Here is a 56,607-nt window from a genome sequence, read left to right on the forward strand (position 1 = left end):
CTATGGCGGCTTTTACCTGTGCCGCGTCCATGTGGGGGACTACGCCGACGCGCGAGCCGTCGGCGGGATTGACTACTTCGATCATTGATTCGCTCCTGGAATAGCCTTGCGCCGGCCGCGGGGCGCGCCGCGCAGACGATTGCATAATAGATATGCGCATAGGCTTGAGCCATGGCAGCGAATCTCGTATTCTTGCCTGATTCTATGAATATTCAGAAGCGGTGCGTAGTGCGCGCGCACGGCGCCGCGGCGGCTTCCATGGCCTCATTTCCCCATAGCAATCCTGGCGACGCCCCCGCGCTGCGGCAGCGCATGGTTGCCTTGCTTGAGCGCCTTGCCCCGTGCGAGGGCTACAACCTCACCGCGTTGCCCGACATCCGGCTGCTGCGCTCGAACCGCCCCATGAAAAATGTGCCGGTGCTCTACGACCCCGGCATCGTTATCGTGTGCCAGGGCCGCAAGCGCGGCTATTTTGGCAACCAGCTGTACCTCTACGACGATCAGCACTATCTGGCGGTGGCGGTGCCAGTGCCTTTTACGATGGAAACGGACGCCAGTGCGGAAGAACCCCTGCTGGCGGTCTACATGCACCTGGACTTCAAGCTGGCCGCCGACCTGATGCTGCAGATCGACCAGCTTGGCGGCACAGCGCCCGCGCGGCCGCGCGGCATGGTGTCCACGCCGCTGGATCGGCGCATGGGCGAATCGGTGGTGCGCCTGCTCGAAGCCCTGGGCGAGCCGCTTGAAGCGCCGATCCTGGGGCCGGCGCTGGTGCGGGAAATCTATTTCCACGCGCTCACCGGCGAGCAGGGGGCGTCAATGCGCGCCGCGCTGGCCATGCAGGGCCAATTCGGCAAGATCGCACGGGCCTTGCGGCGCATCCACGCGTCGTTCCATGCGGAGCTGAGCGTGGAGCAGCTGGCCCGCGAGGCTGGCATGAGCGTGGCCACCTTCCATACCCACTTCAAGACGGTGACGCGCTCGTCTCCGGTGCAGTACCTGAAGTCGGTGCGGCTGCACCAGGCCCGCCTGCACATGGTGCGCAACGGCATGACGGCGGCCGCCGCCAGCGCCGAGGTCGGCTACGACAGCCCCTCGCAGTTCAGCCGCGAATTCAAGCGCCTGTTCGGCCGCAGCCCGGTCCAAGAGGTGCGGCGCATGAAAGCGGAGTTCGCCGTGCCGCCTGCGCGGCCGGCTTCGCCATTCGTGTCATCGCACTGAGGCTGTAGCACGGCCTCATCAACAGGCCGCGCGGCGCGCTACGCTTGCGGCACGGTGCGCACGGCGATGCCTGCTTTGGCCAGGGCAGCGCGCAGCGCCTGGGCAAATACCCGGGCGTTGGGCTGATCGCCATGGATGCACAGGGTGTCGGCGCGCACCGGCACGTCGCGGCCGCTGGCCGCGCGCACCACGCCTTCTTGCACCATGCGCAGCACTTGCGCGAGCGACGTGTCCACGTCTTCGATCATGGCGCCCGGCTGGCTGCGCGGGGTCAGCGAACCGTCGTCCTGGTAGGAACGGTCGGCGAATACCTCGTGCGCGGCCGTCAGACCCAGTTGTTCGGCCTCGCTGACCAGGTGGCTGCCGGCCAGGCCGTACAGCACCAGGCTGGCATCGACATCCCGCACCGCGCGGCAGATGGCCTGCGCCAGCGCCGCGTCCTTGGCCGCCATGTTGTACAGCGCGCCATGCGGTTTGACGTGATGCAGCCGCACGCCCTGGCTGGCCGCCACCGCGGCCAGCGCGCCAACCTGGTACACGACCATGTCGTAGGCCTCCTGGGGCGTGATCTGCATTGCGCGGCGGCCAAAGCCCACCAGGTCGGGCAGGCTGGGGTGCGCGCCCACCGCGACGTTGCGCGACCGCGCCGCGGCCACGGTCTTGCGCATGGTGGACGGGTCGCCGCCATGAAAGCCACAGGCCACGTTGGCCGAGCTGACGAATTCGAGCACGGCTTCGTCATTGCCCATGTGCCAGGCGCCGTAGCTTTCGCCCATGTCGCAGTTCAGGTCGATGGCGGAACTCATGCGGATGTCCTCAAGTGTGGAGCAGCGCGCGCAGCGGGGCCAGCGCGTCCTGCAATTGGGCGAACGCATCTTCGCGTTCGCCGTCGAGCTGTTGTGCCTCGTCCAGTTCGATGCGGGCGAACCGCAGCACCTGGCCGGGCCCGCGTTGCGCCAGGGCGGGCAGGTCGGCCGAGATGACCTGGGCCAGCTTGGGGTAGCCGCCGGTGGTCTGGCGGTCGGCCATCAGCACGATGGCCTGGCCGCCCGCCGGCACTTGCATGGTGCCATAGCTGGCCGCTTCGGACAGGATCTGGCGCGGCGCTGTCATGGACAGGGGCGGGCCGTCCAGCCGGTAGCCCATGCGGTCTGATTGCACACTGATGCGGAACTCGGCGTGCAGCAGATGGCGGTGCGATTCGGCATCGAACTCGTCCCAGTGTATGCCCGGCAGCACGCGCAAGTGGCTGCGGGGGCGCGGGGCCAGCGTGGCCGGCAGGTAGATGCGCTGCTGCCACAGGGCCCGGGCCAGGCGTTCGAGCGCGGCCGGCTCGCCGGGCAGCGCTGCCGCCAGGCCGATCGTGTCGCCCCTGGCCAGCGCGCGGCCGGCATGCCCGCCGAAACCGCCGCGCAAATACGTGCTGGCGCTGCCCAGCACCGGGGCCAGCGCGTAGCCGCCATGCACGGCCAGGTAGGCGCGGATGCCGCCATCGGGCGGCGCCGTGCCGAACGCCAGCACATCGCCGGCGCGCGCCACCAGCGGCCGGTGGCAAGGAACGGCAGAGCCGTTCAGGGTGGCGCGCAGGTCGGCTCCGCCAATGGCGAAGCAGGCAGGCGCCTCGAAGCGCAGACTCGGGCCGGCCAGGGTGATTTCCAGGGTGGCATGGTCGGCTTCGTTGCCGGCCAGCAGGTTGGCCAGACGGTGCGCGCGGGCGTCCATGGCGCCGCACACGGGCACGCCCAGATGCTGGCTGCCGGTGCGGCCGGTGTCCTGGAAGCTGGACAGCAGCCCTGGCTTGAGTACCGTGATGCTCATCGGGCCGCCTCGCGCAGGCGCCCGAACTCGGCGGGCGTGATAGGCACGAAGCGCACGGTGTCGCCGGGCTGCAGCAGCGCGGCCGGCTCGCGCGCGGGGTCGAACAACGCCACCGGCGTGGCGCCGATGATGTTCCAGCCGCCCGGCAACTGGCTGGGATAAAGCACGCTCTGGCGGTTGGCCACGGCCACCGAGCCGGCCGGTACCGCCGTGCGCGGCGAGGCGCGCCGCGGAATGTTCAGCCGCTCGTCGTGCACGCCCAGGTAGGGGGCGCCCGGCGCGAAGCCCAGCATGAACACCAGGTTGTCCGGGCCGGCATGCAGCTGGACCACCTCGTCGGCAGAGATGCCTGCATGGCGCGCCACTTCGTCCAGGTCGGGGCCGTATTCGCCGCCATAGCACACGGGGATGTCGATCCGGCGGCCCGCCTGCGCGTCTGTCGTCACGCCCTGGGCGAGTATCTGCTCGACCTGCGCGGCCAGCTGCGGGTAGCGCGGCCCCTGGCTGCCAGCCGGCCGGTAGTGCACGGCCACGGCCACGAACGAAGGCACCACGTCGGTGACGCCGGGCAGTTGCGCCTGGCGCAGCATGCGCGCTGCGGCCAGGCACAGGCGGCCGGTATTGATATCGATGCCGTCGCCGAAATAAACCAGCAGGCAGCGGTCGCCTTGCGGCTGGATGCGCCAGGCGGCGGGGGAAGCGGGCGGGATAGTATTCAACGGCGCAACCGCCTTGGTGCGGTCCTACTTGGCAAACAGGGAGTCCATGTTCTTGAACGACTTGAATTCCAGCGCGTTGCCCGACGGGTCCAGGAAGAACATGGTGGCCTGTTCGCCCACTTCGCCCTTGAAGCGGATGTAGGGCTCGATGACGAACTTGGTGCCCGCGTCGGTCAGCTTCTTGGCCAGCGCTTCCCAGTCGGCCATGGGCAGCACGGCGCCGAAGTGGCGCACCGGCACGTCTTTCGAATCGACCGAGCTGGTGGATTTATGGCCGCACTCGTCAGGCGACAGGTGGGCGACGATCTGGTGGCCGTAGAAATTGAAGTCGACCCATTCGGCCGAGCTGCGGCCTTCGGGACAGCCCAGCAGTTCACCGTAGAACGCGCGGGCTTCGGCCAGGTCGCGCACGGGGAAGGCCAGGTGGAATGGGGGCAGGGAGGTGGATGCGGTCATGGGGGCTCCAGATGCGGCAAGAGTAAAACAAAATCAGCAGGCCCGGGCTACCCGGGCGGCAGACGCGGCCGGGAAGCGGGGGAATGAAGCGCGGGAATACATGGCTATCAGTTTAGCGATTGTTTTTTTGATCGAAAAACGATATTTTTTTGCTCTGAGCAGCAATAAAATTGATTGTGATCCGAGAATTCAAGACCTTCATCGCCGTGGCGCGCGATGGCACGTTTACCGGGGCGGGCCGCCAGCTGGGGCTGACGCAGTCGGCCGTCAGCGCGCAGATGCGCCGCCTGGAAGATTATCTGGGCGTGGCGCTGTTCGAACGCACCGCCAAATCGGCGGTGCTGAACGCGGCAGGCCGCGAGATGCTGCCCCAGGCCGAAGAACTGGTGGCCCTGGCCGAGCGCATGGCCAGTTCGGCCGGCGCGGGCCATGTCAGCGGGCTGCTGCGGATAGGGGCTATTGCATCGGCGCAGCAGGGTTTGCTGGTTGATGCGCTGGCGCAGTTCCGCATAGCGTTTCCGGATGTGCGCGTGCGCGTGGTGCCGGGTGTGTCGCTGTCATTGCTGGGCCAGGTCGACGCGGGCGAGATTGACATGGCGGTGCTGATCCGGCCGCCTTTTGCGCTGCCGCCCGAACTGGCCTGGCGGCCGCTGCTGCGCGAGCCGGTGCTGCTGGCCGCGCCCGCCGGCTTGCCCGTGCAGCCTTGGCGCGAGCTGCTGGCCGGCCAGCCGTTCATCCGCTACGACCGCTCGTCGTTCGGCGGACGTCTGGTGGATGTGTTCCTGAAAAAGCACCGCGTCGCCGTGCGCGAGGCGGTGGAGCTGGACGAAATGGAAGCCATCGCCAACCTGGTCAGGCGCGGCCTGGGCGTGGCGCTGCTGCCGCGCACCCGGCAGTTCGACGACGCGGGCCTGCGCCTGTACGACCTGGGCGAGGCCGGCTTCAACCGCGACATCGGCCTGGCCGCGCGCCTGCCGCACGACCCCGCCTCGCCGGCGGGGCACCTGGCCGAATGCCTGCAGCAGGCCGCGCAACTGGCCGGTGCCTGACACCCTGGCGGGAGTCAGACACCTGGTGGTGGGCCTGGTGTCAGGCTCCGCAGGTGCCTGACACCGTCGTGTGTGGGGCTGTCTCAATAGGTCGGTGTCTGACACCCTGGCGGGAGTCAGACACCTGGTGGTGGGCCTGGTGTCAGGCTCCGCAGGGTGCCTGACACTGTCGTGTGTGGGGCTGTCTCAATAGGTCGGTGTCTGACACCCTGGCGGGAGTCAGACACCTGGTGGTGGGGCTGGTGTCAGGCTCCCCGCCGGGTGCCTGACACCGTTGTGTGTGGGGCTGTTTCAATAGGCCGGAGTCTGACACCCTGGCGGGAGTCAGACACCTGGTGGTGGGGCTGGTGTCAGGCTCCCCGCGGGTGCCTGACACCGTTGTGTGTGGGGCTGTTTCAATAGGCCGGAGTCTGACACCCTGGCGGGAGTCAGACACCTGGTGGTGGGGCTGGTGTCAGGCTCCCCGCGGGTGCCTGACACCGTTGTGTGTGGGGCTGTCTCAATAGGTCGGTGTCTGACACCCTGGCGGGATTCAGACACCTGGTGGTGGGTCTGGTGTCAGGCTCCCCGCGGGTGCCTGACACCGTTGTGTGTGGGGCTGTCCCAATAGGTTGGTGTCTGACACCCTGGCGGGAGTCAGACACCTGGTTGCGTGCTGGCCTGGTTGCGTGCGAGCGCCTGGCAACGCTTTCCTACACCAGGTCGCAGCGGACGGTGATGGGGTGGCTGCGCAGCGCCGCCATGACGATGTCGCTGACCTCGCCGTCCACGTCGGTGATCACGTAGCCGATCTGGCCGCGGGTCTGCAGGCTTTGGCTGACGATGTTCAGGCCCTGTTCGGCCAGCAGGTTGTCCAGCGCGCCCAGGGCGCCGGGGGCGTTGCGGTGCACGTGCAGGATGCGGGCCGCGCCCACGCGTTCCAGGTAGGGCAGTTCGGGGAAGTTGACGGCGCTCTTGGTGGTGCCGGCCTGCAGGAAGCGCACCAGCTTCTCGGCCACCTCGCGGCCGATGTTTTCCTGCGACTCTTGCGTGCTGCCGCCGATGTGCGGCGTGAGCAGCACGTTGGGCATGCCGATCAGCGGGCTGGCCAGCGGCTCGTCGACGCTCTTGGGTTCGGTGGGAAACACGTCCAGCGCCGCGCCCGCCAGGTGGCCCGAGGCCAGCGCCGCGTGCAGCGCCTGGATGTCGACCACCGTGCCGCGCGAGGCGTTGATCAGGATGGAGCCGCGCCGCATGCGCGCCAGCGCTTCGGCGTTGATGATGTTTTCAGTGCTCTTGCCGCCCGGCACGTGCAGCGTGACCACGTCGGCCTGTTCCAGCAATTCGTGCAGCGAGCCGGCGGCGCGGGCGTTGCCCAGCGGCAGCTTGGCTTCCACGTCGAAGAACACCACGCGCATGCCGATGCTTTCGGCCAGCGTGCTGATCTGCGAGCCGATGTTGCCGTAGCCGACAATGCCCAGCGTCTTGCCACGCGTTTCGAAGGCGCCGGCGGCCGACTTGTCCCAGTGGCCCAGGTGCACGCGCGCGTTTTTCTCGGGAATGCGCCGCAGCAGCAGGATGGCTTCGCCAAGCACCAGTTCGGCCACCGAGCGCGTGTTGGAAAACGGCGCATTGAACACCGGCACACCGCGTTGCATGGCGCCGTTCAGGTCGACCTGGTTGGTGCCGATGCAGAAGCAGCCAACCACGCGCAGTTCGGGCGCGGCCGCCAGCGCGTCCGCGTCGAGGTGCGTGCGCGAGCGAATGCCGGCGACCTGCGCGTCGCGCAGGGCTTCGCGCAGCTCGGCGGGCGGCAGGGCGCCGGCGTGCGTGGCGATGTCGGTGTAGCCGGCGGCATTGAATACTTCGCGCGCGCTGGGATGGATGTTCTCGAACAGGACGATCTGGGCCATAGGTGCGACAGCAGGGAAAGTGAATGGAAACTCTTTCCCTTATTGTGGCGCAGTTTGCCGCCCGGGCAGGCAGAGGCCATTAGGCCGGTGTGGCGATCAGGCCGCCACGACCCGCTCGGCCGGAAAGTGCAGGGCGAAGACGCTGCCTTTGCCGACTTCGCTGGTAATCAGCAATTCGGCATCATGGCGGATGGCGATGTGCTTGGTAATGGCCAGGCCCAGGCCGGTGCCGCCGGCAGCGCGCGAACGGCCGCGGTCGACGCGGTAGAAGCGTTCGGTCAGCCGCGGCAGGTGCAGCGCCGCGATGCCGATGCCGGTGTCCTGCACGCTGAAGCGTGCCGCGCCGTCGGCCTCGCCTTGCCAGCGCACGGTGATCCTGCCGCCATCGGGCGTGTAGCGCACGGCATTGGTCAGCAGGTTCGACATGGCCGAGGCCAGTTCGGTTTCGGCGCCCAGCACGTCGAGCGATTCATCGATGTGCCAGGCAAAGTCGTGGCGGCCCGCCGACAGGGCCTCGATCTGCTGGCGCGCCGTGCGCAGCAGGCCGGGCAGGTTGACCGCGCGCGGATCGGTGCCGGGTGACGATTCCAGCGTCGAGAGCGTCAGCAGGTCTTCGACAATGGCCTGCATGCGCTGCGCCTGCTCGTGCATCATGCTCATGTACTGTTCGCGCTGCTCGTCGTCCAGGGCGTCGGCCGGCATGTCGCGCAGCGTTTCCAGGAAGCCCGCCAGCACCGTCAGGGGCGTGCGCAGTTCGTGCGACACGTTGGCGACGAAGTCGCGCCGCGTGGTTTCGAGCTTTTCGATCTGCGTCACGTCGCGCGTGATCAGCAGCCGCCGGTTGCTGGCGTAGGCGGCCAGGTGCATCATCATGACGCGTTCCTGGCCGGCGTGCGCCAGCCGCACCAGGATGGGCTCGGGCCAGTCGTCGCGGTGCGCGTAGGCCACGAATTCGGGCGCGCGCAGCAGGTTCAGCAGATTGTGGCCGCGGTCGGCCGGCAGGCTCAGGCCCAGGTGATGGCGCGCCACGCGGTTGCACCATTCGATCTGGAAGTCCTCGTTCAGCGTTACCACGCCATCGGGCAGCGCCTGCGCGGCGGCCAGCATGCCCTGCACGGTCTCGCGGGTTTCGGCCAGTTCGCGCGCACGGGCCCGCGTGTAGCGGTACAGTGGCGCCAGGATGTCGTCCCAGGGGCCCACCGAGGCCGGCGGCGAGGTCTCGGGGTGGTGGGCCCAGTACGACACCGCGCGCAGCCGCCAGCTGCGCCAGAACAGCATGGCCAGCAGGGCCGCGCAGAATATCACCCAGCCGACCGGATCGCCGGCCAGCCATTGCATGAACAACGCCACGGCCGCCCACAGGGCGACCAGGAACAAAGTGCGCAGCCAGATCATCGTGGCGATGTTTTACCGTGCCGGGAGCTGTGCGGTAAACCGATAGCCGCTGCCGCGCACGGTTTCGACGTGCGCATCGTGCCCCGACGGTTCCAGCGCTTTGCGCAAGCGGCGGATGTGCACGTCGACCGTGCGTTCTTCCACAAAGACGTGGTCGCCCCACACCTGGTCGAGCAGTTGCGAGCGCGAGAAGACCCGTTCCGGGTGGGTCATGAAGAAATGCAGCAGGCGGAATTCGGTTGGTCCGATGGACAGCGCCTGCTCGTGTCCCGACAGGCGGTGCGTGACGGGATCGAGCTTCAGCCCGCCGACATCGATGATGTCGTCGGTGAGCTGCGGCGCGCGGCGCCGCAGCACCGCCTTGATGCGCGCCATTAGTTCCTTGGGCGAGAAGGGCTTGGTGATGTAGTCGTCGGCGCCGGCTTCCAGACCCTCGACCTTGTCCTGCTCGGCGCCCTTGGCGGTCAGCATGATGACCGGCACGGCGCGGGTGCGTTCGTCGTCGCGCAGCTTGCGCGCCAGGGTCAGGCCCGAGGTGCCGGGCAGCATCCAGTCGAGCAGGATCAGGTCGGGGAGTTCCGCGCGGATCAGGGTATGAGCCTGTTCAGCGTCGAAAGCGCGCAGGACTTTGTGGCCGGCGAACGACAGGTTGACGGCGATGAGCTCCTGGATGGCGGGTTCGTCTTCGACGACAAGAATGGTGCTGGACATGGCTGTGAAGGCTGGCAGTGGGCGCCATGGGCGGCGCGAACATTGCGATAGTATGGCCGGAATATTTCAGGTATGTGACCACAGGCGGGACAACCCCTGGCCATATATATTGATTCGCTGCGGCGCCCCCGGAGCCCGGGATTCCGCCCGGCAAGGCCTGATCGGCTACCATTGCCCCATATACGGGACTTTCACCATGCAACAACATTCCACCCCCGCTTCCGATTCGGACGCCAGCACCACGCATTTCGGGTTTCAATCAGTCCCCGAAAACGAGAAGGCCCGCAAGGTGGCCGAGGTCTTCCACTCCGTGGCGTCCCGCTACGATGTCATGAACGACCTGATGTCCGGCGGCCTGCATCGCGCCTGGAAGGCCTTCACTATCGGCCGCGCCGCGATCCGGCCGGGCATGAAAGTGCTGGACATCGCCGGCGGCACCGGCGACCTGGCGAAGGCGTTCGCGCGCCGGGCCGGCGCCACGGGCGAGGTGTGGCTGACCGACATCAACGATTCCATGCTGCGCGTGGGACGCGACCGCCTGACCGATGCCGGCCTGCTGCTGCCCACCGCCGTGTGCGACGCCGAGCGCCTGCCGTTTCCGTCCGGGTACTTCGACCGCGTCAGCGTGGCCTTCGGCCTGCGCAACATGACCCACAAAGACCGCGCGCTGGCCGAAATGACGCGCGTGCTCAAGCCGGGCGGCAAGCTGCTGGTGCTGGAGTTCTCGCGGGTGGCCAAGCCGCTCGCGCCGGTGTACGACTGGTACTCGTTCAATATATTGCCCTGGCTGGGCAAGAAAGTGGCGGGCGACGAGGCCAGCTACCGCTACCTGGCCGAGTCCATCCGCATGCATCCCGACCAGGACACCCTGGCCGACATGATGCGCACCGCCGGCCTCGAACGGGTGCAGTACTTCAACCTGACCGCCGGCGTTGTCGCCCTGCACGAGGGCGTGCGGCTGGGCTGAGCGCCCGGCCGCGGGGAACTTGTTCCCTGCCGGCTTGTCCGTTATTCTTCAGGTATTCAGTTTTTTGTAAGAAACCTGACCAGAACAATCGCCGGCCGCGCCGCGGCCTGGCGGCGCCCCTGTTTAGGGGGGCGCCATTGCGCTCAAGGAGTCACGCAATATGTCCCGTCCCGGAATCACCCGGTTGCTCGCTGCTGCGCTGATCGCCGTCGCCGGAACCGCCATGCTGGCGGTGTCGTTCGACGCCGAGGCCCGCCGCATGGGCGGTGGCGGCAGCTTTGGCCGCCAGTCCAGCAATATTACCCAGCAGCGCCAGGCCACCACGCCGTCCACGGCTACCACCACCAACCGCTCCACGGCGCCGGCCACGGGCGCCGCTGCCGGCACCGCCGCGGCGGGCACGGCCGCCAAGAGCGGCATGTCGCGCTGGCTGGGTCCCATTGCCGGCATCGCCGCAGGCCTGGGCATTGCCGCGTTGCTGTCGCATCTGGGCCTGTCGGGCGCTTTTGCCGAATTCCTGTCCAGCATGCTGCTGATCGGGCTGGTCGTGTTCGCCGTGCTGTTCATCGTGCGCCGGCTGCGCGGCGTCGGTCCGCGCCATGCCACCCAGGGCGCCTATGGCGCGGCGCGCCAAGAGCACGCCGGCCAGGGCCAGCAACCCATGTGGCGCCAGTCGGCGGGCGCATCGGCGGGCTCGGCCGCCTCGCCGGCCGCGGCCGCGGCGCCTGCTCCGGCCGCCGGCCTGCCCGCGGCGGACGACGACAACAACTGGTATATCCCCGGCGATTTCAACACCACCGAATTCCTGAAAAAAGCCAAAGAGCAGTTCGTGCAGATCCAGGCCATCTGGGACAGCGGCGACACCGACCGCCTGCGCGAATTCCTCACCGACGACCTCATCGCCGAACTGAAGCAGCAACTGGCCGAGCGCGGCGCCGCGCCCAACCAGACCGAAGTGGTGCTGCTCAATGCCGAACTGCTGGGCATCGAAACCGTGTCCGACGGCCATCTGGCCAGCGTGCGGTTCTCGGGCATGCTGCGCGAGGCCCCCGGCACCGAAGCCTTCCGCTTCGAGGAAATCTGGAACCTGTTCAAGCCCCAGCAAGGCGGCTGGCTGCTGGCGGGCATCCAGCAAATTCCCGTCGAATACGCCAGCTGACGGCCGGCGGGCGCCGCCGCGCGCCCCGCCGCGCATGGCTTGCCGCCCCGCACGCGGGGCAGGCGCGCGCCCGACCCGGTAAACTCCGGGTTTGACCGTTTAATCGGCCGGGCCTGCGGCAGGCCGGCCCGCCCCGCATCGATGCTGCCTTCTTCCATATTGCCCAACCCTGCGCGCCTGGCCGTTCGGGCGCTGAATGCCTTGCTGGCGCGCGAAGCATGGGCGCGCGAGCGCCTGGCGCGCCACGCGGGCAAGACGGTGCGTTTTGCGGTGGGCGGCTTCACGGCGGGACTGGCGGTCAACAGCGAAGGCTACGCCGACCCGGCCGACTCGGCCGTGGTGCCCGACGTCATTCTTACCGTCGACCCGGCCAAGTTCAATCCGCTGCGCCTGCTGCCCGGGCAAGACAAACCCGACGTGGCCGAGGCTACCCACATCGAGGGCGATGCCGCGCTGGCGCGCGTGGTGGCCGACCTGGCCGCCAGCCTGCGCTGGGACCCCGAAGACGATCTGGCCCGCGTAGTGGGCGATATTCCGGCGGCGCGCCTGGTTGCGGGCGCGCGCGCAGCCCACCAGGGCGCGCGTGCCGCGGCGGCCAGCCTGGGGCGCAATGTGTCCGAATACCTGGCCGAAGAGCGCGGCGTGTTGGCTGGCGCGCCGCTGCTGGCCCAATGGCAGCAAGACCTGGCTGAACTCGGCCGGCACGGCGATGCCGTGGCGCGGCGGGCAGCCGACCTGGACGCGCGGCTGGCCCGTCTGGCCAGGCAGCGGGGCGCCTGAAGCCATGCCCAGTTTCCTGCGCGTGCTACGCATTATGTATGTGGCGTTCAGGTTCGGCCTGGACGACCTGGTGCTGTCCGGCCTCGATCATCCCCTGGCCCGCGGCCTGCGCTGGCTGATCCGGCTGGGCATGCGGCCGCGCGCGCCGCGCGGGCTGCGGCTGCGGCGCGCGCTGGAATCGCTGGGCCCCATTTTCGTGAAGTTCGGACAGGTGTTGTCGACCCGGCGCGACCTCGTTCCGGCCGACATCGCCGACGAACTGGCGCTGCTGCAAGACCGCGTGCCGCCGTTCCCGTCGGCGCAGGCGGCGGCGTGCATCGAGGCCGCCCTGGGCGCTCCGCCCGCGCAGTTGTTTGCCCAGTTCGATGTCGATCCGGTGGCATCGGCCTCGATCGCCCAAGTGCATTTCGCCGTGCTGCACGATGGCCGCGAAGTGGCCGTGAAGGTGCTGCGCCCGGGCATGCGCCAGGCCATCGAGCGCGACCTGTCGCTGCTGCGCATCGTGGCGCGCATTGTCGAACGCACCGGCCCCGATGGCCGCCGGCTGAAGCCGCGCGAGGTGGTGGCCGAGTTCGACAACTACCTGCACGATGAGCTCGACCTGGTGCGCGAAGCATCCAATTGCAGCCAGCTGCGGCGCAACTTCGACGCGGCGTCGGGGCGCGGCGACCTGCTGATCGTGCCCGAGGTCATCTGGGAATACACCACTTCCACGGTGTTCACGATGCAGCGCATGTATGGCATTCCGGTGGGTCAGATCGACCGCCTGCGCGCCGCGGGCATCGATATTCCCACCCTGGCGCGCAGCGGCGTCGACATCTTCTTCACCCAGGTGTTTTCCGACGGCTTCTTCCACGCCGACATGCATCCGGGCAACATCTACGTGTCCGACCGGCCCGAGACCCTGGGGCGCTATATCGCGCTGGACTTCGGCATCGTCGGCTCGTTGTCCGAGTTCGACAAGAACTACCTGGCGCAGAATTTCCTGGCGTTCTTCCATCGCGACTACCGGCGCGTGGCGCAACTGCATATCGAATCCGGCTGGGTGCCGCCGGACACGCGCGAAGAAGAACTCGAGGGCGCCGTGCGCGCGGTGTGCGAGCCGTATTTCGACCGGCCGCTCGCCGAAATCTCGCTGGGCCAGGTGCTGCTGCGGCTGTTCCAGACCTCGCGACGGTTCAATGTCGAGATCCAGCCGCAGCTGGTGCTGCTGCAGAAAACCCTGCTCAACGTCGAAGGGCTGGGGCGCCAGCTGGATCCCAACCTTGATCTGTGGAAGACCGCCAAGCCGTACCTGGAAAACTGGATGCGGCAGCGCATGGGCCTGGATGGCCTGCGCAAATCGCTGGCCAAAGAAGCCACGCAATGGTCGCAGATGCTGCCGGCCTTGCCACGGCTGGTGCATGAGCGGCTCAGCCGGCCCGATGTGGCGCCGCAGCTGCTGCTCGAAATGACCCGACTGCGCCAGGCGCAGGAACAGGGCAACCGCCTGCTGGCCGCCTTGGCGGCCGTGCTGGCCTTGGCAGTGGGGGTGGCCCTGTGGGCCCTGACCCGCTGACCTGTCGCGGCGCCGTGTCATGAATTCGTCACCAGACGGTCATGACAGTTTCGCACGGCGCGGCGATAAATAACCCTGCGCAATAGCGTGCAGGGCCCGGGCCGTGACAGCACGGCATTTGTTTGAAGCCAAATAAGGCCCCACGCGGGACCGACAAGGGTACATCATGCTTTATCCTGAACTCTTCAAGACCATGGAAGCCGTGCGCTGGAACATGGCAAGCGATATCCCCTGGGACGACTTCGACCGCAGCAAGCTGTCGGACGAGCAGGCATACACCATCAAGATGAATGCCATCACCGAGTGGGCGGCGCTGCCGGCCACCGAGATGTTCCTGCGCGACAACCGCGGCGACAGCGATTTCTGCGCGTTCATGTCGGTGTGGTTCTTCGAAGAGCAGAAGCACTCGCTGGTGCTCATCGAGTACCTGCGCCGCTTCTGCCCCGAACTGGTTCCCACCGAAGAAGAGCTGCACAAGGTGCGCTTCGAATTCGATCCGGCGCCCGAGCTGGAGACGCTGATGCTGCATTTCTGCGGCGAAGTGCGCCTGAACCACTGGTACCGCCGCGCCGCCGACTGGCACACCGAGCCGGTCATCAAGGCCATTTACCAGACCATTTCGCGTGACGAGGCCCGCCATGCGGGCGCGTACCTGCAGTACATGCGCCGCGCTCTGCACGACCGCGGCCAGAGCATCAGCGAACAGGCCCGGCTGTCGTTCTCGAAAATCGGCGTGCTGATGGCCTCGGCCAGCCGCACGGCGCAGGCCATGCATCCCACCAACCTGCACGTCAACAAGGCGCTGTTTCCCAACGATACGGTGCAGTCGCGCCTGCCCGAGCCGGGTTGGCTGGAGCACTGGCTGGATACGCAGATCCGCTTTGACGGCGCATGGGAACAGAAGGTGGCCAGCCGCATCCTGCACATTCTGTCGTCCCTGATGGGGCGCAGTTTCGAAACGGTGAAAGACCTGAACCGCTATCGCAAAGAGATCGCCAGCCTGGCCGCGGCGGGCACGCAGTCGGACCTGGTCGTGCCGGCTGGCGCCTGAGGCGCCGCCGGCCGCTGCCGGCGCGCGGGCGGCGGCGTACAATCGCCGCATGCCTGCCACCCGTTTCGAATCCAAGATACTGACCCGCGAGGCCTGCGCCGCGGCCATTGCCCGCGGCGCGCTGCCGCGCCCGCTGGTGTTTACCAACGGCGTTTTCGATATCCTGCATCGCGGGCATGCCACCTACCTGGACCAGGCCGCGCAGTTGGGCGCCTCACTGGTGGTGGCCATTAATACCGACGACTCGGTGCGCCGCCTGGGCAAGGGCAGCGACCGTCCGCTGAACCGCCAGGAAGACCGCGCCGCGTTGCTGGCGGCGCTGGGCTGCGTCAGCGCCGTGACCCTGTTCCATGAAGACACGCCGGTTGAGATCATCGGCGAATTGCGCCCCGACCTAATCGTCAAGGGGGGCGACTACGACATGGAAACCCTGCCGGAAACCGCGCTGGTCAAGACCTGGGGCGGGCGCGCGCTGGCGATTCCGTTCGAGTTCGAGCGCTCGACGACGGCGTTGGTGAAGAAAATCCGGGGCTAGCCGCCCCGGCGCGTACTCAGGGGGCGGGCAGCCGCAGCAGCCGGTTGACGGCTTCGAGATCGGCTTCGGACAGGATACCGCCCACCGCCTTGAGCCGCAGTCCGTTGAGCAGGGTGTTGTAGCGCGCCTGGGCCAGGTCGCGCTGGGTGGCATACAGCTGCTGCTGGGCGTTGAGCACGTCCAGGTTGATGCGCACGCCGATTTCGTAGCCTGTCTGATTGGCCCGCACGGCCGCGCGGCTGGATTTTTCGCCGGCCTCGAGCGCCGCGATGCGCTGCAGGCCGGATATCACGCCGGTGTAATGCTGGCGGGCCGATTGCACTGCCTGGCGGCGGGCGGCCTCGTACTCTTTGCGTGCTTTTTGTTCGAGTTGGACTTTTTCTGTTACCTGAGAGGACACGCCGCCGCCCGAGTAAATAGGCACGGACAACACCAGGCCGATGGAGCTGTCGACCGCGCGGCCGCCGGCGGCGTCTCGGTGCGAGCCCTCGGCGCTGCCGCTGGTGGCGCGCAGGCTTAGCGTGGGGTAATGGCCGCTGCGCGCTACCTGGATGTCGCGCTGGGCGATCTGCGTATGCAATTGGGCGCGCGCCACTTCCAGGCTGGCGGCCTCGGCCTGGGTGGACCAGTCGGCCAGGCGCGCCGGCTGCGGCGGCGGCAGCGGCACGCTGCGCGGCAGTTCGGCCAGCGCGCCAGGCGGCTGGCCGATGATTTTGCCGAGCTCGTCGCGCAGCACGTCCAGGGCGTGCTGTTGCAGCAGTTCCTGCGCCACGACCAGGTCGTAGCGGGCCTGGGCTTCGTAGGTGTCGGTGATGGTGGAATTGCCCAGCTCGAAATTGCGCTTGGCCGATTCCAGTTGGGCGGCCACCGCGGCTTTTTCGCCCTCGGTGGCGGCCAGGGTGTCTTGCGCGGCCAGCACGTTGAAGTAGGCGTCGGCCACGCGCAGCAACAGGTCTTGGTAGGCCTGCTGCAACTGCAGCTCGGCGTCGGCCACGCCCAGCTTGGCCTGTTCGTAGCGTTGCCAGCGCGACCAGTCGTATAGCGGCTGGGTCAGGACCAGGTCCCAGGCGCCGCGGGTGCCGTCGCGGCTGCGCGACGACATGTTGCGGGTTGCGCGGGTTTCGTCGTAGGCGCCCAGGAGTTCGGCATTGACCGCCGGCAGCAGGCTGGCCCGCGCCTGCGGCAATTGCTCGATGGACGCCCGGTATGAGGCGCGGGCCGCGGCGTAGAGCGGGTCGCTGGCCAACGCCTGGCGCCAGATCTGCAGCAGGTCTTGGGCAGCGCCGGCCGGCGCGCTCAGGCTTGCGGCAAGCGCCAGAACCAACGTGGCCGCAAGCGAACCGGCGCGCATGCGGAGGTGGCTAGAACTTGAACTGCGAAACCGTGGCCCCGCGCAGCGGCTTGACGACGGTTTCGAACAGGTTGACGGTCTCGAAGCTGGCGGCCGTGGTGCGCGTGATGCGACAGGCCGTCATGATGGGCGCCTGCCCCACGATGACCACCAGGCGGCCGCCGACGCGCAACTGGTATTTCAGGGCGTCGGGCACCGCGGGCACCGAGCCGGTGACCAGGATGGCGTCGTATTCGGTGGTGCCCCAGCCGTTGCGGCCGTCGCCGGTTTCGACCTTGACGTTGGTGACGTTGTTCATCTGCAGGTTCTGCTGCGCGAACGCCACCAGGCGGTTGTCGATTTCTACCGAGGTGACCTGCTGCGCCAGGTGCGCCAGCAGCGCGGCCTGGTAGCCCGAGCCCGTGCCGATTTCCAGCACGCAGTCGGTGGGGGTGAGTTGCAGTTCCTGGGCCAGGCGAGCTTCGACCTTGGGCGCCAGCATGACCTGGCGGGTATCGACCGCGTTGATCTGCAGCGGGATTTCCAGGTCGGAAAAGGCCAGGGCGCGCAGCGCCGGCGGCACGAACTGCTCGCGGCGCACCGCGAACAGGGCGTCAAGCACCTTGGGGTCGAGCACATCCCAGGGGCGGATTTGCTGCTCAACCATGTTGAAGCGGGCTTTTTCTACGTCGGGCAGGGTCGAAGCGTTCATGACGGCAAAGGGAAAATCAGGAAGAACCAACGGCACATTGTACTGATTCGCCGCCTGTCCGGGCGCCCGGCTCCGCCGGAGCCGGGCGGGTCTTACCACCAGCCGTGGAAATGATGGGTAGGGCCGTGGCCGGACCCCACTTGCAGACGGTCGGCATGGCGCAGTGCGTCGGCCAGGTAGGCCTTGGCGCGGCGGGCGGCCTCGGGCACGTCGGCGGTCTGCGGCAGCAGCGCCGCCAGGGCGGCCGACAGGGTGCAGCCGGTGCCGTGGGTGTTGCGGGTTTCGATGCGGTGGCCCGGCAGTTCGATCATGCGGTCGCCGTCGTGCAGCAGGTCGATGGTGTCGTTGCCGGGCAGGTGCCCGCCCTTGACCATGACCCAGCGCTGGCCCGAATGCGCCATGATATTGCGCAGGCGCTCGGCCACACGGCGCATTTCCTTGACGGTTTCCACGGGGCGCTCGTCGAGCAGCACGCCGGCTTCGGGCAGGTTGGGGGTCAGCAGGGTGGCCTGCGGCAGCAGCGCCTCGCGCAGCGCGCCGACGGCTTCGCGCTCGAGCAGCAGGTCGCCGCTTTTGGCCACCATGACCGGGTCCAGCACCACATGGACCGGCAGCCATTTGGCCAGCTTTTCGGCCACCACCACCGTAACGGGCTGCTGGCCCAGCATGCCGATCTTGACGGCGTCGATGCGCACGTCGGCGAACAGGGTGTCGATTTGCTGGCCCACAAAGGCCGGCGGCACCGGCGCGATGGCCGTGACCCCCTGGGTGTTCTGGGCCGTGAGCGCCGCGATGACGGCGCAGCCGTAGGCGCCCAGCGCGCTCATGGCCTTGACGTCGGCCAGCACGCCGGCGCCGCCGGACGGGTCGACCCCGGCGATGCTCAGCGTATTGGGAATGGGCCGCTGGCCGGCCGGCGGCTGGCGCGAGGCGTTCATCGCGGCTGGGCCGGGGCGGCGGTGATCAGGCCTTCGGTGGGCGAACTGGGCGCGCCGCTGTACAGCTTGCGCGGCATGCGGCCGGCGCGGAAGGCTTCGCGGCCGGCTTCCACCGCTTTTTTCATGGCGCCGGCCATCAGCACCGGGTCTTGCGCGGCGGCGATGGCGGTGTTCATGAGCACCGCGTCGCAGCCCAGTTCCATGGCGATGGCGGCGTCCGATGCCGTGCCCACGCCGGCATCCACTACCACTGGCACGCGCGCCTGGTCGATGATCAGGCGCAGGTTCCAGGGGTTCAGGATGCCCATGCCCGAGCCGATCAGCGAGGCCAGCGGCATGACCGCCACCGCGCCCAGGTCTTCGAGCATGCGGCACTGGATGGGGTCGTCGGTGCAGTACACCATGACCTTGAACCCGTCGGCCACCAGCGTCTTGGTGGCCTGGAGCGTTTCGGGCATGTTGGGGAACAGGGTGTGCGAGTCGCCCAGCACTTCGAGCTTGACCAGGTCGTGGCCATCGAGCAGTTCGCGCGCCAGGCGCAGCGTGCGCACGGCATCGTCGGCGGTATAGCAGCCGGCGGTATTGGGCAGCAGCGTGAATTGCGAGGGCGGCACGTAATCGAGCAGGCTGGGCTCGCCGGGGTTCTGCCCGATGTTGGTGCGCCGGATGGCGACCGTGACGATCTGCGTGCCGCTGGCGTCGAGCGCGGCGCGGGTTTGAGCGAAATCTTTGTACTTGCCGGTGCCTACCAGCAGGCGCGACGAGTATTCGCGCCCGGCGATGGTCAGGGTATCAGGTGTGGTCATGGCGATGCTTGCAGGGAAAAAGTGCGGGGGCCGGCGCCTGCGGCGGCACGGCTACCTATCCATGATAAAGCACGCGGGGGCTCAGTCCGGCGGGCGCGCGGCGTCCAGCGCCGCGCACAGGCGCTCGGTGGCGTCTATCAGGCGCGGCCCGGGCCGGTACAAGGCGTCGGCGTCCACACTGAACACGTGGCCCCGCCGGGCGGCCGGCAGGCCGCGCTCGCGCCACGCCTGCAGGCTGGCCTGCGCGTCGGCCGGGTCCACCGCGCCCAGCAGCACGGCGTCGGGGCGGGCCGCCAGCACGCTTTCCACCGATACCTGCGGCGCCAGGATGGCGGCGCCGGCAAACACGTTTACGCCGCCGCACAGGCGCACGGCATCGCTGACGATGCTGGCACCGTTCAGGGTGTAGACGGGCTGCAGGCCGGCCTGGATGAATACCCGCACCGGCGCGCGGCCGGCGTAGCGGGCCGACAGCACCGCCAGCCGGGCACGCAGGGCCGCCGCGGCGGGCGCCGCTTGTTCTTCGGTGCCGAACAGGCGGCCCATGGCCTCTACCGCGTCGGCCACCGCGGCCAGGGTGCGCGGGTCGCTGTAGTACACCGGCACGCCCAGGCGCCGCATCAGGTCGCCCAGCGGATCGGGCACGGCGGGCTGCCAGGCGATCAGCAGGTCGGGCCGCAGCGCCGCGGCGCGTTCCAGGCTGGGGCGCAGGCTGTCGCCGATGGATGGCAGGGTGCGGGCTTCTGGCGGATAGTCGCTGCCGCGCGCGGCGCCGGCCAGATAGCGGCCGGCGCCGGCCGCGTAGACGAGTTCGGTGGCGTGAGGCGCGGCCGTGATGGCGCGCCGCGCCGCGGCCGCCAGCGTTATCGTGCGGCCCTGGTCGTCGCGCACCGTGATGGGGCCCGCCGCGTGAGCGGCGGTCGCAGCCAGCGCGGCGGCCAGCGCGGCGGCCAGCTGGCGCGGCCAACGAAGGGCGGGTGTTGCGGGTGGCGCGGGGGGTGTCGGTGTTGTGGGTGTAGCGAGTGTTGTGGGTATAGCGAGTGTTGCAGGTGTCTGGCTCCGAAGGTGCCAGACACCGGTTTTCTGAAGGGGCCGGGCGCCGGTTCGTGGGGCAGTCGCCGCGCGCGTCGGTGTCTGACACCCTGCGGGAGTCAGACACCTGGGCAGGGACCTTGCCAGGGTCCTTGCCAGGCGCTCGGCAACACACTTGGCGCGCGCAGCGGTGGGCGTGGGCATCAGTAGCGGATGGTCAGCGCCGCCTGCACGTTGCGGCCAGCTGCCGGGTACAGGTTGTAGGCGCCGGTGGACCCGGTGCTGCCCGAGCGGATGCCATAGGTGGCGTACTCGCGGTCGAACAGGTTATTGACCGCCAGCGTGCCCGACACGTTCTCGGTGAACGCGTAGCCGAGCTTGCCGTTGACCAGCACGTAGTCGTCGAGCTGCTTGTCGAATTCGTTGGCCTGGTCGTTGTCCATGCGCGCCTTGCCTACATATTGCGCCGCCAGGCTGATGAACAGCTTGTCGTCCGGGCGCCAGGTGGCGCCCAGGTTGGCCATCCATTTCGGCACCAGCGGCACGGTGTTGCCCGCGAGGTCCACGCCGTTGTCGTTGCCCGAGCGGAACCTGGCCTGCAGCCATGTCACGTTGGCGTCCATGGTCAGCGTGCGGGTCAGCGCGTGATGGCCTTCGAGCTCGACGCCCTGGCGGCGGGTGGGAGCCAGGTTGACGTTCGAGAACGTCACCGGGTTGTACTGGATCTCGTTGGTGAGATCGTAGCGGAACCAGCTCAGCCGCGCGCTTGATGCTTCCGACTGCCACAAGATGCCCAGTTCTTTGTCCACCGACGTCTGCGGCTTGAGCGGCGTGGCCACGTACAGCACTTCGTCTGAATTGGCCAGGCGGAAGCTGCGCCCCACCTTGCCGTAGAAGCTGAAGCCGGTGCCCGCTTCCTGGCGCAGGGCCAGTTGCCAGGCGCCCAGATGACGGGTTTCGTCGGAATTGCCGCTGAAGCCGGACAAGGTTTCCAGCCGGTCGCGGGCATACTGGCGGCGGCCGCCCAGCGTGATGCGGGTGCTGTCGGTGGCTTGCACCTGGGCTTCGGCGAACACCCCGTGCTGGCGCTGCTCGGCCCGCCAGCGATCGCCCACCGGAGAAAACGAATAGGCATTGGCGGCGTCCAGGTTGCTGTCGAGCATGTCCATGCCCAGGGTCAGCGCGTGCCGCTGGGCCACGGGCAGGTGGTAGCGCAGGCTGCCGGTGGTCTCGGCCAGATCCTGGGTGCGCGTAGTATCGCCGAAGGCGCTGCCGCTGAAGCCCGTCAGCGATTTGTCGCGCTGGCCCAGGTCGGCATACAGCGTGCCGGCGCCCAGGCGCTGCTCGATCTGCGCGCCGAAGGCATCGGTGCGGGTTTCGATGTAGTCGTCCGGGTTCGACGTGCCGCGCGGATCGTCTTCGTATTCGTCCAGGCCCGTGGCCGGGTCGACCCGGCGCGGGCCGGGCAGCCCGAGTTTCTGACGGGTAGTGCGGGCGTACAGGCGCACGGTGCCGCCGTCGTGCCGCAAGCCCAGGCTCACGCCGCCGCTGTCACGGCTTTCGCGGTTGTTGTCGCGGTAGTTGTCGGTGCGCAGCGTCTGGCCGTACACGTCCACGGTGAGATGCTCGTTCTGCAGGCCGATGGCCGCGTCGAGCTGGTGCAGGCCATAGTTGCCCACCGTGCCGGTCACGCTGGCCGATACCGGCTTGCCGTTAGTGTTGCCGCGCTTGGTGATGATGTTGATCACGCCGCCGGTGGTGCCGCCGCCGTATTGCACCGAGCCGCTGCCGCGCACGATCTCGATGCGCTCGATGCGGTCCAGCGGCACCGTGCCCAGCGAGGGCGCCGACAGGTCATTGTTGTTCTGGGGAATGCCGTCGATCAGGATCAGCGTGTTGCTGGGGCCGGTCAGCCCGAAACCGCGCAGATCGACGGCCGCCTGTTCGGCGGCGCCGGTGCTGTTGATGACATGCACGCCGGACTGCGTGGACAGCAGCTCTTGCACGGTTTGCGCGCTGCTGGTGCGGATCTGCTCTGCCGTCAGCACCGAAACCTGCACCGGCTGGTCGCGGGCCTCGATGGGCACGCGCGAGGCGGTGACGGTAATGGCGTCGAGTTGGGGAATGGCGTTGCCAGGGGAGTTTTGCTGGGCGGCGGCCAGTGCGGGCACGGCGCAGGCCAGCATGCCGGCTGTGCGCCGGAACAAGCGGGATTTCATCGGACGGACCTCGGTGTGACGCGCGACCCCGCACGTCGTTCTCGGTATGAGGCCGCGCTGGGCGCGTCCCCGGTGGGCGAACCGGCCGGTATCGGGCTGCCATGCGGCGCGAGGCGCGGCATGGGGACCGTTGCGGGGGCAGCACAGGCTGGGCGTGGGACGCCTTCCTGTTTCCCGTTTAACTTCGGCGCGCAGGGCGCGCCGAAGCACCGGTTCGGGGGCGAACTGTATCACCCGCGGGCGGGCCGCGACCCATTTTGTTACCATCAAGCGTTGGTTTTCGGGCGTTTTTTGCCTTTTTGCCACATTACCGAGACTTCCCGTGCCGTATCCTCGCCTGCCCTATCCGCCGTCGTCATATACCCGCGGCGGCGACTTTGCCCGCCTGCTCGGCCAGCGCATTCTGATCCTGGACGGCGCCATGGGCACCATGATCCAGCGCTACAAGCTGAGCGAGGCCGATTTCCGCGGCGAGCGCTTCGCCGATCATGGCAAAGACCTGAAGGGCGACAACGAGCTGCTGTCGCTGGTGCGTCCCGACATCATCGACGAGATCCACCGCCAGTATCTCGAGGCAGGCGCCGACGTCATCGAAACCAATACCTTCGGCGCCACCTCGGTGGCCCAGGGCGACTACGACCTGCCAGGCCTGGCCTACGAGCTCAACCTGGCGTCGGCGCGGCTGGCGCGCGCCGCCTGTGACGCCTACAGCACGCCCGAGCGGCCGCGTTTCGCGGCGGGGGCGTTGGGCCCGCAGCCCAAGACGGCGTCGATTTCCCCCGACGTCAACGACCCGGGCGCGCGCAACATCACCTTCGACGAGCTGTGCGAAGCCTACACCGAGCAGCTCAACGGCCTGCTAGATGGCGGCATCGACATCGTTCTGATCGAAACCATCTTCGACACGCTCAACGCCAAGGCCGCCATCTTCGCCGTGGAGTCGGTGTTCGAGGCGCGCGGCGAGCGCCTGCCGGTAATGATCTCGGGCACCGTCACCGATGCCTCCGGGCGCATCCTGTCGGGCCAGACGGTCGAGGCGTTCTGGAACTCGGTGCGCCATGCGCGGCCCATTACCATCGGCCTGAACTGTGCGCTGGGCGCCGCCCTGATGCGGCCGTACGTGGCCGAGTTGTCCAAAATCTGCGACACCTACGTTTGCGTGTATCCGAACGCCGGCCTGCCCAATCCCATGGCCGAAACGGGCTTTGACGAAGCGCCGGCCGACACGTCGGGCCTGCTGGAAGAATTCGCCCGCGCCGGGCTGGTGAACATGTCGGGCGGATGCTGCGGCACTACCCCCGACCATATCCGTGCCATTGCCGACAAGGTTGCTTCGCTGACACCGCGCGCAGTGCCCGAGATTCCCGTCAAGACCCGTCTGTCGGGCCTCGAACCGCTGAACATCGACGAAGAGTCGCTGTTCGTCAACGTGGGCGAGCGCACCAACGTGACCGGCAGCAAGATGTTCGCGCGCCTGATCCGCGAAGAAAAGTACGACGAGGCGCTGGCCGTGGCGCGCCAGCAGGTGGAAAACGGCGCACAGATCATCGACATCAACATGGACGAGGCCATGCTCGATTCGGTGGCCTGCATGCGCCGCTTCCTGAACCTGATCGCCTCCGAGCCCGACATTGCCCGCGTGCCGATCATGATCGACAGCTCGAAATGGGAAGTGATCGAGGCCGGCCTGAAGTGCGTGCAGGGCAAGGCGGTGGTGAATTCGATTTCCATGAAAGAGGGCGAGGAAGCCTTCCGCCACCATGCGCGGCTGTGCCGCCGCTACGGCGCCGCCGTGGTCGTGATGGCCTTCGACGAGCAGGGCCAGGCCGACACGCTGGAGCGGCGCAAGGAAATCTGCGCGCGCGCCTACAAGATACTGACCGAGCAAGAGCAGTTCCCGCCCGAAGACATCATCTTCGACCCGAACGTGTTCGCCGTGGCCACCGGCATCGACGAGCACAACCACTACGCCATGGATTTCATCGAGGGCGTGCGCTGGATCCGGCAGAACCTGCCGCACGCGCGCCTGTCCGGCGGCATTTCGAACGTCAGTTTCTCGTTCCGCGGCAACGAGCCGATGCGCGAGGCCATTCATACGGTGTTCCTGTACTACGCCATTCGCGAAGGCCTGACGATGGGCATCGTCAACGCCGGCCAGCTGGGCGTGTACGCCGACCTGGAGCCGCGGCTGCGCGACCTGGTCGAAGACGTGATTCTCGACCGCGCCGAGCCCGTGGGTAAAGAGGGCGCCGCTGATGAACGCACGCCCACCGAGCGCCTGGTGCAGTTCGCCGACAGCGTGAAGGGCTCGGGCGCCAAGAAAGAAGAAGACCTGGCCTGGCGCGCCGGCACGGTCGAAGAGCGCCTGTCGCATGCGCTGGTGCACGGCATTACGACGTTCATCGTCGAAGACACCGAAGAAGTGCGCCAGAAGATCGCCGCGCGCGGCGGCCGCCCCATCGAGGTCATCGAAGGCCCGCTGATGGACGGCATGAACATCGTGGGCGACCTGTTCGGGGCGGGCAAGATGTTCCTGCCTCAGGTGGTGAAATCGGCGCGCGTCATGAAGCAGGCCGTTGCCCACCTGATTCCGTTCATCGAAGAGGAAAAACGCCAGATCGCCGCCGCCGGCGGCGACGTGCGGGCCAAGGGCAAGATGGTGATCGCCACCGTCAAGGGCGACGTGCACGACATCGGCAAGAACATCGTTTCGGTAGTCTTGCAATGCAATAACTTTGAAGTCGTGAACATGGGCGTCATGGTGCCGTGCGCGCAGATTCTCGAAAAAGCCAAGGAAGAACAGGCCGATATCGTGGGCCTGTCGGGGTTGATTACGCCCAGCCTCGAAGAAATGGCCTATGTGGCCTCGGAAATGCAGCGCGACCCGTACTTCCGCGAGCGCAAGATCCCGCTGATGATCGGCGGCGCCACCACCAGCCGGGTGCATACGGCCGTGAAAATCGCGCCCAATTACGACGGGCCAGTCATCTACACGCCAGACGCGAGCCGCGCGGTGGGCGTGGCCGCCAACCTGGTGTCCGAGCAGGCGCAGGCCTACATCGACGAAGTGGCGCAGGAATACGCCGATGTGCGGCGCCGCCACGCCAACCGCAAGGCGACGCCGCTGGTTTCGCTGGCCGAGGCGCGCGCGGCGCGCCCGCAGATCGATTGGTCGGCCTATGTGCCGCCGCGCCCCAAGTTCATTGGTCGGCGGTCGTTCAAAAGCTACGACCTGGCCGAGATCGCCAGGTATCTGGACTGGACGCCGTTCTTCCAGACCTGGAGCCTGTTCGGGCAGTTTCCCGCCATTCTGGAAGACAAAGTGGTGGGCGAGCAGGCCCAGAAGGTATATGCCGACGGGCAGGCCATGCTTAAGCGCATCATCGAGGGCCGCTGGCTGACCGCCAACGGCGCGGTGGCGTTCTACCCGGCCAATACCGTCAACGACGAAGACATCGAGGTCTACGCCGACGAATCGCGCAGCGAGGTGTTGTTCACTTATCGCAACCTGCGCCAGCAGGGCGTCAAGCGCGAAGGCGTCAGCAACAAGTGCCTGGCCGATTTCATCGCGCCCAAGTCGAGCGGGGTGGCTGACTACATCGGCATGTTCGCCGTGACCGCCGGGCTGGGCATCGAAAAGAAAGAGGCCGAGTTCCAGGCCGCGCTGGACGATTATTCCGGCATCATGCTCAAGGCCATGGCCGACCGGCTGGCCGAAGCCTTCGCCGAATGCCTGCACGCGCGCGTGCGCCAGGACCTGTGGGGCTACGCGGCCGACGAGGCGCTGTCCAATGACGAAATGATCGCCGAGAAATACGTGGGAATCCGGCCCGCGCCGGGCTATCCGGCCTGCCCGGAACACGTGGTCAAGCGCGATCTGTTCCGCGTGCTGGATGGCGACGATATCGGCATGCTGCTTACCGACAGCTATGCCATGTATCCGGCCTCGAGCGTGTCGGGCTTTTATTTCAGTCACCCGCAATCGCAGTACTTCAACGTGGGCACCATCGGCGCAGACCAGTTGGCCGACTACATCGCCCGCAGCGGGCGCAGCGAAGAAGACGTGCGGCGGACCCTGGCATCCAGCCTGGGCTAGGGGCGCCGCTGGCCGCGCGGGCCAGCGGGTTTGCGCGGCCGCCGCTGCCGCAATGCGGCGGCGCGCCCGGTCAGCCGCGCTGCGCCACCAGCGTGGCGGTGTCGCTGCTGAACGAGCCGTCCGGCGCGATGGCATAGTGCCGGTGCACCGGCGCGGGCGCGTCGGCCAGCATGTGGCGCAGCGCCTGCACCAGCGGAGCCTGCGTGCGCATGCGCTCGACCCACGAATCGAATTCCAGCGTGATGCGGCGCGGCGTGCAGCTGCGCAGCGCGAAGCCCGCTTCGGCCAGCAGCCGCAGCCATTCGGACACCGAATAATTGCGCACGTGCGAGTTGTCGCGCAGCACTTCCAGCATTTGCAGCCAGGTGTCGAGCAGCGGCTCGCCAGGCGACACGACGTCGGCGAAGGCGGCGATGCCTCCCGGCTTGAGCACGCGCCGCGCTTCACGCAACGCCTGGCCCGCGTCTTGCCAATGGTGAGTGGAATAGCGGCACAGCACCAGGTCGAATTCACCATCGGCGAACGGCAGGCGCTCGGCCTTGCCCTGGCGGGTAGACAGGTTGTCCAGCCCGCGCCGCGCGGCTTGCTCGGCCACTACGTCCAGCATCGATTGGGACAGGTCGTAGGCAACCACCCGGGCCGCGCAGGGCGCGACGTGGAAGCTGACGTGGCCGCCGCCACAGCCCAGGTCCAGCACACGCGTGCCCGGATGCTCGCGCGCCAACTCCGCCAGCTGGTCGAGGTCGGCGCCTTGCGCATGGACGGCGCTGGTCAGGTAGGCGGCTGCGCGTGGGCCGAACTGGCGGTCGACGGCCTGGTCATGGGAAACGGGAGCAGTCATGGTTTTCCTGTCGATGGGTGGGATGGCCGCAATGGGCGGGTGCACAGCGTGCGGAGGTAAGATAGACATACCGTCATACGCGTACAAGACCACTGCTTATCCTGGTATGAATGCCTCTACCCAAGCCGGCGCCCCGGGCACCCATGAAAGCTCCACGCGCCGCCGCCACGCGCTGGGCGAATTCGTGCGCGCGGCGCGGGCGCGCATCACCCCGCAAATGGCCGGCTTGCCCGAAGGCACGCGGCGCCGCACGCCAGGTCTGCGGCGCGAGGAAGTGGCGCAGCTGTGCGGCATCAGTGTCACCTGGTACACATGGATAGAGCAGGGCCGCGAAGTGTCGGTGTCGCCCGCTGTGTGGGCGCGCATCGCAGGGGTGCTGCAGCTGGCGCGCGCCGAGCGCGCGTATTTGTTCGAGCTGGCCGAATGCGCCGACCCGCAACACCCGCGCGATGACGCCAGCGAAGCGCCAGGCCTGCTGCGCGAATGCGTGGACGCTGTGAATGCGCCTGCTTATGTGCTGGATCGCGCCTGGAACGTGCTGGTGCACAACGGACCCATGCGCGATCTGTTCGATGATTGGCCGGTGCGCGACCCGCGCCCCAACTTGCTGCGCTACATTTTCCTGGACCCGGCCGCGCGCCAACTGGTGGTGGACTGGGATCAGCGCGCCCGGCGGGTGGTGGCGGAATTCCGCGCCGACGCAGGGGCGCATCTGGACGAACCCGATGTGCTGGCGCTGCTGGACGAGCTGAACCGCGACAGCGAGGTGTTTGCCCACTGGTGGACCCGCCATGCGGTGGTGGAGCGCGAAGGCGGCCTGAGGGAGTTTCAGCATCCACGCCGTGGCCGGCTGGCGTACCGGCAGACCACTTTTCGATTGGCCACACACCCCGACTTGAAGCTGGTGATGCTGCTCGAAGGCGCGTAGGCGACGCCCAGGGCTTGTGCCGAGCAAGCATGGTGAATGCCTACATCTGGATGCGGGTGATGACGTAGACGGCGCTGGTCAGCAGGGTGCAGACGCCGGTTGTCCAGGCGATGATCTTCCAGGTGAGCTTGCTGATTTCGTGGTGCAGAAGGCTGATTTCGTGGTGCAGGTCGGCCTTGGTGGTGTAGTTGGGCGGCACTACGGCGAGGTCCTGGCGGATGAGCGAGACGTTGTGTTCCAGGATTTCGACCCGGTTGCCCATGGGGCAGGCCTTTTTGCGTAATGGTTTCATGGCAGTGCGCTGCGGGTTTCTATGTGCCGCAGCATAGTCGTGCCTTGGTGGCCGGTCTATGCGTACTTCCCGAAGTCGGACGGGTCGTATGACCGCGCGCAATTTCAGTCGGGCAGTCCGGCCGCCAGCAACCCGTCGAGCAGTTTGCGTATGGGCGCGGGCAGGGCCATGCCCGGCAGTTCGGCGGGGCCGGCCCAGCGCTGCGGCAGGCTCGGCTCCGCCAGGGCAGCGCCCGGTTTCACCGGCAGATACCACGGCTTGACGTGCAGCCGGTAGTGCGTGAACGTATGCGCGAACGCGGCCAATTCGTAGCGTTGCAAGGGTTCCAGGCCCAGTTGGCGCGAAGCCAGCGTGGGATCGCCGCCTGCCTCGAATTCGGGCAGGCTCCACAGCCCGCCCCAGATGCCCGGCGCCGGCCGCTGCTGCAACAGAATGGCGCCGTCGCGTTGCAGCACCAGCATGCCGGTCTGGCGCTCGGGAATGGCTTTGCGCGCCTTGGGCGTGGGCAGTTCGGCCTGGCGTGCGTCGCGGCGCGCGATACAGGTGGCGGCCACCGGGCACCGGTCGCAGGCGGGCTTGCCGCGCGTGCACAGGGTGGCGCCCAGATCCATCAGGCCTTGCGTGTAGGCGGCCATGTCCAGCGCGGGGGCGTTGGCGACCTGGGCTTCGGCCAGGGCCCACAGGCGTTGCTCGACCTCGCGCCGCGCCGGGTCGCCTTCGATGCCGAAATGGCGGGTGAACACACGCTTGACGTTGCCATCCATAATGGGGGCGCGCTCGCCGTAGGCGAAGGCCGCGATGGCGGCGGCGGTTGAGCGGCCGATGCCGGGCAGGGTGGCGATCTGTTCCGCGGCGGCGGGAAACCGTCCGCCCCATTCGCTCATGACGGCCTGCGCGCAACGGTGCAGGTTGCGGGCGCGCGCGTAGTAGCCCAGGCCGGCCCAGTAGGGCATGACTTCTTCTTGCTGCGCGGCCGCCAGCGCGCTTACGTCGGGAAAGCGTTCCAGGAAGCGCTGGTAGTACGGGATGACGGTGGCGACCTGGGTCTGCTGCAGCATGATCTCGGACAGCCAGATCCGGTAGGGGTCTTGCGTGCGTTGCCAGGGCAGGTCGTGGCGGCCGTGGCTGGCTTGCCAGGCGACGATGCGGGGGGCGAAATCCATAATCGGGGATTATCGCATTGGCGTTTGGGTTGTATTGGTTTCTGAGTTCTTTAGCCGCCTGGGCGTGGCGGGCGTGGGGCCGGACTAAGCCCGACGCACGGGCGCTCCACGCCTGCCCAGATGAGGCGGGACGGTGAAAGATAGGGAACCGCGAGAAGCCGCTAGAAAACAGACGGAACAACCCCAGCTTGCATCCGCCCCGGACCCCGGGTACAACCTGATAAGAACAAACGGCACCTGTGCCCGATCCCACCCGCCGCGGTTTCACAAGAACCGGCAGGCGCAGCCGGCCCGGGCATCCAAGACCCTCGGAGTAGACATGAATGCCCCTCTCACGTCCGCGCAGCGCGCGGCGCTTGCCTCCGTCCAGCTGGACGACAAATACACCCTGGAAACCGGCCGCGCCTGGATGAGCGGCATCCATGCCTTGGTGCGTTTGCCCATGATGCAGCGCGTGCGCGACCAGCGCGCCGGGCTCAATACCGCCGGGTTCATTTCAGGGTACCGCGGCTCGCCCCTGGGCGGCGTGGACACCAATATGTGGAAAGCCGCCAAGTACCTGAAGGCGCACCACATCGAGTTCCAGCCCGGCATCAACGAAGACCTGGCGGCGACCGCGGTGTGGGGATCCCAGCAAGTCAATCTGTTTCCCGGCGCGCGCTACGACGGCGTGTTCGGCATGTGGTACGGCAAGGGCCCCGGCGTAGACCGCTGCGGCGACGTATTCAAGCATGCCAACGCGGCCGGCACCTCGCCCCACGGCGGCGTGCTGGTGGTGGCGGGCGACGACCACCCGGCCAAGTCGTCCACGCTGCCGCACCAGAGCGACCACATATTGAAAGCCTGCATGATCCCCGCGCTGTTCCCGTCCAGCGTGCAGGAAGTGCTCGACTACGGATTGCATGGCTGGGCCATGAGCCGCTATGCCGGCGTGTGGGTGGGCATGAAGTGCATCACCGACATCGTCGAGGTCTCGGCCTCGGTCGACGTCGACCCCAACCGCGTGTCCATCATTTTGCCCGACGACTTCCAGATGCCGCCGGACGGCTTGAACATCCGCCTGCCTGACACTCCGCTGGCGCAGGAAGCCCGGCTGCTCGACTACAAACTGTATGCCGCGCTGGCCTACGCGCGCGCCAACAAGCTTAATCGCGAGCTGTGGCACGTGCCGCAAAGCCAGGCCCGCTTCGGCATCATGACATCCGGCAAAGCCTACCTCGATACCCGGCAGGCCCTGGCCGACCTGGGGCTTACCGAAGACATCTGCCGCCGCATCGGCCTGCGCCTGTTCAAGGTGGGCATGGTGTGGCCGCTGGAAGCCACCGGCGTACAGCAGTTCGCCGAAGGGCTCGACGAGATCCTGGTGGTCGAGGAAAAGCGCCAGGTGCTGGAATACCAACTGAAAGAAGAGCTGTTCAGCTGGATCGGCACCGGCAAGAAGATTCCGCGCGTGGTGGGCAAGTTTGACGACAAAGACGGCGGCGAATGGTCCGTGCCGCAGGGCAATTGGCTGCTGCCCGCGCACTACGAATTTTCGCCCGCCATGGTGGCCAAGGCGGTGGGCGCGCGCCTGCTGCGCTTTGCCTTGCCCGACGACGTGCGGGCCGGCATCGAGGCCCGGCTGGCGTTCATCGCCGAGCGCGAGCAGGCGCTGGCCAGGCCGCGCGTGACGGCCGAACGCAAGCCTTGGTTCTGCTCGGGCTGTCCGCACAACACCTCGACGCGGGTGCCCGAGGGCTCGCGCGGCATGGCCGGCATTGGCTGCCACTACATGGTGACCTGGATGGGCCGCAATACGCAGGCCTATACGCAGATGGGCGGCGAGGGCGTGCCCTGGCTGGGGCAGGCGCCATTTACCGATGAAAAACACGTGTTCGCCAACCTGGGCGACGGCACCTACTACCACTCGGGCCTGCTCGCCATCCGGGCGGCGGTGGCGGCCAAGGCGCCCATCACGTACAAGATCTTGTTCAACGACGCGGTCGCCATGACCGGCGGACAGCCGGTGGACGGTCCGATCGACGTGCCCATGATCACGCGCCAGATGGCGGCCGAGGGCATCGAGAAGATCGTAGTCGTGACCGACGAACCGCAGAAATACCGGGGCGCGACCGGCCTGGCGCCCGGCGTGCCGGTGCATCACCGTGACGAGCTCGATGCGGTAATGCGCGAGCTGCGCGAGTATCCCGGCGTGTCCATCCTGGTGTACGACCAGACCTGCGCCACTGAAAAGCGCCGGCGCCGCAAGCGCAACGCATACCCTGATCCGGCGCGCCGCGTGGTCATCAACGAGCGGGTCTGCGAAGGCTGCGGCGATTGCTCCGAACAATCGCATTGCCTGTCTGTCGAGCCGCTGGAAACCGAGTTCGGCCGCAAGCGCACCATCAACCAGTCGAGCTGCAATAAAGATTATTCCTGTCTCAAGGGATTCTGCCCCAGCCTGGTAACGGTCGAGGGCGGCCGGCTGCGCAAGCCCCAGCCCCTGGCCCAGGAGGGCGCCATCGACGCGGGCCTGCCCGAGCCGGCGCCGGCATCCCTGGCGCAGCCGTACGGCGTGTTCGTTGCCGGGGTGGGCGGCACGGGCGTGGTCACCATCGGGCAATTGCTGGGCATGGCGGCGCACGTGGAAGGCAAGGGCTGTTCGGTGCTCGACATGGCCGGCCTTGCCCAGAAGGGCGGCGCGGTGTTCTCGCACGTCGTGCTGGCTCCTACCCCCGACGGCCTGCTCAACACCCGGGTCGCCATGGGCGAGGCTGACCTGGTGCTGGCGGGCGACCTCGTTGTCGCGGCCAGCCCGGAATCGGTAGCCCGCATGCGCGCTGGCCGCACCCGGCTGCTGCTCAACAGCGACGTGGCGCCCACCGCCGCGTTCGTGCACGATCCCGACTGGCGTCTGCCCGGGGCTGACCTGCAGGCCGATTTGCGTGCCGCCTGTGGCGAGGGCGGCGTGGACATGGTCGATGCCGCCGGGTTGGCCGTGGGGCTGCTGGGCGACGCCATTTACGCCAATCCGCTCATGATGGGCTATGCCTACCAGAAAGGCTGGCTGCCGCTGGGCCAGCAGGCGCTGCTGCGCGCTATCGAACTGAACGGCCAGCAAGTGCCCGCCAACCTGGCGGCGTTTGCATGGGGCCGGCGCGCCGCGCACGACCTGGCCGCGGTGCAACGCCTGGCCGGCTGCGCCACCGCGCCGCGGGCCGGGGAAATTATCGAAGTCCGGCGCGGGCAATCCACGGCGGTAGTCGACATCAAGCGGCCCACTGGCGAGGTCGACGCGCTGGTGGCGGTGCGCAGCGAATTCTTGCAGGCCTATCAGAATGCCGGCTATGCGGACCGCTACCGCGACCTGGTGCAGCGCGTGGCGCAGGCCGAGCAGTCGGCCACCGGCACCACGCGGCTGGCGGCGGCCGTGGCGCGCTACTACTTCAAGCTGATGGCCTATAAAGACGAATACGAAGTGGCGCGGCTGTACACCGACGGTGAATTCCTGAAGCAGATCGAGGCGCAATTCGAGGGCGACTGGAAGCTGCGCCTGCACCTGGCTCCGCCGTTGCTGGCCCGCCGCGATGCCCAGGGCCATCTGGTCAAGCGCGCCTACGGCCCTGGCGTGCTGAAGGCCTTCCGGGTATTGGCGCGGCTACGCGGCCTGCGCGGCACGCCGCTGGACATCTTCGGCTATACCGCCGAGCGGCGCGCGGAGCGCGCCCTGATCGAAACCTATCGCAACGACCTGCTGGCCATCCTGCCCAAGTTGAACCGGGCCAACCTGGACCGCGCCGTGGAGCTGGCCAGCCTGCCGGAATCCATACGCGGTTATGGCCACATCAAGGAAGCAGCAATGCAGCGCGCCGCCGCCCGGCGCGCCGAGCTGATGCAAGGCTTCAGCGCCACGGTGGTGCCCATAGGCGGCGCGCGCGCCGCCTAGGCAGGGGGCGGGTCAGCTGGTGGCCGTGCTGGGCCGGGTAAAGCGCTCGAAACGCGGCTTGGCCGGCGCGCTGAAGCGCTCGATCTGGGGCGGGGTGTGGGCCTTGGCGGAGGCGGTCTGGGCGGCCACCTGTTCCCGTTGGGCGATCAGGACTTCGGCCTTGTGGTGATGCGGCGCCAGCCGGCGCACCATCACCCGGCCGTCGCGCGGAAAGTAGCCGATGCGGCGCGCGTGCACATCGCCCAGGTCTTGCGCCAGCACCGGGATGCCTTCGGTGTTCAGGTAGTTCAGCACGAAGCGGGCATTGCGTTCGCCGATGTTCATCTGCTGCATCGCGCTTAGCACCGCGCCGCCGCCGAACACCTTGGCCTCCAGCCGCTCGCGCGCCGCGCCCGCCTTGAGCAGCTCGTTGATCAGAACTTCCATTGCGAAGGCGCCATAGCGCATGGTGGCCGAGGAGGGCGAGTCGCCGTCGCCTTCGGGCAGCATGAAGTGGTTCATGCCGCCCACGCCGGCGCGCGGGTCGCGGATACAGGCCGCCACGCACGAACCCAGCACGGTCGAGATCATGATGTCTTCGCCGGCTGCCACATAGTATTCATTAGGCAATACCTTGACCGCCGGGCAGTGAAAGGCGCTATCAAAATAGTGACGTGTCGCGCGGGCGTCGAGGCGAGAGGGCATGGGGAGACCGCATTAGAAAAACGGCACAAGCGAGGGGAGGAGCGAAATCTGCGGAAATCTGCCGCACAAATATGTTAACAAATTTGATTTATGTAAAAAATCTTTAAGATTTTTTCAAACTTTGGCCCCTCGTCAGCGCAACATGGGCGAGCGGCAGCAAGCGCGGCCGGTAATGCGTCCCCTATTTATTTCAGTCCCCCGGCTGCGGCTGATCACTAATGTAGCGGCACCGGGGACATTTCTTTTAGGGCATTAAGGGGGTTAAAAGCGCGTACTGCGCGTGACTGACCAGCGCGCCGCCAGGGCGCCCAGGATGCTGGTGCCCAGTACGGCGGCCGCCAGCGCGGGCAGGCCAGGCAGGTGCAGGGTGAACTCTGCGCCGTAGCTGCGCGCCAGCCCGAGCAGGGCGCTGTTGAGCGGCGCCAGCGCGATGGCGGCCGCGCCGATGGCCACCAGCGCGGCCAGGGCGCCGGACAGGGCGCCCAGGTACAGGAACGGCCGGCGCACGAACGATTCGGTGGCGCCCACCAGGCGCGCCACGGCGATTTCCTCGCGCTGCAGCATGGCCTGCATGCGTACGGTGTTAAAAACGGCGGCCAGCACCACCGCCGCCACGCAGGCCGCCAGGAAGACCAGGCCCACGCGCGCGAACCGCAGAATGGCCTCCAGGCGCTGCACCCAGGCGCTGTCGAGCTGTACCAGGTCGACGTGTTCCCATTGCTTCCAGGCCTGGGCCAACTGGTCGGCGCGCTGCGCCAGCTGCTCGCCCTCGGTCAGGGTGGCCACTACGGCGTCGGGCAAGGGGTTGCCCGGCAGCACCGCCAGGGCCTGGTCCCAGGTGGGGTCGTTGCGCAGCGACGCCAGGGCGTCATCGCGCGGCACCACGCGCACCGCCTGGACCTGCGCGGCGTTTTCGGCGCGGATGCGCTGTGCGATGGCCTGGGCCGCGCCGGCTGGCGCGTCGGTTTGCAGGAACAGCGTGACCTCGGGGGTGATCGACACCTGCCGCGCCACGGGCTGGGCCGACACCAGGATGGCGCCGCCCAGCAGCGGCAAGGCCAGCGCCAGCGCCATGACCAGCAGGTTGGCCAGCGATGAAAAGGGCTGCGCCGCCAGGCGGCGCAGGGTAACCGTCAGGGCATAGCGATGCTGCCGCAGCCAGGATTTCATGCGGAGGCTCCCGAATCGTGGAACTTGCCGGGCTCCAGCCGCAGCATGCGCGTGGCGTATTGAGACATCAGCGCTTCGTCGTGCGAGGCGATCAGGGTGGTGACGCCGACGCGGTTGAAATCGCGGAACACATTCAGGATGCGTTGCGCGGTGTCGTGATCGAGGTTGGCGGTGGGCTCGTCGGCGATCAGGATGGCGGGCCGGTTGACGATGGCGCGCGCGATGGCCAGGCGCTGCTGTTCGCCGCCCGACAACTCGATGGGGTTCATGCCTTCTTTGCCCGCCAGGCCCACCTTGTCGAGCGCCGCGCGCGCCCGGGCGCTGGCCGCTTCGGGCGCCTGGCCGATGACCGCCAGCGGCAGCATGACATTCTGCAGCGCGCTGCGGTCGAACAGCAGGTGCGTGTCTTGCAGGATCACGCCCACAGCGCGGCGCAGGTAAGGGCGCGCGCGCGCCGGCAGCTTGTCGAGCCGCTGGCCATTGACCTGGATGGACCCCCGGCTGGCGGGTTCGAGGCCCCCTATCAATTTGAGCAGGGTGGATTTACCGGCGCCCGATGCACCTGACACGAAAATGAATTCGCCGGCGCTGACCCGGAAGTTGATGTCGGCCAGGATGTTTCGGCCGCGCCCATACGATTTGAAGACGTGCTGGAATTCGATCATGGCGGCAGGTAAAGAAGAAGCAGCAATAGTACCGCGCAGCGATCCGGGGCGACGGTTGCAAATTTTTCCGTCCCTTTTTTTCATTTAATCCGTCAAGGGATTTCCCCCATGTCCCCGAATATGCTGACCCGCTACCATCCCGGCGATGCTTGATGCGCCCCACCCTTTGCGCACCAAGGCTTCCCCTACAGGAGATAAAAGATGAAAGCACTGAAATTAGCCGCCGTTGCCGCCGCACTGTTCGCAGCGTCTTCGGCGGCCAACGCTGGCGCAACTTTCGACAGCGTCAAAAAGAAGGGCTTTGTCCAGTGCGGCGTGTCGACGGGCATTCCCGGCTTCTCCATGGCGGACAGCAAGGGCGAATGGAAAGGCATCGACGTGGCCATGTGCCGTGCCATCGCCGCCACCATGTTCAACGATTCCACCAAGTTCAAAGTCACGCCGCTGAACACGCAGCAGCGCTTCACCGCGCTGCAGTCGGGCGAAGTCGACGTGCTTACCCGCAACACCACCCAGACCCTCACGCGTGACACCACGCTGGGCCTGATCGGCGCCGGCGTCAACTACTACGACAGCCAGGGCGTGATGGTGTCCAAAGACCTGGGCGTCAAGAGCGCCAAGGAACTGAACGGCGCCACCATCTGCGTGCAGCCGGGCACCACCACCGAACTGAACCTGGCCGACTGGTTCCGCGGCCAGAAGATCGAATTCAAGCCGGTCGTTATCGACAAGTACGACGAAATCATCCGCGCCTTCTCGGCCGGCCGCTGCGACGCCTTTACCACCGACAAGTCGCAACTGGCCTCGACCCGCACCACGCTCGAGAACCCCGACAACTTCGTCATCCTGCCGGAAGACTTCTCGAAAGAGCCGCTGGGTCCCATGGTTCGCCAGGGCGACGAGCAATGGTTCAACATCGTGCGCTGGTCGCTCAACGCCATGCTGGAAGCCGAGGAATACGGCATCACCTCGAAGAACGTCGACGAGATGGCCAAGAGCTCCAATCCCAATATCCAGCGCATCCTGGGCGTGACCCCGGGCATGGGCAAGAACCTGGGCGTGGACGACAAGTGGGCCTACACCATCATCAAGCAGGTGGGTAACTACGGCGAAGTCTTCGAGCGCACGCTGGGCGCCGACAGCGCCATGAAGCTCGAGCGCGGCCTGAACGCCTCCTACAAGGACGGCGGTCTGATGTACGGCTGGCCGGTGCGCTAAGCACGGCTGCCGGGCAAGGCGGGGTTCGCCCGCCTTGCCAGGCCCGCCCCTCGGGGGCGGGCGGCAGGAGTAAGGTGGCGTCAGGGTTTGCCGGCCATTCCTTTTCGACTTCTGTAGATCCATTCCATGACGACAAACAACCCCCAAGTCCCGGCGGCGGCGCCCAAGCGACGTCTCAGCTGGAACGACCCCGGCGTGCGCGCCGTGGTGTATCAGGTTGTCGCGCTGGCCCTGGTCGCCCTGGCCGTGTGGTTCCTGGTTTCCAACACCTTGCACAACCTGCAGGTGCGCAATATTTCCACCGGCTTCGGATTCATCGACCGCGAAGCGGGCTTCGCCATCGGCGAGACGCCCATCGATTACACGCCGGCCAACACCTACGGCCGCGCCATTGTGGTGGGCCTGCTGAACACGCTGCGCGCGGCCGTGCTGGGCATCATTCTGGCCACCCTGCTGGGCACCCTGATCGGGGTGGGCCGGCTGTCGAAGAACTGGCTCATGGCCAAGGTGTGCTCGGTGTACGTCGAAACCATGCGCAACGTGCCGCTGCTGCTGCAGCTGTTCTTCTGGTACGCCCTTATCACCGAGAACATGCCCGGCCCGCGCCAGGCGGCCAATCCGCTACCCGGCGTGTTCATCTCGAACCGCGGCCTGAAAGTGCCGGCCCTGGAAGGCGCTTCGCTCGACTTCATTCTGGGCGGGTTGGCGCTGGCCATCATCGGCACCATCGTGGCCGCGCACTGGGGCAAGAAGCGCCAGGAAGCCACCGGCCAGGTGTTTCCGCTCGGACGCGTCGCGCTGGGCCTGTTCATCGGGCTGCCCATCCTGGGCTGGCTGGTGAGCGGCGCATCGTTGAAGCTGGACATGCCCGAGCTCAAGGGCTTCAACTTCTCGGGCGGGCTGACGCTGTCGCCCGAGTTCGCGGCCCTGCTGGCGGGGCTGGTGATCTATACCTCGGCCTTTATCGCCGAAGTGGTGCGCTCGGGCATCCAGGCGGTCAACCAGGGGCAGTGGGAAGCCGCCGGCTCGCTGGGCCTGCGCCGCTCGCGGGTGCTGCGCCTGGTGATATTGCCGCAGGCGCTGCGCGTGATCATCCCGCCCATGACCAGCCAGTACCTGAACCTGACCAAGAACAGTTCGCTGGCGGTGGCTATTGGGTATCCCGACATCGTCTCGGTGGTCAATACCACCATGAACCAGACGGGGCAGGCCATCGAAGGCATCTTGATCATCATGGCGGCTTACCTCACCGTCAGCCTGTCGATCTCGGTATTCATGAACTGGTACAACAAGCGCATCGCGCTGGTGGAGCGTTGATATGAGCACGACTACGCCTATCCCCAGCGAAGGCCTGCCGCCGCCGCGCAGCCAGGTCGGCGTGTGGCCCTGGCTGAAAGAGCGCCTGTTCTCGTCGCCCGTGAGCATCCTGGCCACGGTCCTGGTGGCCTGGATTCTGCTGATGGCGGTGCCGGCCCTGGTCGAGTGGGCCTTCCTGCAGGCCGACTTCACGTCGACGACCTCGCAGGAATGCCGCAAGGCCGCCGGCGCGTGCTGGGCGTTCATCGCCGAAAAGCACCGCCTGATCCTGTTCGGCACGTACCCGTACGACGAGCAGTGGCGTCCCCTGCTGGCCACCATCATCCTGATCGGGGTGATTGTCTGCAGCGGCCTGCGCCGCTTCTGGAATGCGCGTCTCGCCCTGATCTGGGTCGTCGGCCTGACCGCCGTGGCGGTGCTGATGTGGGGCGGCGTGCTGGGCCTGACCTATGTCGAGAACTCGCTGTGGGGCGGCCTGCCGCTGACGCTGATCCTGTCGACCTTCGGCATCGCCTTCGCGTTTCCGTTCGGCGTGCTGCTGGCGCTGGGCCGCAAATCGAAAATGCCGGCCATCAAGGCACTGTGCGTCGTGTACATCGAATTGATCCGTGGCGTGCCGCTGATCAGCCTGTTGTTCATGTCGTCGGTGATGCTGCCGTTGTTCTTGCCGGTGGGTTTTTCCATCGACAAGCTGCTGCGCGCGCAGATCGCCATCATCATGTTCGCGGCGGCGTACATCGCCGAAACCGTGCGCGGCGGGCTGCAGGCCATCCCGAAGGGGCAGTACGAAGGCGCCGATTCGCTGGGCCTGAACTACTGGCAGCAGATGCGCAAGATCATTCTGCCGCAGGCGCTGCGCATTGTGATCCCGCCGCTGGTCAGCATCTTCATTGCGCTGTTCAAGGACACGTCGCTGGTGGTGATCATCGGCATTTTCGACCTGACGCTGGCTGCCAAGGCGGCCCTGTCGGACGCCGCATGGCGCGGTTTCGGGGTCGAGGCCTACGTCTTTATCTCGCTGATCTACTTCGTGTTCTGCTTTTCGATGTCGAAATACAGCCAACGCCTGGAAAAACGCCTGGCGACCGGACACAAACGATAGTTGCCGGGCCCGTGTCCGCCGCAGGCGGGCCGGGCTGGCGCACCTTATGGGAGTACAGGCATGAGTGATGCCATCATCCGCATGCAGAACGTGAACAAGTGGTATGGCCAGTTCCACGTGCTGCGCAATATCAACCTGGACGTGGCCCCCGGCGAACGTATCGTGGTGTGCGGCCCGTCGGGTTCGGGCAAGTCGACCATGATCCGCTGCATCAACCGGCTGGAAGAACACCAGCAGGGGCACATCATCGTCGACGGCACCGAGCTTACCAACGACCTGAAGCACATCGAGACCATCCGCCGCGACGTGGGCATGGTGTTCCAGCACTTCAACCTGTTCCCGCACCTGACCGTGCTGGAGAACCTGACGCTGGGCCCCACCTGGGTGCTGAAAAAGCCGCGCGCCGAGGCCGAGGCCACCGCCATGAAGTACCTGGAGCGCGTGCGCATTCCCGAACAGGCCAACAAGTTCCCCGGGCAGTTGTCCGGCGGCCAGCAGCAGCGCGTGGCCATTGCGCGCTCGCTGTGCATGAGCCCCAAGATCATGCTGTTCGATGAGCCCACTTCCGCCCTCGACCCGGAAATGGTCAAGGAAGTGCTGGACGTGATGGTTACGCTGGCCCAGGAAAGCGGCATGACCATGCTGTGCGTGACCCACGAAATGGGTTTCGCGCGCAAGGTGGCCAACCGCGTCATTTTCATGGACCGCGGCGAGATCATCGAGCAGAACAGCCCCGACCAGTTCTTCGACAACCCGCAGAACGAACGCACCAAGCTGTTCCTGAGCCAGATCCTGCACTGACCGCGGGTTTTCCCGCCGGCGCCCGGCCTGCCGCGAGGCGCGCCGGGCGCCGGCGCGTCCGGCCGGGTTATGCTACGTGCCGCACAGAAGCACACACTGGAGACCAGAAAAAATGCGCAACCCGCAACAACCCCCCGTTTCGTCCGCCCGCCGCGCGCTGGTGCGCGGCGCCGTCGCCCTGGCGGCGGCCCTGGCCTGCACGGGCCCGGCGCTTGCCCAGGACACCGACTTCCCCACCAAGCCGCTGCGTTTCGTGGTGCCGTATCCGCCCGGCGGCCCGCTCGATTCCACGGCGCGCATGCTGGCCGAGAAGGTGCGCGTCTCGCTGGGCCAGCCGGTCATCGTCGAGAACCGCTCGGGCGCGGGCGGCAATATCGGCGCCGACCTGGTCGCCAAGGCCGCGCCCGACGGCTACACCCTGGTGATGGGCGCCGTGGCCACGCACGCCATCAACCCGTGGCTGTTCGCCAATCTGCCCTACGACCCCATCAAGGACTTCGCGCCGGTCACCATCGTGGCGGCGGTGCCCAACGTGCTGGTCATGAACGTGGACTTCGCCAAGCAGAACCACATCGATTCCCTGGCGGACCTGATCGCGTATGCCAAGAAAAATCCGGGCCGGCTCAACTACGGTTCGGGCGGCAACGGCAGCGCCGGCCACCTGGCGGGCGAACTGCTGAAAGCGCGCGCTGGCATTGACGCCGTGCACGTCCCGTACCAGGGCGCCTCGCCCGCGCAGCTGGCGCTGCTAGGCGGCCAGTCGGATTTCATGTTCGACAACCTGGCTGCTTCGGCGCCGCTGATCAAAGACGGCAAGGTCAAGGCCCTGGCGGTGACCACGCTGAAGCGCTCGTCGCTGTTGGCTGACGTGCCCACCATGGATGAAGCCGGCGTGAAGGGCTTCGATCTGGGTACGTGGTTCGGCGTGTTCACCACCGGCGGCACTCCCGCCGCAGTGGTGGCCAAGCTGAACAAGGCCTACGCCGACGCCCTGCGCCAGCCCGACGTGCGCCAGCGCCTGCTGGCCATGGGTTCCGAAGCCGAACCCATGACGCCGGAAGCGTTCGCCGCTTTCGTGAAGAACGAAAAAAATAAATACCAGGAAGTCGTCAAGCTCTCGGGCGCCAGCCTTAACTGACCCGGCAAGCGCGGCCGGTGCGGGGCGCCGGCTGTTGGGAGCAGTCTCTGCCTGCTTCGGTGTCAGGCACCCTGCGGTGAAGTGACCCCCAAAAGTTGGATACCAACTTATGGGGGTATTTTTATGGTGAAGTACAGCGAACAGACCAAATTTGCAGCGGTCGAGGAGTATTGCCGGGGCGATTTGGGACTGGAAGCCGTGGCGCAACGCCACGGCGTGAACCCGCATGCGCTGCGACGCTGGGCGGCGGCCTACCGGGAGCATGGCGCCTCGGGCGTGCGCGCCAAGCGCGGCCGCTACAGCGCCTCGTTCAAGCAGACGGTGCTGCAACAGATGAAACAGCAGGGCCTGTCGTATCGGCAGGCGGCAGCGCGGTTCGACATCCGCAACTTCAACATCATCGCCCGCTGGGCACGCCAGTATGATGTACAGGGTCTAGCCGCTTTATCTACAGGACAGCCCCCCGCAATGACCTCGCCCGTGAAACCGGCATCGCCCGATGCCACGCGTACACGCGAAGATCTGCTCAAGGAACTGCAGTTTCTGCGCATGGAGAACGCGTACCTAAAAAAGCTCGATGCCTTGGTTCAAGCCAAACAGAAATCGGCGCAGCAGAAAAAGCGCAAATAGTGCTTGAACTAAGGCAGCAATTCCCTCTTGCGGGCTTGTTGTCGGTGGTGGGGCTGTCACGCAGCACCTTCTACTACCAATGGCGGGCCGGGCAAGCCGAAGACAAGTTCGCGTCATTGAAGTCCCGGATCTGCGCAATTTTTGCCCAGCATCACGGCCGCTACGGCTATCGACGCATCACCGAGGCGATCCGCCAGCAAGGCTGGCCGGTCAACCACAAGACGGTGCAGCGCCTGATGGGCCTGTTGGGGTTGAAGTCTTGCGTACGGGTCAAGAAGTATCGCTCCTACCGAGGCACGCTGAGCCAGCTCGCCCCGAACGTGCTGCGACGCCAGTTCAGGGCTGCTCGCCCGAATCAGAAGTGGGCCACCGATGTGACCGAGTTCAGGGTCGGCACCCAGAAGCTGTACCTCTCGCCGGTGATGGACCTGTGCAATGGCGAGATCATCGCCTACGAAATGGCCTGCCGTCCCAGCTTCGCCATGGTCGCAGCCATGCTCAGGCAAGCCTGCGCCCGGCTCAGCCCGTACGAGCGGCCCATCCTGCACTCGGACCAGGGGTGGCAATACCAGATGCCCGCCTACCGCGAGCTCCTGGCGCAGCACGCGGTCACCCAGAGCATGTCACGACAGGGAAATTGCCTGGACAATGCCGCCATCGAGAGCTTCTTCGGCACCCTGAAGGCCGAGTTCTTCCACCTGAACACCTTCCAGACCATCGAACAGCTCAAGGACGGGATCGACCGATATATCCACTACTACAATCATCACCGCATTAAGCTCAAACTTAACGGGTTGAGTCCGGTGCAATACCGGACTCAGCTCCTGGCCACATAACGGCCAAAACTGTCCAACTTTGTGGGGTCACTTCACCTGCGGGAGCCTGACACCTGTGGGCGGCGACGCGCCTACGGGGCCTGACACCTGTGGGCGGCGAGGCACCTTCGGGGCTTGGCGCCTGGCCCGGCCGCCAGGTGTCTGGCTCCCGCAGGGTGCCTGACACCTGTGGGAGGCGACGCACCTTCGGGGCCTGACACCTGTCTGCATGGCCATTACGCCAGGCAGTTTTCCACCTTCCATCCGTACAGCCACTGCAGCCTGTCATAGAACTGCTCCTGGGTCTTGTCTTTCCACAGGCTGTTGCGCACCTGCCGTTCCACACCCTGCGCATGGTAGATGCGGCCCATTTCCCGGGTAGACCACACCACGCGCGCGCTGCGCGGAATGCGCACCGATTCGTACAGCCGGAAGGCTGCCGGCAGGTCGCCGTCGCAGGCTTTGACGGCCTGGCCCAGCGTGGCCGCGTCCTCCAGCGCCATGCATGCGCCTTGCGCCATGTATTGCGTCATGGGGTGCGCGGCGTCGCCCAGCAGGGTGGCGCGGCCTTCGCCCCAGCGCTCGACGGGCTCGCGGTCGGCCGTGGCCCAGCGCCGCCATGAAGTCGGGCGGTCCAGCATCTGATGCGGGCGCGGATGCACGCCCTGGAAGTAGCTCAGCACTTCTTCCTTGCTGCCGTCGCGTACGCCCCATTCTTCTTGTTCGCGGCTGTGGAAGGTGACCACCAGGTTGTACTGTTGGCCGCCGCGCAGCGGGTAGTGCACCAGGTGGCAGCGCGGCCCGGCCCACAGCACGGGCGCGTTGATGCGCAGCTCTTCGGGCATGTTGTCGCGTTCGACCACCGCGCGGTACACCACGTGGCCGGTCACACGGGCGGCGTCGCCCACCAGGTGGTCGCGTATCACCGACTTGACCCCATCGCAGCCCAGCACCGCGTCGGCGCGGTAGCGGCGGCCCTGCGCGTCTTGCACTTCGACCTGCGCGCCGTCCTGGCGCAGTCCGGTGATCTGGGTCGAGGTGTGGAACTGGATCAGCGGGTCGCGCTGCACGGCCTCAAGGATGGACAGATGGATGTCGGCCCGGTGGATGACCGCGTACGGGCCGCCGAAGCGTTGCCGGAAGGCCTCGCCGGTATCGATGCGCACAACCTCTTGGGCGTCCACGGCATCCATCATGATGATGTGGTCGGTGAACACGGCGCGGCCGCGCGCCGTCTGGCCCACGCCCAGGGCATCCAGCGCGGCGAAGGCGTTGGGGCCCAGCTGGATGCCGGCGCCGATTTCGCCGATGTGGCTGGCCTGTTCCAGCAGCTGCACGGCGATGCCCTGGCGGGTCAGCGCCAGGGCGGCCGCCAGGCCGCCAATGCCGCCTCCGACCACGATGGCCGTCTGCGTGCGCGTAGAGTTGCTCATGTCATGCTCCTGCTGTCCCGCGCGGGTCCTGCACGGGAGTCGATGAAGAAAATCGCTGCATCATGCCGGTTCGCCCAGGAACGCGCCCTGGCGGCGCAACTGGTCCCGCAGCGTTGCGGCGGGCAACTGGCCGGGCGCCACGCCAGCGCGTAGCGCCAGCGCCGCGGCGGTGCCGGCGGCCTCGCCCATGACAAAGCAGCTGCCGCTGACGCGCGCCGCCGACTGGCCTTCGTGCGTCATGCCGGCGCAGCGGCCGGCCACCAGCACGTTGGACGCGGCTGCGGCCGCCTGGCGCGGCACGATCATGCGCAGCGGCAGCTGGTTGTAGCCACGCGACTGCGGTATGGGCGGCCATACCCACTGCACATCGCCGGCCACGTGGATTTCCAGCGGCCAGCCATTGACGCCGATGCTGTCCGGAAAATCGGCGCAGCCGAGCACGTCGTCGCGGCTGAGCATGTACTCGGCCACGATGCGGCGGGTTTCGCGTATGCCCAGCTGCGGGGCGATGTCCAGCACATAGGCGCGCTCGAAGCCGGGCACCCGCGCGCGCAGGAACGCCAGGTAGTCGACGATCTGCCGGCGGCCTTCCAGTTCGCCGGCCGACAGCGACAGCGCGTCGGTGCCGTCGGCGGCCGAGCCATCGGGATTGCTGAGCTGGGTGACGTTGACGCGCCATTCGTAATCGTGCTTTTGCGGGCGCACGATGGCGCCGCGCCTCGGGAAGCGGAATTCGCCGCTGGCCTCGGCCTCGTCCATCAATTGGGGGATGATCTTCCAGGCCTCGCGGGCGCGTTCGCCGTCTACATTGCCCACCTTGAACATCAAGGTGGGGTACATCATGTGACCCTGGCCGTCGCCTTTTTCGAACGGCAGGCCCGCCCATTGGGCGATATCGGCATCGCCCGAGCAATCAATGAAGACGCGGCCGCGCACCGCCCGCGGGCCCGACTTGGTTTCCAGCAACAGGGCGTCCACCGCGCCGTCGGCGCCGCGCACGATGCCGGTGGCCAGCGCATGGAACAGCACCTGTGCGCCGCTGTCGCGCAGCAGGCCGTCGGCCGCGCACTTGAACGCCGACACGTCGAAGGCCTGGGCGTGGATCTTGCCCAGGATCAGGTGCGGATCGTTCAGGCCATCCAGGGCGCGCATGCGGTCGAGCAATTCGTCGGCCATGCCGTGCACCACTTGGCGAATGTCGCCGTACACGTTGGCGTGCAGGCCGCAGAAGTTGGAAACGCCGGCCGCCGTGCCCATGCCGCCCAGGAAGCCGTAACGTTCGGCCAACAGCACGCTGGCGCCATTGCGCGCGGCGCTGGCGGCGGCCAGCAGGCCGGCGGGCCCGCCGCCCAGCACGACCACGTCGTACTCGCCGTGCACCGGGATCTGGCGCGGGGGTTCAGTAACGAACATCGATGGCTCCTTGTGTGCGTGCATTACTGGGCCTTGATGCCCAACTGCCCGATCAGCGGCTTCCAGCGCCGCAGTTCGTCGTCCATGTAGGCGCGGAACTCGGCCGGCGTGTTGCCCACCGGATCCATGTACTGCGCCTGCAGGCGCTGCTGCACGGCCGGGTCGTGAATGGCCCGGATAAGCGCGTCAGACAGTTTTTTCTGCACGTCCGCAGGCACTTTCGACGACACCACAAAACCGATCCAGGCAGACCCTTCGATGCCTTTCACGCCTACCTCGGCCAGCGTGGGAATGTCAGGCAGCAGCGCCGAGCGCTTCGACGAGGTGACGGCCAGCGCCTTCAGGCGGCCGTCTTTCACCATGGGCATGACCGCAATGGGCGGCAGCGCGGCGAATTGCGTGTCGCCGGCAATGACCGAGCTCAGCGCGGCCGGCGACGACGGGTAGGGCACATGCACTGCCTTGGCGCCGATGCGCTGCAGCATCAGCTCGACCGACAGGTGCGACACCGTGCCGGCGCCCGGCGAGGGGAAGTTGTATTGGTCGGGGTGCTGCTTCAACGCATCGAGCAGCTGCGCGATGCTGGTGATGCCCGACTTGGCCGGCACGACCAGCACATTGGGCTGGTGCACGGCGAGTGTCAGCGCGGACAGGTCTTTGAAGGGGTTGTAGGGCAGCTTGTCGAACAACACGGTGTTGTTGACCAGCGGGCCGGTGATCGACACCCCGAAGGTGTAGCCGTCGGGCTTGGCGTTGGCGATGGCATACGTGCCGATGTTGCCGCTGGCGCCGGGCTTGTTCTCGACCACCACGGTTTGCCCGAGAATATTGCCGGCCTTGTCGCCGACGATGCGCGCCACCTGGTCGGGGCTGGAGCCGGGGCCGAACGGCACCACCAGCTTGAGCGGTTGCGCCGGCCAGTCGGCGGCCTGCGCCGCGGCCAAAGGCATCACGATCAGAACGGCGCTCAAGAGGCGGCGGCGCCAGCCGCTGGCGATGAAATCATGCATCAGGGTCTCCTGTGGGTGTCATTTTTGTGAAGTAGTGTTGCTCGTTGGCGATGAAGGCTGCCACCATGGCGCGGTAGGTCGCCTCGACCACCGCCTCCAGGTTCTCGAACCCCTGGTCATGGCGCCGCGCCAGCGCGCGGGCACGCTCGAAAACCTGGGCCTGGCGCGCCGGCGCGCTGACCTGGAACGCGTCGCGCTTGAAGCGGGCGGCGTCTTTCACGTACATGGCGCGCTCGGCGATCAGCCGCACGATGTCGTTGTCGAGCCGGTCGATGTGCGCTCGCACTTCGCCCAGGTTGGCGCACAGGGGGCGATAGGCCGGGTCGTCGTACTGGCGCAGCGGGCCAGCGGTGGTGTCGGGTTCTGTGGACATGAATCGTCTCTTGCGCAGGCCGGCGTTCAGCCGGCGTAGTCGGGCTGGCGTTGCGGCGCAGCCGCCTGGAACGCCGGCTGCTCGCCGCAATGCGTGTAGACGCGCATGGCGTGGGGGTAGGCCGACAGGTCGCACCCCATGCGCTGCGCGTTGGCAATCTGCGGCACCAGGCAGCAGTCGGCCAGCGTCGGCGCCGCGCCGAAGCAGTACGGCCCGCTGCCGTGGCGCTGCAGCAGGGATTCCACCGTGGCCATGCCTTCGCTGATCCAATGGCGGTACCAGGCGTTTTTCTGTTCGTCGGTGGCGCCCAGCACGTCCTGCAGGTAGCGCAGGATGCGCAAGTTGTTCACCGGGTGCATGTCGCAGGCAATGGCGTACGAAAGCTCCAGCACGCGCGCGCGCTGGTCGGGATCGGCGGGGATCAGGCGCGGCTCGGGGTGCCGGGCATCCAGGTAGTCGATGATGGCCAGCGACTGCCCCAGCGCCAGGCGGCCGTCGTCCAGCAGCGGCACGTTGGCGGACGGGTTGCGCGCCACGTAATCGGCGGCGCGGTGCTCCAGTTTGCGGATGTTGACGGGCGCGTAGTCGTACGGCAAGCCCTTGAGCGCCAGCGCGATGCGCACGCGATACGAGGTGGAACTGTTGAAGAAGCTGTGCAGTTGCATGAAGGTCTACTGGGGGGTGGCGGATAGAGGGGCGCTCAGTCGGCGCTGATGCCGGTGCGCGTGATGATGTCGTCCCAGCGCTTGGCGTCCCTGGCGACCAGCGCGCCGAACTCGGCTGGCGTGGAGGTGGCGGGCACCATGCCCTGGGCGTCGAATGCGCGGGCGGTGGCCGGATCTTGCAGAATGACGTTGATGGACTGGTTCATGCGCTGCACGATCGCCTCGGGCGTGCCGGCCGGCGCGAACAGGCCGTACCACATGTCCACGTCGGCGCCCTGCAACCCGGCCTCGGTCAGGGTCGGCACGTCGGGCAATTGGGGCAGCCGCCTGGGGCTGCCGGTCGCGATGACTTTCAGCTTGCCGGCCCGCACCTGCGGCAAGGCCACGTGCACCGGCAGGAACATATAGTCCAGCCGCCCGCCCAGCATGTCGGTAACGGCCCCGGCGGTGCCTTTGTAGGGCACGTGCAGCATGCTGGCGTGGGTGCGGTCCAGGAACAGCGCCATCGACAGATGGTGCGGCGTGCCCACGCCGGGCGTGCCGTAGGTGAGCTTGCCGGGCGCGGCCTGGGCGGCCTTGACCACGTCGGCCACCGTGGCGGCCGGGTTGGACGGATGCGTGACCAGCAGCAGCGAACCCCATGAGGTCTGGCCGATGGGCGCCAGGTCTTTCAGCGGGTCGAAATGCAGCTTGCCCTTGTACAGGCTGCTGTTCATGACCAGCGTGTTCACCGTGACCAGGAAGGTGTAGCCGTCGGGTTCGGCGCGCGCGGCCTTCTCGGTGCCGATGTTGCCGCTGGCGCCGGCCAGGTTCTCCACCACCACCGGCTGGCCCAGCGCCTGCGGCAGGCGGGCGGCCAGCTGGCGCGCGATCAGGTCGATGCCCGTGCCGGGCGTGAAGGGCACCACCAGCGTAATCGGCCGCTCGGGCCAGGCGGCGTGGCTGGCCGTGGCGGCCAGTGCCAGGGCCAGCGCGGCCATGGCGCGGATCAAAGTGTTCATGTGTCTCTCCGGGTTGTCTTATAGGTATGCGGTACGGGCGTGTTGCCAGGTGTCTGACGGCCAGCGGGAGTCAGACACCTGCCGCGCCGGCTACAGGAACGATGCGCGCGCTTTCAGGCCGGCCGGGTCGAAGCCGGCCACCTGCTTGTAGCGGTGCGAGATGCCTTCCAGTTCTTCGCGGCTGATGACGTCTTCGATGCGCTGGTAGGGGCGGTCGCCCGAGCGTTCGTACACTTCGCGCAGGATGGCGTCGGGCGGGTTGCTGCGGTTGGTCAGCACTACGCGCGTGGTGGCCTCGACTCGCGCGCGGTCGTATTCCTGCAGGGCCGCCTCGCCCAGGCCCAGGTGCTTGAGACGCCCGGCCAGGTAGCGCGCGTCGATCACCGCCTGGCCGGCGCCGTTCGAGCCGCGCGGCACCATGGGGTGGGCGGCATCGCCCAGCAGCGTCATGCGTCCGCGGGTCCAGGTGGGCAGCGGGTCCTGGTCGACCATGGGATATTCCAGTATGGAATCGGCATTGCGGATCAGCGCCGCCACGTCCAGCCAGTCGAACTGCCAGTCGGCGAACGCCGGATAGAAGTCTTCCAGCCGGCCGGCGCGAGTCCAGTCGCGCTGGGCCGGCACGGGCGATTCGATTTCCGCCACCCAGTTCACCAACTGGTTGCCATCGGCATCGATGGCGTCGCGGATGGGGTAGATGACCATCTTGCCGCTGGCCAGCCAGCCTGCGCGCACCATGCTGGCGCCGCTGAGAAACGCCGGGTGGCGAGTAACGCCGCGCCACATATTCACGCCCGAATAACGCGGCGGGCCTTCGTGGGGATACAGCTGCTTGCGCACCGCCGAATGGATGCCGTCGCAGCCCACCGCGATCGCGCCCCGCACCGGCGGCAGGGCCTCGCCAGCGCCATTGACCAGATGCACTGTGACGCTGTCGGCGTCCTGGTCGACGCGCACGCAGCGGCTGTCGGTGACCACGCTGTCGGCGCCCAGGCGCTCGCGCACGGCGGCCAGCAGCGCCATCTGCAGGTCGCCGCGATGGATGGAATATTGCGGCCAGTCGTAGCCGGCCGCCTTGCCTGCCGGTTCGCTGTAGATGAACTGGCCGTGGCGGGTAAAGAAGATGGATTCCTTGGTGTGCACGCCCACCGCGTCCAGCGCCGGCAGCAGCCCCAGCTCATCCAGCTCGCGGGCGGCGTGCGGCAGCAGGTTGATGCCCACGCCCAGCGGCCGGATCTCGGGCACGGCTTCGAATACGCGGCAGCCGATGCCCGCCTGGTGCAGGCTCAAGGCAAGCACCAGGCCGCCCACGCCGGCCCCGATGATGACGACGTCGGTATCGGTCTTCATGCGTCAGGCCACCCGCACGCGCAGCGCGTCCAGCCCCTCGACGCCGCCTTCCATCAGGTCGCCCACCTTGACCGGACCCACCCCTTCGGGCGTGCCGGTGTAGATCAGGTCGCCGGGTTCCAGGCGGAAGTAGTTCGACAGATAGGCGATGGTTTCGGCAACCGACCAGATCAGTTTCGAGGTGTCGCTGCGCTGGCGATCCTGCCCATTGACCTGCAGCCAGATCGCGGCGCGCGACAGGTCGCCCGCATCGGCCGCGCGGCGCAGGGGCGCGATGGGCGCGCTGTGGTCGAAGGCTTTGCCCAGTTCCCAGGGCCGCCCGGCTTCGCGCATTTTCATCTGCAGGTCGCGGCGCGTCATGTCCAGACCCACGGCATAGCCCCAGACATGCTCCAGTGCCTGTTCCACCGGGATGCGGGCGCCGCCCTTGCCGATGGCCGCGACCAGTTCGATCTCGTAGTGGTAGTTGGCCGTCTCGGGCGGGTAGGGAATTTCCAGTGTGGCGCCGGCCTCGGCCGGCACTACTGCGTCGGCCGGCTTGCAGAAGAAGAAGGGCGGCTCGCGATCGGGGTCGAAGCCCATTTCGCGGGCATGCGCGGCATAGTTGCGGCCCACGCAGTACACGCGGCGTACGGGGTAGCGGTCCTGGCTGCCGGCGACCGGTACGGAAACCGGGGCGGCGGGGGTAAAGACATAAGACATGAATGCGCCTTCGATAGAACGGAATGAATGAAGCGGTCAGCCTTCGCGCGATTCGCGCAGCAGGCCCAGCGCGGCCTGCACCGGCCGGTCGGAATAGCTGAACAGGGTGGCGTCTTCCAGCGCGCCCAGTTGCACGGGCTGCCACGAGGGAGCCACGAAAATGTCGCGCGGGCCGAACTCGAACTGCTGGTCGCCAATGCGTGCGGTGCCGCGGCCCTCGACCACGCTGTACACCGTGGAATCGGTGCTGCGGTAAGTCTTGCCCTGGAAGCCGGCGGGCAGGAATTGCATGAAGGTGGCCATGGTGGGCATGGGGTAGCCGCCCGTGGCCGGGTTCACGTAGCGCAGCTTCACGCCATCCCAGGCATCCAGTTCGCCGTGGCGGTACAACTGGTCCAGCGCTTCGCGGCTGCGTTCATAGGGGTAGTTGAAGATCGGCGACGAGCCGCTGGCCGGCTGGTAGCGCACCGGCGCCATGTTGTGGCCGAAGCGGGCGGTGCTGTCGCCCTCGGGGCGGCTGACCGGCTGCGTGGCGGCCGGGTAGTTCTCGGCAAAGCCGGCATCCAGGAAGCGCAGCAGCGGAATGTCCAGTCCGTCGAGCCAGATCACCGGCTCGCCGCCATCGGCGGCTTCCAGGTTGCCGTGGTCGTGCCAGGTCCAGGAGGGCGTGATGATGAAATCGCCCGGGTGCATGGTGGTGCGCTCCCCATCCACGGCGGTGTAGGCGCCCTTGCCCTCGACAATGAAGCGCAGCGCCGATTGCGTGTGACGGTGGCTGGGCGCGATTTCGCCCGGCAGGATCAGCTGCAGCCCGGCATACAAGGTCTGGGTGATGCTGGCCTGACCCGCCAGCCCGGGGTTTTCCAGGATCAGCACGCGGCGCACGGCCTCTTCGGCGCTGATCAGCGTGCCCGACTCCAGAACGTCGGCGCGCACGTCGTTGTATTTCCATAGCGCCGGCAGGCAGCGCGGCGCGGGCTGGCGCGGCACCAGGTTGTGCAGCGATTCCCACAGCGGCGCCATGTTCTTGCGGGCGATGCGGGCGTAATAGGCGGCGCGGGCGTCGGCGGAAGGGTGGCCGTCGGGCATGATTGTCTCCGGTTCGGGCGGGCCTGGCGGCCAGCCGTTGGCATCTTGTTTTGGCCATTATGACTGTGCCAGCCATGTCAAAAAAAATGAAATAAACTTATTATTCATACATAAAACAATATGACGGGAGGCTCATGGACTGGACCCATCGGCTGCGCCTGCGCAATCTGAAGATGCTGCTCAGCCTGGCGCAGACCCGCAACATCAGCCATTCGGCGGCTATGCTGAACACCACCCAACCGGGCCTGTCCAAGTGGCTGAAAGATCTCGAAGAAGACATCGGCCTGCCGCTGTTCGAGCGCCATGCGCGCGGGCTGCGGCCCACGCCCTACGGCGAAGCCCTGATCGCGCACGCCCAGCGCATCGACGCCCAGCTTGACCGCGCCAGCGGCGACATGGCCGCGCTGCGCGAGGGCGGGGGCGGCCGGGTGGTCATTGGCGCTTCCGGCGCATCGGCCTCCGATACCGTGCCGCTGGCGGTGCTGCGCCTGTTCGAGCGCATGCCGCAGGCGCGCGTCAAGCTCGTCGAAGGCACCACCGACCGCCTGCTGGCCCAGCTGGCGCAAGGCGACCTGGACATCGTCGTGGGCCGCTACGCGCCCGAACACCACGACCCCGCCGTGCAGTCCGAGGCCCTGTACCTCGAACCCGTACACCTGGTGGCGCGCCCGCGCCACCCGCTGTTTACCAAGACCCAGGTGCAGTGGCCCGACGTGCAGGCGTACCGCTGGATTCTGTGGCCCAAGGGCACGCCTATCCGCAACGCGCTGGACACCGCGCTCGAAGCCGTGGGCCTGTCGGCCCCGGCCGACGCGGTGGAGTCCAACTCGGTGACCGTGAACCTTACCCTGATCAACAACAGCGACCTGATCGGCGTGGCATCGCACCGCGCCGCCCTGCGCTTTTCGCACATGAACGCCATGCGCATTGTGCCGCTGCGCCTGTCGGGCTTTGGCTCCGTCGCCATGTACTGGCGCCGCGAAACCTTCCTGCCTGCCGCCGTGGAAGCCGCCATGGCCTGCCTGCGCCAGGCGGTAGCCGACCACGCCCCCGCCCCCCGTTGAGCCGCAGGCAGGCTCAGCACCGATCCGCCCATTGGCCTAGAACGCGTCGTTCAATTGGCACGCCCCCAGTTCCGCGCCGCCGGTTGGGCAGGGGCGGCGCGTTGGGCGGCGGGGCAGTCTGCGTAGCAGACCGAGGGCGCCTGGATGCGCCCGAGCCCGACGCACGTGCGCCGCCCCTGCCCAACCGGCGGCGCGGAACGCCGCAAGAACGAGCGACCGCCACCAGACCCCCCGCGCGCGCCCAGTTGTATCCGTTAGCAAGTTCCGTAACCTCCACCTAGAGACACCCCGGTTACGTTTCCGCGAACTGAAGTATTGCCGTCATCCTGCCTGCCTAGCATCGTCCCCGGGGCCGCCGCGGGTTCCGCCCCGCACCGCCCCGCGCCGCCCACGGACTACGGACAGCAGACATGGACAACGTTATTTCGCTTCAACGCCGCACCGTCGTCGCCCGCACGCCGCTGCCCGGCGACATGCTGGCGTTTCGAGGCATGGTGGGCCACGAGGCCCTGTCGCAATTGTTCGAATTCGACATCGACCTGGCATCGCCCTCGCACTCGCTCGACATGAAGCAACTGCTGGGCAAGCCCTTGACGCTGGACATTCAGGCCGCCGGCGGCCTGCGCCACCTCAACGGCCACATCACCCGCTGCAAGCTCGCCGGCCGCGAAGGCCCCACGTCGCGCCTGTACCGCTATCGCGCCACCGTGCGCCCCTGGCTGTGGTACCTGACACAGACCTCGGACAGCAAAATCTTCCAGAACAAAAGCGTGCCCGACGTCATCCGCGAGGTGCTGGCCGAATACCCCTTCCCCGTCGAATTCAAGCTGGCCGGCAGCTATCGCAACTGGGAATACTGCGTGCAGTACCAAGAGACCGACTTCGCCTTCATCAGCCGCCTGATGGAGCACGAAGGCATCTACTACTGGTTTCGCCACGACGCCGACCGGCACACCCTGGTGCTGGCCGACGACATCACCCAGCACGAGACCTGCCCGGGCTACGACACCATCCCGTACTACGGCCCCGACCGCATCACCGTGCCGCGGCAGGAATACATCTCGAGCTGGGAAATCGCCGAACAGATCACCCCGGGCGCGTTCGCCACGTCGGACTACCACTTCGAGACGCCCGGAGCCGACTTGCAGGCGCGCCGCAACAACCCGGGCGCCTACGACCACGGCGATCTCGAAATGTACGAATGGCAGGGCGGCTACACTAACCCCGCCGACGCCGAACGCTACACGCGCATCCGCCTCGAAGAACTCCAGTGCCGGCAAGAACAGATCAACGGCGCCTGCAACGTGCGCGGCATGGCGCCCGGCTACCTGTACACGCTGCGCAACCACCCGCGCCAGGCCGAAAACCGCGAGTATCTGATCCTGTCGGCGCACTACCGCATCCAGGAAGCCGGCGAGGCCAGCGGCCTGGACGCGGCGGCATTCGACGTGGGCTTTACCGTGCTGCCGTCCGCCACCCCGTTCCGCGCGCCGCGCATCACGCCCGTGCCGCACACGCACGGCCCCCAGACCGCGCGCGTCGTGGGCAAGGCCGGCGAGCAGATCTGGACCGACAGCTACGGCCGCATCAAGGTGCAGTTCCACTGGGACCGCTACGGCCAGAAAAACGAGAACAGCTCATGCTGGGTGCGGGTGTCCAGCCCCTGGGCGGGCGGGGGGTTCGGCGGCATCCAGCTGCCGCGCGTGGGCGACGAAGTCATCATCGATTTTATCGGCGGCCATCCCGACCGGCCCATCGTCATCGGCCGGGTCTACAACGCCAGCAACATGCCGCCCTGGGAGCTGCCGGGCAACGCCACCCAGAGCGGCTTCCTGAGCCGTTCGCGCGACGGCACGCCGGGCAACGCCAACGCGCTGATGTTCGAAGATAAACCAGGCAGCGAACTGGTGTGGCTGCATGCCGAGCGCGACCTGACATCGGAAGTCGAGGGCAACGAACTGCACAACACCGACGGCACCCGCTGCACCACCATCGGTTCCAACGACACCACCGTGATCGGCGCCCTGGGCGGCGGCAACCGCGACATCACCGTGCACGGCACCGACCGCTTGCAGGTCGACAGCACCCGCAACGTCAATGTGGACGGCGCCGAGACCTACACCGTCAAGCAGCAACGCACGGTCCATGTCACCGACGGCCTGATGAAAGAAGAATTCGACCAGGGTCTGCACACTACCGTGGCGGCCAACGGTGAAATCCGCAATATCACCGGGCTGTTCGACGAAACGCTCAACGACGGCGAAAAGCGCCTGGTGACCGGCGCTTTCGAGGAAACCATCGATGGCGACGTCACCCAGACCATCAAGGGCGGCGGCACGTTTACCGAGACCATCATGGCCAACCACATTCACGACCTGACAGGCACCCAGGATTCGACCATTACCGGCGCGGTCACCCATACGGTGAACGGAACGTTTACCCAGACCGTGACCGAGCCGCTGACCGTCAATGCCGACACCAGCATGACGGTCAACACGCCCAGCTGGACGGTCAGCGGCGCCAAGCAGGCATTCTGGACTGGCAGCTTCCTGCGCGGCACGCCGGCGCGCGCCACCGTGGTGCTGGCCGCGGCCGACCTGTGGGGAGTGCGCCAGCAGGTGTATGCCGGCATCAACTCGCAGTGGTCCACGGTGAAGCTGGACCTGGCCGCCTTCAAGAACGGCGACCAGGGTTTCGAGTTCGGCGGCGCCGCCACGCAGATCAAGGGCATCGGCGTGCAGATCAAGAGTGGGGTGGCCGGCATCATTTCGCGGGTAGCCAACATCTTTCCATGACGAGGCAGGCGCAATGAGCAACATGGCGTGGTGGGCAGCCGGGACGATCGCCACCGCGGTGTTCATCGGCTTCGTGGCGATGGTGGTGCGCGAAAACGCCCGGCTCTTCGACCAGGAGCGCGAGCTGGCAGCCCAGTTGGCGGCCGCCGGCCAGCCTGCCGTGGCCACGGTGCTGGCGCTGAGCCGCCAGCCGGGCGGCCGGCCGTTCGCCCTGCCGGTGAAGTTGAGCCTGCGTTTCGCCGATTTCGAGGGCCGTGAGCAGCAGGCCGACCTGCGCCTGCACATCGACCGCGAGCTGCTGGCCGGCTTCATGCCCGGGCAGACCGTGCACGTGCGCTACGACCGCAGCCAGCCTGCCCGCGTCGCGGTCGACCGGCTGCTGACGCCCACCGAGATTCCCGCCGCCTGGCGCGGCAAGTAGCCCGGGGCGCCGACCGATATGAAGATCGTCAAACCCCTGCGCCTGGGAGTGATGAGCCGCCCCTATGTCATGCGCGGCCGCGCCCGGCTGGGTGTCAGCGTGCTGGCGCTGGCCAGCCTGGGCGACACGGCGCTGCTGCAGCCCGAGGCGGATCTGTG

General features: G+C 67.3%; 50 protein-coding genes and 1 riboswitch (2 of these 51 cut by a window edge). Of the genes, 21 read left to right on the forward strand and 29 right to left on the reverse strand.

All coding sequences use genetic code 11. From position 1 onward, the window contains the following. On the reverse strand, positions 1 to 85 hold the start of the coding sequence (locus BPET_RS02360; RefSeq protein WP_012247495.1) for an NAD-dependent succinate-semialdehyde dehydrogenase. The gene continues 1,295 nt to the left of window position 1, outside the view; only the first 85 of its 1,380 coding nucleotides appear in the window; the start codon lies at positions 83 to 85; its stop codon lies off the left edge, out of view. Positions 86 to 258: 173 nt separating this feature from the next. Here BPET_RS02360 and BPET_RS02365 point away from each other — a divergent pair, with 173 nt between their 5' ends. Then, entirely contained in the window at positions 259 to 1,221 is a 963-nt protein-coding gene (locus BPET_RS02365; RefSeq protein WP_041863423.1) for an AraC family transcriptional regulator, read from the forward strand. A 38-nt stretch (positions 1,222 to 1,259) separates the two neighbouring features. On the opposite strand, the gene BPET_RS02370 is transcribed toward BPET_RS02365, so the two are convergent. The 4 genes from BPET_RS02370 to BPET_RS02385 are packed head-to-tail and all read right to left on the reverse strand — an operon-like array spanning position 1,260 to position 4,214. Further along, complete coding sequence (locus tag BPET_RS02370; RefSeq protein ID WP_041862648.1) at positions 1,260 to 2,027, reverse strand: LamB/YcsF family protein; 768 nt, start codon at positions 2,025 to 2,027, stop codon at positions 1,260 to 1,262. A 10-nt stretch (positions 2,028 to 2,037) separates the two neighbouring features. Then, on the reverse strand, positions 2,038 to 3,039 hold the full coding sequence (locus BPET_RS02375) for a 5-oxoprolinase subunit C family protein (RefSeq protein ID WP_012247498.1): 1,002 nt from the start codon (positions 3,037 to 3,039) through the stop codon (positions 2,038 to 2,040). Continuing rightward, the gene (pxpB, locus tag BPET_RS02380) at positions 3,036 to 3,758 is read right to left on the reverse strand and encodes a 5-oxoprolinase subunit PxpB (protein ID WP_012247499.1); all 723 of its coding nucleotides are present in this window, start codon (positions 3,756 to 3,758) and stop codon (positions 3,036 to 3,038) included. The genes BPET_RS02375 and pxpB overlap by 4 nt, the downstream gene beginning before the upstream one ends. Positions 3,759 to 3,782: 24 nt before the next feature. After that, positions 3,783 to 4,214 carry a VOC family protein gene (locus BPET_RS02385; RefSeq protein WP_012247500.1) on the reverse strand — a complete coding sequence of 144 codons (432 nt, stop codon included), beginning with the start codon at positions 4,212 to 4,214 and terminating at the stop codon, positions 3,783 to 3,785. 176 nt (positions 4,215 to 4,390) lie between these two features. Here BPET_RS02385 and BPET_RS02390 point away from each other — a divergent pair, with 176 nt between their 5' ends. After that, a complete protein-coding gene (locus tag BPET_RS02390; RefSeq protein ID WP_012247501.1) occupies positions 4,391 to 5,263 on the forward strand; it encodes a LysR family transcriptional regulator in 873 nt (290 codons plus the stop codon). Positions 5,264 to 5,955: 692 nt separating this feature from the next. Here BPET_RS02390 and serA read toward each other — a convergent pair. The 3 genes from serA to phoB all read right to left on the reverse strand — a co-directional run bounded on the left by serA (position 5,956) and on the right by phoB (position 9,261). Further along, positions 5,956 to 7,155, reverse strand: coding sequence for a phosphoglycerate dehydrogenase (serA, locus tag BPET_RS02395; RefSeq protein WP_012247502.1), 1,200 nt, complete (start codon positions 7,153 to 7,155; stop codon positions 5,956 to 5,958). Between the two features lie 96 nt (positions 7,156 to 7,251). Beyond that, entirely contained in the window at positions 7,252 to 8,550 is a 1,299-nt protein-coding gene (gene phoR, locus BPET_RS02400; protein ID WP_012247503.1) for a phosphate regulon sensor histidine kinase PhoR, read from the reverse strand. Between the two features lie 12 nt (positions 8,551 to 8,562). Beyond that, the gene (gene phoB / locus BPET_RS02405; RefSeq protein WP_012247504.1) at positions 8,563 to 9,261 is read right to left on the reverse strand and encodes a phosphate regulon transcriptional regulator PhoB; all 699 of its coding nucleotides are present in this window, start codon (positions 9,259 to 9,261) and stop codon (positions 8,563 to 8,565) included. 196 nt (positions 9,262 to 9,457) lie between these two features. Here phoB and ubiE point away from each other — a divergent pair, with 196 nt between their 5' ends. The 6 genes from ubiE to BPET_RS02435 all read left to right on the forward strand — a co-directional run bounded on the left by ubiE (position 9,458) and on the right by BPET_RS02435 (position 15,311). Next, entirely contained in the window at positions 9,458 to 10,228 is a 771-nt protein-coding gene (ubiE, locus tag BPET_RS02410) for a bifunctional demethylmenaquinone methyltransferase/2-methoxy-6-polyprenyl-1,4-benzoquinol methylase UbiE (RefSeq protein WP_012247505.1), read from the forward strand. Between the two features lie 160 nt (positions 10,229 to 10,388). Beyond that, the gene (locus tag BPET_RS02415) at positions 10,389 to 11,387 is read left to right on the forward strand and encodes a Tim44 domain-containing protein (protein WP_012247506.1); all 999 of its coding nucleotides are present in this window, start codon (positions 10,389 to 10,391) and stop codon (positions 11,385 to 11,387) included. A 141-nt stretch (positions 11,388 to 11,528) separates the two neighbouring features. Next, positions 11,529 to 12,167, forward strand: a complete 639-nt coding sequence (locus BPET_RS02420; RefSeq protein ID WP_041862649.1) for a ubiquinone biosynthesis accessory factor UbiJ — start codon at positions 11,529 to 11,531, stop codon at positions 12,165 to 12,167. A gap of 4 nt (positions 12,168 to 12,171) precedes the next feature. Further along, positions 12,172 to 13,725, forward strand: coding sequence for a ubiquinone biosynthesis regulatory protein kinase UbiB (gene ubiB, locus BPET_RS02425; RefSeq protein WP_041863425.1), 1,554 nt, complete (start codon positions 12,172 to 12,174; stop codon positions 13,723 to 13,725). Between the two features lie 166 nt (positions 13,726 to 13,891). Beyond that, on the forward strand, positions 13,892 to 14,776 hold the full coding sequence (locus BPET_RS02430; protein WP_012247508.1) for a ferritin family protein: 885 nt from the start codon (positions 13,892 to 13,894) through the stop codon (positions 14,774 to 14,776). 49 nt (positions 14,777 to 14,825) lie between these two features. Continuing rightward, positions 14,826 to 15,311 carry an adenylyltransferase/cytidyltransferase family protein gene (locus tag BPET_RS02435; protein ID WP_012247509.1) on the forward strand — a complete coding sequence of 162 codons (486 nt, stop codon included), beginning with the start codon at positions 14,826 to 14,828 and terminating at the stop codon, positions 15,309 to 15,311. A 16-nt stretch (positions 15,312 to 15,327) separates the two neighbouring features. Here the strand turns inward: BPET_RS02435 and BPET_RS02440 are convergent, their stop codons facing one another. The 6 genes from BPET_RS02440 to BPET_RS02465 all read right to left on the reverse strand — a co-directional run bounded on the left by BPET_RS02440 (position 15,328) and on the right by BPET_RS02465 (position 22,348). Beyond that, positions 15,328 to 16,662, reverse strand: a complete 1,335-nt coding sequence (locus BPET_RS02440) for a TolC family outer membrane protein (protein ID WP_012247511.1) — start codon at positions 16,660 to 16,662, stop codon at positions 15,328 to 15,330. Between the two features lie 10 nt (positions 16,663 to 16,672). Further along, positions 16,673 to 17,353, reverse strand: coding sequence for a protein-L-isoaspartate O-methyltransferase family protein (locus BPET_RS02445; RefSeq protein WP_012247512.1), 681 nt, complete (start codon positions 17,351 to 17,353; stop codon positions 16,673 to 16,675). A gap of 92 nt (positions 17,354 to 17,445) precedes the next feature. Continuing rightward, positions 17,446 to 18,291, reverse strand: a complete 846-nt coding sequence (gene thiD / locus BPET_RS02450) for a bifunctional hydroxymethylpyrimidine kinase/phosphomethylpyrimidine kinase (RefSeq protein WP_012247513.1) — start codon at positions 18,289 to 18,291, stop codon at positions 17,446 to 17,448. Continuing rightward, on the reverse strand, positions 18,288 to 19,097 hold the full coding sequence (locus BPET_RS02455) for a thiazole synthase (protein ID WP_012247514.1): 810 nt from the start codon (positions 19,095 to 19,097) through the stop codon (positions 18,288 to 18,290). The genes thiD and BPET_RS02455 overlap by 4 nt, the downstream gene beginning before the upstream one ends. A gap of 81 nt (positions 19,098 to 19,178) precedes the next feature. Then, a complete protein-coding gene (locus tag BPET_RS02460) occupies positions 19,179 to 20,051 on the reverse strand; it encodes a cobalamin-binding protein (protein ID WP_041863427.1) in 873 nt (290 codons plus the stop codon). A 281-nt stretch (positions 20,052 to 20,332) separates the two neighbouring features. Then, positions 20,333 to 22,348: a TonB-dependent receptor gene (locus BPET_RS02465; RefSeq protein WP_012247516.1), complete on the reverse strand. Its 2,016-nt coding sequence runs from the start codon at positions 22,346 to 22,348 to the stop codon at positions 20,333 to 20,335. Positions 22,349 to 22,426: 78 nt separating this feature from the next. Further along, a riboswitch (cobalamin riboswitch) is annotated at positions 22,427 to 22,564 on the reverse strand. A 106-nt stretch (positions 22,565 to 22,670) separates the two neighbouring features. On the opposite strand from BPET_RS02465, the gene metH reads away from it, so the two are divergent. Beyond that, the gene (gene metH / locus BPET_RS02470; protein WP_012247517.1) at positions 22,671 to 26,444 is read left to right on the forward strand and encodes a methionine synthase; all 3,774 of its coding nucleotides are present in this window, start codon (positions 22,671 to 22,673) and stop codon (positions 26,442 to 26,444) included. Positions 26,445 to 26,514: 70 nt separating this feature from the next. Here the strand turns inward: metH and BPET_RS02475 are convergent, their stop codons facing one another. After that, on the reverse strand, positions 26,515 to 27,285 hold the full coding sequence (locus tag BPET_RS02475; RefSeq protein ID WP_012247519.1) for a class I SAM-dependent methyltransferase: 771 nt from the start codon (positions 27,283 to 27,285) through the stop codon (positions 26,515 to 26,517). Positions 27,286 to 27,391: 106 nt separating this feature from the next. Between BPET_RS02475 and BPET_RS02480 the strand changes: the two genes are divergently transcribed. Beyond that, positions 27,392 to 28,213 (forward strand): helix-turn-helix transcriptional regulator, encoded by an 822-nt coding sequence (locus BPET_RS02480; protein WP_041862650.1) that lies wholly within the window; start codon positions 27,392 to 27,394, stop codon positions 28,211 to 28,213. Positions 28,214 to 28,253: 40 nt separating this feature from the next. On the opposite strand, the gene BPET_RS02485 is transcribed toward BPET_RS02480, so the two are convergent. Further along, positions 28,254 to 28,505, reverse strand: coding sequence for a hypothetical protein (locus BPET_RS02485; protein ID WP_151208932.1), 252 nt, complete (start codon positions 28,503 to 28,505; stop codon positions 28,254 to 28,256). 104 nt (positions 28,506 to 28,609) lie between these two features. After that, positions 28,610 to 29,668, reverse strand: coding sequence for an A/G-specific adenine glycosylase (mutY, locus tag BPET_RS02490; protein ID WP_012247520.1), 1,059 nt, complete (start codon positions 29,666 to 29,668; stop codon positions 28,610 to 28,612). A gap of 319 nt (positions 29,669 to 29,987) precedes the next feature. On the opposite strand from mutY, the gene BPET_RS02495 reads away from it, so the two are divergent. After that, positions 29,988 to 33,593, forward strand: a complete 3,606-nt coding sequence (locus tag BPET_RS02495; protein ID WP_041862652.1) for an indolepyruvate ferredoxin oxidoreductase family protein — start codon at positions 29,988 to 29,990, stop codon at positions 33,591 to 33,593. Positions 33,594 to 33,605: 12 nt separating this feature from the next. Here BPET_RS02495 and cheD read toward each other — a convergent pair whose 3' ends face one another. From cheD to BPET_RS02510, 3 genes are all read right to left on the reverse strand, one after another. Further along, entirely contained in the window at positions 33,606 to 34,277 is a 672-nt protein-coding gene (gene cheD / locus BPET_RS02500; protein ID WP_012247522.1) for a chemoreceptor glutamine deamidase CheD, read from the reverse strand. A gap of 261 nt (positions 34,278 to 34,538) precedes the next feature. After that, positions 34,539 to 35,447 carry a cell division protein FtsX gene (locus BPET_RS02505; protein WP_012247523.1) on the reverse strand — a complete coding sequence of 303 codons (909 nt, stop codon included), beginning with the start codon at positions 35,445 to 35,447 and terminating at the stop codon, positions 34,539 to 34,541. Continuing rightward, complete coding sequence (locus tag BPET_RS02510) at positions 35,444 to 36,112, reverse strand: cell division ATP-binding protein FtsE (protein ID WP_041862653.1); 669 nt, start codon at positions 36,110 to 36,112, stop codon at positions 35,444 to 35,446. Before BPET_RS02510 ends, BPET_RS02505 begins: the two co-directional genes overlap by 4 nt. A 201-nt stretch (positions 36,113 to 36,313) precedes the next feature. Between BPET_RS02510 and BPET_RS02515 the strand changes: the two genes are divergently transcribed. The 6 genes from BPET_RS02515 to BPET_RS25675 all read left to right on the forward strand — a co-directional run bounded on the left by BPET_RS02515 (position 36,314) and on the right by BPET_RS25675 (position 43,154). Beyond that, positions 36,314 to 37,330: an amino acid ABC transporter substrate-binding protein gene (locus tag BPET_RS02515; RefSeq protein WP_012247525.1), complete on the forward strand. Its 1,017-nt coding sequence runs from the start codon at positions 36,314 to 36,316 to the stop codon at positions 37,328 to 37,330. Between the two features lie 126 nt (positions 37,331 to 37,456). Further along, the gene (locus BPET_RS02520) at positions 37,457 to 38,647 is read left to right on the forward strand and encodes an amino acid ABC transporter permease (protein ID WP_012247526.1); all 1,191 of its coding nucleotides are present in this window, start codon (positions 37,457 to 37,459) and stop codon (positions 38,645 to 38,647) included. A gap of 1 nt (position 38,648) precedes the next feature. Beyond that, the gene (locus BPET_RS02525) at positions 38,649 to 39,749 is read left to right on the forward strand and encodes an amino acid ABC transporter permease (RefSeq protein ID WP_012247527.1); all 1,101 of its coding nucleotides are present in this window, start codon (positions 38,649 to 38,651) and stop codon (positions 39,747 to 39,749) included. Between the two features lie 60 nt (positions 39,750 to 39,809). Further along, positions 39,810 to 40,550 carry an amino acid ABC transporter ATP-binding protein gene (locus tag BPET_RS02530; protein WP_012247528.1) on the forward strand — a complete coding sequence of 247 codons (741 nt, stop codon included), beginning with the start codon at positions 39,810 to 39,812 and terminating at the stop codon, positions 40,548 to 40,550. A gap of 112 nt (positions 40,551 to 40,662) precedes the next feature. Beyond that, on the forward strand, positions 40,663 to 41,688 hold the full coding sequence (locus BPET_RS02535; protein WP_012247529.1) for a Bug family tripartite tricarboxylate transporter substrate binding protein: 1,026 nt from the start codon (positions 40,663 to 40,665) through the stop codon (positions 41,686 to 41,688). Between the two features lie 123 nt (positions 41,689 to 41,811). Then, positions 41,812 to 43,154 (forward strand): IS3-like element ISBope1 family transposase gene (locus BPET_RS25675; protein WP_085970199.1). Its coding sequence is split into 2 segments (ribosomal slippage): positions 41,812 to 42,253 and positions 42,253 to 43,154, totalling 1,344 coding nucleotides; the frame shifts between segments, so codons are not numbered across the junction. A gap of 215 nt (positions 43,155 to 43,369) precedes the next feature. Here the strand turns inward: BPET_RS25675 and BPET_RS02550 are convergent. The 9 genes from BPET_RS02550 to gtdA all read right to left on the reverse strand — a co-directional run bounded on the left by BPET_RS02550 (position 43,370) and on the right by gtdA (position 52,169). Beyond that, positions 43,370 to 44,566: a 3-hydroxybenzoate 6-monooxygenase gene (locus BPET_RS02550; protein ID WP_012247532.1), complete on the reverse strand. Its 1,197-nt coding sequence runs from the start codon at positions 44,564 to 44,566 to the stop codon at positions 43,370 to 43,372. 60 nt (positions 44,567 to 44,626) lie between these two features. Further along, entirely contained in the window at positions 44,627 to 45,979 is a 1,353-nt protein-coding gene (locus tag BPET_RS02555) for an FAD-dependent oxidoreductase (protein ID WP_012247533.1), read from the reverse strand. Between the two features lie 23 nt (positions 45,980 to 46,002). After that, positions 46,003 to 46,989 carry a Bug family tripartite tricarboxylate transporter substrate binding protein gene (locus BPET_RS02560; RefSeq protein ID WP_012247534.1) on the reverse strand — a complete coding sequence of 329 codons (987 nt, stop codon included), beginning with the start codon at positions 46,987 to 46,989 and terminating at the stop codon, positions 46,003 to 46,005. Then, a complete protein-coding gene (locus tag BPET_RS02565; protein WP_012247535.1) occupies positions 46,982 to 47,362 on the reverse strand; it encodes a chorismate mutase in 381 nt (126 codons plus the stop codon). The genes BPET_RS02560 and BPET_RS02565 overlap by 8 nt, the downstream gene beginning before the upstream one ends. A gap of 26 nt (positions 47,363 to 47,388) precedes the next feature. Next, positions 47,389 to 48,027, reverse strand: a complete 639-nt coding sequence (gene maiA / locus BPET_RS02570) for a maleylacetoacetate isomerase (RefSeq protein ID WP_012247536.1) — start codon at positions 48,025 to 48,027, stop codon at positions 47,389 to 47,391. A 35-nt stretch (positions 48,028 to 48,062) separates the two neighbouring features. Beyond that, positions 48,063 to 49,028: a tripartite tricarboxylate transporter substrate binding protein gene (locus BPET_RS02575; RefSeq protein WP_012247537.1), complete on the reverse strand. Its 966-nt coding sequence runs from the start codon at positions 49,026 to 49,028 to the stop codon at positions 48,063 to 48,065. A 90-nt stretch (positions 49,029 to 49,118) separates the two neighbouring features. Then, complete coding sequence (locus BPET_RS02580) at positions 49,119 to 50,378, reverse strand: flavin-dependent oxidoreductase (RefSeq protein ID WP_012247538.1); 1,260 nt, start codon at positions 50,376 to 50,378, stop codon at positions 49,119 to 49,121. A 3-nt stretch (positions 50,379 to 50,381) separates the two neighbouring features. Next, positions 50,382 to 51,080, reverse strand: coding sequence for a fumarylacetoacetate hydrolase family protein (locus BPET_RS02585; RefSeq protein WP_012247539.1), 699 nt, complete (start codon positions 51,078 to 51,080; stop codon positions 50,382 to 50,384). A 36-nt stretch (positions 51,081 to 51,116) separates the two neighbouring features. Next, on the reverse strand, positions 51,117 to 52,169 hold the full coding sequence (gene gtdA / locus BPET_RS02590) for a gentisate 1,2-dioxygenase (RefSeq protein WP_012247540.1): 1,053 nt from the start codon (positions 52,167 to 52,169) through the stop codon (positions 51,117 to 51,119). A 134-nt stretch (positions 52,170 to 52,303) separates the two neighbouring features. Between gtdA and BPET_RS02595 the strand changes: the two genes are divergently transcribed. The 4 genes from BPET_RS02595 to BPET_RS02610 form a co-directional block, all read left to right on the forward strand. Next, complete coding sequence (locus BPET_RS02595) at positions 52,304 to 53,233, forward strand: LysR substrate-binding domain-containing protein (protein ID WP_012247541.1); 930 nt, start codon at positions 52,304 to 52,306, stop codon at positions 53,231 to 53,233. A 410-nt stretch (positions 53,234 to 53,643) separates the two neighbouring features. Beyond that, positions 53,644 to 56,028: a type VI secretion system Vgr family protein gene (locus BPET_RS02600; RefSeq protein WP_012247542.1), complete on the forward strand. Its 2,385-nt coding sequence runs from the start codon at positions 53,644 to 53,646 to the stop codon at positions 56,026 to 56,028. 13 nt (positions 56,029 to 56,041) lie between these two features. Then, positions 56,042 to 56,449, forward strand: a complete 408-nt coding sequence (locus tag BPET_RS02605) for a DUF3592 domain-containing protein (protein ID WP_012247543.1) — start codon at positions 56,042 to 56,044, stop codon at positions 56,447 to 56,449. Positions 56,450 to 56,467: 18 nt separating this feature from the next. Then, positions 56,468 to 56,607 carry the 5' portion of a DUF2169 family type VI secretion system accessory protein gene (locus tag BPET_RS02610; protein WP_012247544.1) on the forward strand. It continues 2,488 nt past the right edge of the window, so 140 of the gene's 2,628 nt are visible here — the first part of the coding sequence; the start codon lies at positions 56,468 to 56,470; its stop codon lies off the right edge, out of view.

It is taken from the genome of Bordetella petrii (genome assembly GCF_000067205.1).
Taxonomy (GTDB): Bacteria; Pseudomonadota; Gammaproteobacteria; order Burkholderiales; family Burkholderiaceae_B; genus Bordetella_A; species Bordetella_A petrii.

Bases quoted from the DNA above. Each gene is read 5' to 3' on its own strand.
- BPET_RS02365 (WP_041863423.1), top strand. From the start codon at position 259: ATGGCCTCATTTCCCCATAGCAATCCTGGCGACGCCCCCGCGCTGCGG.
- BPET_RS02370 (WP_041862648.1), bottom strand. From the start codon at position 2,027: ATGAGTTCCGCCATCGACCTGAACTGCGACATGGGCGAAAGCTACGGC.
- BPET_RS02375 (WP_012247498.1), bottom strand. From the start codon at position 3,039: ATGAGCATCACGGTACTCAAGCCAGGGCTGCTGTCCAGCTTCCAGGAC.
- BPET_RS02385 (WP_012247500.1), bottom strand. From the start codon at position 4,214: ATGACCGCATCCACCTCCCTGCCCCCATTCCACCTGGCCTTCCCCGTG.
- serA (WP_012247502.1), bottom strand. From the start codon at position 7,155: ATGGCCCAGATCGTCCTGTTCGAGAACATCCATCCCAGCGCGCGCGAA.
- phoR (WP_012247503.1), bottom strand. From the start codon at position 8,550: ATGATCTGGCTGCGCACTTTGTTCCTGGTCGCCCTGTGGGCGGCCGTG.
- phoB (WP_012247504.1), bottom strand. From the start codon at position 9,261: ATGTCCAGCACCATTCTTGTCGTCGAAGACGAACCCGCCATCCAGGAG.
- ubiE (WP_012247505.1), top strand. From the start codon at position 9,458: ATGCAACAACATTCCACCCCCGCTTCCGATTCGGACGCCAGCACCACG.
- BPET_RS02415 (WP_012247506.1), top strand. From the start codon at position 10,389: ATGTCCCGTCCCGGAATCACCCGGTTGCTCGCTGCTGCGCTGATCGCC.
- BPET_RS02420 (WP_041862649.1), top strand. From the start codon at position 11,529: ATGCTGCCTTCTTCCATATTGCCCAACCCTGCGCGCCTGGCCGTTCGG.
- ubiB (WP_041863425.1), top strand. From the start codon at position 12,172: ATGCCCAGTTTCCTGCGCGTGCTACGCATTATGTATGTGGCGTTCAGG.
- BPET_RS02430 (WP_012247508.1), top strand. From the start codon at position 13,892: ATGCTTTATCCTGAACTCTTCAAGACCATGGAAGCCGTGCGCTGGAAC.
- BPET_RS02435 (WP_012247509.1), top strand. From the start codon at position 14,826: ATGCCTGCCACCCGTTTCGAATCCAAGATACTGACCCGCGAGGCCTGC.
- BPET_RS02440 (WP_012247511.1), bottom strand. From the start codon at position 16,662: ATGCGCGCCGGTTCGCTTGCGGCCACGTTGGTTCTGGCGCTTGCCGCA.
- BPET_RS02445 (WP_012247512.1), bottom strand. From the start codon at position 17,353: ATGAACGCTTCGACCCTGCCCGACGTAGAAAAAGCCCGCTTCAACATG.
- thiD (WP_012247513.1), bottom strand. From the start codon at position 18,291: ATGAACGCCTCGCGCCAGCCGCCGGCCGGCCAGCGGCCCATTCCCAAT.
- BPET_RS02455 (WP_012247514.1), bottom strand. From the start codon at position 19,097: ATGACCACACCTGATACCCTGACCATCGCCGGGCGCGAATACTCGTCG.
- BPET_RS02465 (WP_012247516.1), bottom strand. From the start codon at position 22,348: ATGAAATCCCGCTTGTTCCGGCGCACAGCCGGCATGCTGGCCTGCGCC.
- BPET_RS02475 (WP_012247519.1), bottom strand. From the start codon at position 27,285: ATGACTGCTCCCGTTTCCCATGACCAGGCCGTCGACCGCCAGTTCGGC.
- BPET_RS02480 (WP_041862650.1), top strand. From the start codon at position 27,392: ATGAATGCCTCTACCCAAGCCGGCGCCCCGGGCACCCATGAAAGCTCC.
- BPET_RS02485 (WP_151208932.1), bottom strand. From the start codon at position 28,505: ATGAAACCATTACGCAAAAAGGCCTGCCCCATGGGCAACCGGGTCGAA.
- mutY (WP_012247520.1), bottom strand. From the start codon at position 29,668: ATGGATTTCGCCCCCCGCATCGTCGCCTGGCAAGCCAGCCACGGCCGC.
- BPET_RS02495 (WP_041862652.1), top strand. From the start codon at position 29,988: ATGAATGCCCCTCTCACGTCCGCGCAGCGCGCGGCGCTTGCCTCCGTC.
- cheD (WP_012247522.1), bottom strand. From the start codon at position 34,277: ATGCCCTCTCGCCTCGACGCCCGCGCGACACGTCACTATTTTGATAGC.
- BPET_RS02505 (WP_012247523.1), bottom strand. From the start codon at position 35,447: ATGAAATCCTGGCTGCGGCAGCATCGCTATGCCCTGACGGTTACCCTG.
- BPET_RS02510 (WP_041862653.1), bottom strand. From the start codon at position 36,112: ATGATCGAATTCCAGCACGTCTTCAAATCGTATGGGCGCGGCCGAAAC.
- BPET_RS02515 (WP_012247525.1), top strand. From the start codon at position 36,314: ATGAAAGCACTGAAATTAGCCGCCGTTGCCGCCGCACTGTTCGCAGCG.
- BPET_RS02520 (WP_012247526.1), top strand. From the start codon at position 37,457: ATGACGACAAACAACCCCCAAGTCCCGGCGGCGGCGCCCAAGCGACGT.
- BPET_RS02525 (WP_012247527.1), top strand. From the start codon at position 38,649: ATGAGCACGACTACGCCTATCCCCAGCGAAGGCCTGCCGCCGCCGCGC.
- BPET_RS02530 (WP_012247528.1), top strand. From the start codon at position 39,810: ATGAGTGATGCCATCATCCGCATGCAGAACGTGAACAAGTGGTATGGC.
- BPET_RS02535 (WP_012247529.1), top strand. From the start codon at position 40,663: ATGCGCAACCCGCAACAACCCCCCGTTTCGTCCGCCCGCCGCGCGCTG.
- BPET_RS02550 (WP_012247532.1), bottom strand. From the start codon at position 44,566: ATGAGCAACTCTACGCGCACGCAGACGGCCATCGTGGTCGGAGGCGGC.
- BPET_RS02555 (WP_012247533.1), bottom strand. From the start codon at position 45,979: ATGTTCGTTACTGAACCCCCGCGCCAGATCCCGGTGCACGGCGAGTAC.
- BPET_RS02560 (WP_012247534.1), bottom strand. From the start codon at position 46,989: ATGCATGATTTCATCGCCAGCGGCTGGCGCCGCCGCCTCTTGAGCGCC.
- BPET_RS02565 (WP_012247535.1), bottom strand. From the start codon at position 47,362: ATGTCCACAGAACCCGACACCACCGCTGGCCCGCTGCGCCAGTACGAC.
- maiA (WP_012247536.1), bottom strand. From the start codon at position 48,027: ATGCAACTGCACAGCTTCTTCAACAGTTCCACCTCGTATCGCGTGCGC.
- BPET_RS02575 (WP_012247537.1), bottom strand. From the start codon at position 49,028: ATGAACACTTTGATCCGCGCCATGGCCGCGCTGGCCCTGGCACTGGCC.
- BPET_RS02580 (WP_012247538.1), bottom strand. From the start codon at position 50,378: ATGAAGACCGATACCGACGTCGTCATCATCGGGGCCGGCGTGGGCGGC.
- BPET_RS02585 (WP_012247539.1), bottom strand. From the start codon at position 51,080: ATGTCTTATGTCTTTACCCCCGCCGCCCCGGTTTCCGTACCGGTCGCC.
- gtdA (WP_012247540.1), bottom strand. From the start codon at position 52,169: ATGCCCGACGGCCACCCTTCCGCCGACGCCCGCGCCGCCTATTACGCC.
- BPET_RS02595 (WP_012247541.1), top strand. From the start codon at position 52,304: ATGGACTGGACCCATCGGCTGCGCCTGCGCAATCTGAAGATGCTGCTC.
- BPET_RS02600 (WP_012247542.1), top strand. From the start codon at position 53,644: ATGGACAACGTTATTTCGCTTCAACGCCGCACCGTCGTCGCCCGCACG.
- BPET_RS02605 (WP_012247543.1), top strand. From the start codon at position 56,042: ATGAGCAACATGGCGTGGTGGGCAGCCGGGACGATCGCCACCGCGGTG.